Here is a 57671-nt window from a genome sequence, read left to right as displayed (position 1 = left end):
GCCCGCGGCGAGGACCGCGTGGTGCCCCGTGAGAAGGAGAGCTACGACATCATCGGCGCGCCGGCCTACCTGGCCGAGCGCCCCTCCTACGAGAACGTCACCACCGTCGCCGCCGCGGTGCGCATGGCCCGCAGCCTGGCGACGGTCACCTCGGCCGAGGACGCCGTGGTCTTCTTCGCCTCGCACTCGATCCTCAACAACCTCGAGCGCGGCCCCGAGCACTACGCGGGCGAGCCCGGCATGGACGAGTGGACCGGCCTGGGCCGCGTCGTGCTGGCCAACTGGAAGAAGGTCGTCACCGCCCTCGACGAGCAGGTCTCCACCCCCGACTTCGACGAGACCGCCGTCGACGACGCCCGCGCGCGCATCGACGCCGCCGTGGCCGCCGCGGCCGCCGCCCGCGAGGAGGCCGAGGCCAAGCGCAAGGAGAAGGAGGCCGCCGCCGACCCGTACGACTCCTCGCCGTGGGCCGCCGCCGGCATCGACCCGGTGCGCGTGACCATCGACGGCTCGACGCTGTACACGCTGCGCACCTACTACGAGGGCGCACCGGTCTTCCTGGGCCGCTACGGCGAGATCTTCACCTTCAACAACTCCAAGACGCTGGTGCGCTGGATGATCGGCGACCACAGCCACGACCTCGAGCGCTTCTCCACCTGGGAGGACCTTCTCACCCTGGCCAACGCCGGTGAGCTCGAGGTGGAGGTGCACGCGGACAACTCGTACTCCTTCGCGGGCATCGCCGAGGACATCGAGAAGGGCGTCGACGCCGTGGACACCGACCAGATGGCGCGCGCCTACGAGCTGATGGCCGACGCCGCCGACTGGGCCGGCGACGACTCGATCAACTCCTTCTTCCTGGCCAACCCCCGCATGCAGGACTACATCTCCTACATGATCGGCTCCTCCGAGACCTCCGGCTACACCCCGACCCCGCCGTTCACCGACCGGGCCGAGGGCTGGAAGGAGATGGAGCAGCTGCTGGTCAAGCGCTTCTCGCGCAGCTAGCGGCGGCGCCCCTCCCCCGACGAGCCCGCGGCTTACCCGGCCGCGGGCTTTTCGCTGCCCGCGGGACGGGCCGGCTCGGCCTGCGCCGCCTCGCGCCGGCGGACATGGCTGCGCGCGATCGGCCAGGCGGCCACGGCGAAGGCGATGGCGACCAGGCTGGTCCACACCTGCACCTGGCTGCCGGGGTCGGCGATCATGATCACGAAGACCACGGCCACGCCCGCGACCACGAGCAGGTTGGTCAGCGGGAAGAGGCGGGTGCGGAACTCCAGCGAGCGAACCTCCTCGCGGGACATGCGGCGCCGGTAGGCGAAGTGGGTGCAGGCGATCATCGCGTAGACCACCAGCGCCACCAGCCCGGAGCTGTTCATGATGAACTCGAAGATCGGGGTCTCGGGGAAGACGAAGCGGAATCCGACGGCGAAGAGCGCGCCGAGGATGGACGCGAAGATCGCCGCCACGGGCACCCCGCGGGCGTTGCGCCGGGCCAGGACCGGCGGCGCGAAGCCCTGCGCGCCCATCGCGGAGAGCATCCGCGAGGCCGAGTAGAGCCCGGAGTTGAGCACCGAGAGCACCGCGGTGAAGATGACCAGCCCCATGATCTGCGCGGCACCGGGCACGCCGAACAGGTGCAGCACGTAGGTGAACGGGGCCGTCGCCACGTCGGTGGGGTCCGGCAGCTGGTTCCAGGGCACGATCGCGGCGATCAGCGTGATCGAGCCGATGAAGAACAGCAGGATGCGCCAGATGACGGTGTTGGTCGCCCGCCTGACACTCGGGCCCGGGTCCTCGGACTCGGCGGCCGCCATCACGGCGATCTCGGTGCCGAAGTAGGCGAAGATGACCACGGCCATGCCGCTGAGCGCCACGGTGTAGCCGTTCGGCGCGAAGCCGCCGTGCTCCCAGAGATTCGGCACGGAGAAGCCCGCGCCCGGCCAGAGTCCCAGCACGTAGAGGGTGCCGGCCGCCAGGAAGACGAAGACGGCGACGACCTTGATGCTGGCCAGCCAGAACTCCGACTCGCCGAAGCCGCGCACGGAGACCGCGTTAGCCACGATGACCAGCGCGATCACGGCCAGCGACCCGGCCCAGGCCGGCACGGCCGGGAACCAGCCGTGCAGGGTCTCACCGCCGATGACGGCGTCGTAGGCGAGCACGCCGACCCAGAAGTACCAGTACAGCCAGCCGACCAGGTAGCTGGCGAAGGGCCCGAGCCCGTCGCGGGCGTAGTCCATGAACGAGCCGACCGAGGGCTTGGCCGCGGCCATCTCGCCGAGCATCTTCATCGCCAGGTACACCAGCAGCCCGCCGAGCAGGTAGGACAGGATCGCGGCCGGTCCGATCGAGCGGATGACGTTGCCGGAGCCGATGAACAGCGCCGAGCCGACGATGCCGCCGAGCGCGATCATCGTCACGTGCCGGTTGCGCAGGGTGCTCGCCCCGCGCTCGGGGCTCTCACTTGACGACGCCGCGTCGGCCGGCGTGGTGCCCGACGTCGCCGTGGCGGCCGCGGGGTCGGCGCCCGAGGCGCCGGGGGCTGTGGTGGTCATGGGTCTGGGGCCTTCCGTGTGGTTTCTCATGGTCTGTCCGGCCGGGGGCGGCCGGGGTGGACGGGTGCGGGGCGGGCCCGGGTGACCCGAGCCGGCCGCCGCCCCTCCCCCGGCTCAGGGCAGGGCGACGTAGCGGGTGTCGAGGTACTCCTCGATGCCCTCGGTGCCGCCCTCGCGGCCGAAGCCGGACTGGTCCACCCCGCCGAAGGGGGCGGCGACGTCGGCGATGTTGACGCGGTTGACCGCGACCATCCCCGCCTTGAGCCGGCTCGCCAGCGCCTCGACCCCGGCCGCGGAGGCCGAGTAGCCGTACGCGGCCAGGCCGGCGTCGGTGTCGTTGGCCACCGCGATGGCCTCCTCGAGGTCGCCGACCACGCTGACGGTGGCCACCGGCCCGAAGATCTCGGTGTTCAGCACGTCGGCGCCGCAGGGGACGTCGGCGAGCACCGTCGGCGGGTAGAAGTAGCCCTCCCCGGGCACGTCGGCGCGGGTGCGGGCGGTGACCTGGCGCGCCCCGGCGGCCACCGCGGCGTCGACAAGCGCCGACACACGCGCGACGGCCTCGGGGGTCACCAGCGGGCCGACCCTGGTCTCCGGGTCGGTGCCGGGGCCGACGGGCAGGGCGTCGAAGCGCTCGGCCAGGCGCGCGGTGAACTCCTCGGCGACGTCGGCGACGACGATGAAGCGGTTGGCGGCCACGCAGACCTGGCCGGCGTTGCGGGTCTTGGCGGCCACCGCGCCGTTGACGGCGGCGTCGAGGTCGGCGTCGGCGGCCACGACAAAGGGCGCGTTGCCGCCGAGCTCCATCGAGGTGCGCAGCAGCAGGTCGGCCGACTGGCGCACCAGCGTGCGCCCCACGGCGGTCGACCCGGTGAAGGTGACCTTGCGCAGGCGCGGGTCGGCCATCAGCGCGGCCGAGAGGGCCGCGGCGTCGGTGGTCGGCACGATGGAGACCACGCCCTCGGGGACCTCGTGGTGGCTGAAGACCCGGGCGAGGATCTCGCCGAGCTTGAGCATGACCAGCGGGGTCTCCGCGGCGGGCTTGACCACCACGGTGCAGCCGGCGGCGAGTGCCGGGGCGATCTTGCGGGCGGCCATCGACAGCGGGAAGTTCCACGGGGTGATCGCCAGGCACGGGCCCACCGGCCGACGGGTGACCAGGATGCGGCCCTGCCCGCCGGGCGAGTCGGCGTAGCGTCCGGGCAGGCGCTCGGCCTCGCCGGCGTACCAGCGGAAGAACTCGGCGGTGTTGGCCACCTCGGCGGCGGCCTCGCGCAGCGGCTTGCCCATCTCCCGCGAGAGCACCCGGGCCAGCTCCTCGCTGCGGGTGGTCACCGCGCGGGCGAGGTCGGCGAGCACCACGGAGCGGTGCCGGGCGGTGGTGGCGGCCCAGGCGTCCTGGGCGTCGTGGGCGGCACCCAGGGCAGCGAGGGCGTCGTCGACGGTGGCGTCGGCGACCTCGGCGATGATCTCGCCGGTGGCCGGGTCATGGACGTCGAAGGTCGAGTCGTCGGTGGCCGGACCCAAGGTGGTTCCGGTCCAGATTCCGGTGGTGATCTCCGCGCTCATCGCTCGCCTCCCCCGGAACCGGTGGCGCCGGTGGCGCCGGCCGCCCCGGTGTCCGCGCCGGCGCCCGTCCCGGCGTTCCCGGCCTCGGGCCCTGCCTCGGTCCCGGACTCGGGCTCAGCCGCCGCGGTGACGAGCCTGCGCGTGGCCGGGTCGGCGTCGGCGAGGTCGTCGCCCGGCTCGTTGCGTGCCTCGGCGCCCGCCCCGTCACCGGTCTGACCGGCCGGGTTGGTCAGCGGGTTGGCCGGCCCCGGCACGCCGGCCGCGATGCTCGCCGCACTGGCGGCGCCCACCCCGGCCACGGCGGCGGCCCGGGCGCGCGCCCGGTCGAGGGCGACGATCTCGCGGACGAGCTGGCGCAGCCCGTCGCGTAGCAGGTCCTCGGGGATGGTCAGCGACGGCAGCAGGCGGATGACGTTGCCGTCGATGCCGCAGGTGAGCACGAGGACGCCGGCCTGCGCGCAGCGCACCGCGACGTCGGCGACGGCCTGCGGGTCGGGCCGGCCGGCCGCGTCGACGAGCTCGACGGCGATCATGGCGCCGCGGCCGCGCACCTCGGCGACGCGTGAGAGCCCGTTGAGGGCGTCGAGCTCCTCGCGGGCGACGGTCTCGATCTCGCGGGCGCGGGCAGGCAGGCTCATCCGCTCCATCTCGGCGAGGGTGGCCAGGGCGGCGGCGCAGGCGACGGGGTTGCCGCCGTAGGTGCCGCCCAGCGATCCGGGGGCCGGGGCGTCCATGATCTCCGCGCGCCCGGTCACGGCGGACAGCGGCAGCCCGTTGGCCAGCGCCTTGGCGGAGCAGACGAGGTCGGGCACCAGCTCCTCGTGCTCGGTGGCGAACCAGGTGCCGGTGCGCCCGATGCCGGCCTGGATCTCGTCGGCGACGAAGACGATGCCGTGCCCGCGGCACCACTCGGCGAGCGCGGGCAGGAACCCGGTGGCCGGCACCACGAAGCCGCCCTCGCCCTGGACGGGCTCGGCGACCAGGCAGGCGATCTCGCCGGGCTCGCAGGTCCGCTCGAGGTGGGCGATGGTGCGCGCGGCGGCGTCCTCGCCGGTCAGCCCGTCGCGGACGGGATACGACATCGGCGCGCGGTGGATGTCGCCGGCGAAGGGCCCGAAGTCCTTCTTGTAGGGCCGCGGCTTGGTGGTCATCGCCAGGGTGAGGTTGGTGCGCCCGTGGAAGCCGCCGTCGAGGACGGCCACGCCGCGCCGACCGGTGTGGGCCCGGGCGATCTTGACGGCGTTCTCGATCGCCTCGGCGCCGGTGCTGAAGAGCATGGTGCGCTTCTCGTGGTCGCCGGGGGTCAGCTCGCCGAGCTTCTCCGCGACCTCGACGTAGTTCTCGTAGGGGCTGACCAGGTAGCACGTGTGGGTGAAGTGCTGGGCGGCCTCCGCGACGGCCTCGGCGACGGCCGGGTTGGAGGCGCCGGCCGAGGTCACGGCGATTCCGGAGGAGAAGTCGATGAAGGAGTTGCCGTCGGCGTCGACGAGCACTCCCCCGTCGGCGTCGACCACCGCGCCGGGCAGGGTGGGTGCGACGGCGCGCGGCACGTGGCGGCGGCGTCGCCGGGCGAGCTCCTCGGTCTCGGGTCCGGGCGGGCCCTGCTTGATGCTGCGGACCTGGGGCAGGCGGTAGGTGAGATCCTCCACGGGGCTTCTCCTCCTTCGTCGTGTCTTGTCGTGCCGTGCGCGGTGGATCCAGACCACGTCGGATTATTTTTGTGATCTGCGATACTCGCTTGTCGGGGGACACTACTCCCGGGCGGGACATCACATACTTTTTATGCGAAAAAGACATGGATTGATACGCGCCGTGGGGCGCACCAATTTCCGACGTCGCGCCCGCGCCCGTTTTGGGGAACGCTCCGCGCGTGCGCCCGGGCCCGCGCCGGGGCGCGTTCTACCATGAGCCAATGCACAGCCGCCTGACCCGTCCCGCCCAGCGGGAGTTCCGCCGCACCCTGCTCGCCCCGGTCGCCCTCGGCGCCGCCACCCTGATGGTGCTGAGCCCTGCGGGTGCGCCCGCCGCTCTGGCCCAGCAGGCGCAGGAGCCCGCGCCGGAGTCCGCAGCGGAGTCGGATGCACACGACACGGAGTCGGACGCCCCGGTCACCGACGCGCTGGGCAACCTCGTGCCCTCCCCGCGGGACAAGGCCCCGGACACCGACTCGTGCCCGCACAGCCTCGTGCCCGCCGAGCCGCGCTCGACCTCTGAGCGCCTCGCGCCCGGCGAGGAGTCGCCCACTCCCCCGCCGCCGGCCGAGGGCGCCGACTGCGGGATCACCGCCGCGCGCGGCTACGAGGTCCCCGAGGAGCAGACGGCCGCGGCGTGGATCGTCTTCGACATCGACTCCGGCGACGTCATCGCCCAGAAGGACCCGCACGGGCGCTACCGCCCGGCGAGCATCATCAAGGTGCTGCTGGCGCTCACCGCGATCGACGAGCTCGACCTGGACGCCGAGGTCCCGGTCAGCGAGAAGGCCGCGACCATGGAGGGCTCCTCGGCGGGTATCGGCACCACGGGCACCTACACCGCCCGCGACCTGCTCTACGGCCTGCTGCTCAACAGCGGCAACGACGCCGCACAGGCGTTGGCCGAGGCCCTCGGCGGCGAGGAGGCCACCCTGGAGAAGGTCAACGCGCTGGCCGAGCGCCTGGGCGCGCACGACACGCACGTGGCCGACTACACCGGCCTGGACAAGCCGGGCCAGATGACCAGCGCGCACGACCTGGCGCTGATGTACCGGGCCGCCTGGGAGAACCCGACCTTCGCGGAGATGGTCGACACCGACTACGTGAACTTCCCCGGCCACCACGACAACGACCCGGACGCGGCGGAGGCCTCGACCGAGCCGGCCCAACCGGCGCAGCCGGGGGCGACCGACCCGGCACGCGGCAACGACGCGGCACAGTCGGGCACCCCCGACGAAGATCCGTTCACCGACGACGACCCGTCGAACGGCTACCAGCTGTGGAATGACAACCAGCTGTTCCTGCAGGACCCCGACGGCATCGGCGGCAAGACCGGCTACACCGACGACGCGCACCACACCTTCGTCGGCGCGCTCGACCGCGACGGGCGGCGCCTGGCGGCGGTGGTGCTGGACACCACGATCGACAAGGGCCGGGCGTGGGAGCAGACACAGCGCTTCCTGCACGCCGCCTACGAGGTGCCCGCCGGCGAGAAGGTCGACTCGCTGGCCGAGACCACCGGAGAGGTCGGCGCCGGGGCGACGACCGCCCCCGAGGCCGACGACGCCACGGGCGGGCGGACCGCGCAGGCCGGCATGTGGGCCGGGCGCGGCACCTGGGTCGGCGCCGGCGTGGTGGCCGCCGTGGTCCTCGCCGCAGGCCTGGGTGTCTGGCTCACCCGCCGGCGGCGCTGAGCGGGCCGCGCCTCGCGGCGCGGCCGAACCGGCCGGGGCGAGGCATGGGAGAAGGGCGGGACCGATCAGGCCCCGCCCCTTTTTTGTCGTTCGCTGAGCGCCCCCGCTCAGCGGCGGCGCAGCAGGGTCGCCAGCGCGGTGGCGGCCGCGCCGACGGCGGCGCCCACACCCACGGCGGTCGGGGTGGAGACCGTCTCCGGGCGGACCTCGTTGCGCACGCGGATCACGGCCGGCTCGGGCGCCGGCAGCTTGACCAGGCGCAGCGACTCCTCGGTGGTGGCGGCCCACGCGGAGACGTAGAGCACCACGCGCCAGACCAGGTACATCATGACCATCAGACCGATGATCGGGCCGAAGGCGGCACCGGCCGGGTTGTTCAGCGCGTTGGAGGCGAAGACCGAACCGAGCTGCTTGATGACCTCGAAGGCGACCGCGCCGATCAGCGCGGCCTGCAGGCCGGAGCGGCGCGGCACGCGGGTGCGCGGCAGGTACATCACGATCCAGAGCATGACCAGGAAGTTGGCCGCGACACCGATGAGGACGGCCAGCAGCCAGGTGACGTACTGGATGCCGGGCACGTGGTCCAGGCCGACCATCTCGATCAGGCGGGCGGTCAGGCCGGAGGAGCCGACGGCGGTGACACCGAAGGCGACGCCAAAGGCGAGCAGCAGGCCGATCAGGCCGACGAGGTCCATGGCCTTCTTGACGGCGAAGTTGCCGTCGGTCGGGTCCAGGCGCCACATCTTGGACACGCCGTAGCGCAGGTTGTCCATCCACCCGAGGCCGGACCACAGGGCGGTCAGACCACCGATGCCGGCGATGACGCCGCGCTGGGCGACGGCGGTCTCGATGACCCCGCTGATCATCTCGCCCATCTCGCCCTCGAGGCTGCCGGTGACCGAGTCCTGGAGGGACTCCAACTGGTCCGGGTTGTTGGCCAGCACGAAACCGGCGCCGGCGAAGACGAGCATGAGCAGCGGGAAGATCGCCAGCACGGAGAAGTAGGTGATGCCCGCGGAGTACTGGTTGCCGCCGAAGGAGGCGTAGCGCTCCTGCATGCGCATCACGTGGTCGAACCAGCCCCACTTGCGGCGCAGCTTGTCCACCATGCCCGGTTCGTCGGCGGTGGACCGCTCGATGCCGTAGACGTCGGTCCTCTTCTCGTCGCTGTCGGTGACGGTCGCGGCCATCGTGTGCTCCTTGGCGGTTCGGTGCGTGTGGGGCGGGGTTCGGCGTGGGCGGGCGCTCGGCGCGCGGCGCCCGCCGGTTCAGTACCGGCGGATGCGCCGGGGCGAATGACTCCGCCCGGCCAGTTTAAGGCTCAGTGGGCCTTCCTGTGGGCCGGGACGAGGAATCCCATCTTCTCGTAGACCTCGGCGACCAGCGGGTCGGCCAGCTCGTTGGCGCGCTCGGCGCCGCGGGCCAGGATCCGCTCGATCTCGGCCGGGTCGGAGACGTACTCCTCGTAGCGGGCCTTCAGCGGGGTGGTGAACGCCTCGAGGGCGTCAGCGGTGTCGACCTTGAGCTGGCCGTAACGCGCGCCGGAGGCGGTGTAGCCGGCCACCAGGTCCTCGATCGGGGTCCCGCTCAGGGCCGACTGGATGACCAGCAGGTTGGACACGCCCGGCTTGGTGGCCGGGTCGTAGGTGATCTCGTCGCCGTCGTCGGTGACCGCGGAGCGGATCTTCTTGGCCGAGACCTTCGGGTCGTCGAGCAGGTTGATCAGGCCCTTGGGGTTCGGCCCGGACTTGGACATCTTGGCCGTGGGGTCCTGCAGGTCGTAGATCTTGGCCGCGCCCTTAGGAATGAAGCCCTCGGGCATGACGAAGGTCTCGCCGAAGCGGTTGTTGAAGCGCTCGGCGAGGTTACGGGTCAGCTCGAGGTGCTGGCGCTGGTCCTCGCCGACGGGCACGAGCTCGGGGCGGTAGAGGAGGATGTCCGCCGCCATGAGCATCGGGTAGGCGAAGAGGCCCGCGGAGGTGCGGTCGGCGCCGTGGCGGGCCGACTTGTCCTTGAACTGCGTCATGCGGCTGGCCTCGCCGAAGCCGGTCAGGCAGGTCAGCACCCACGCCAGCTCGGCGTGCGCCGGGACGTGGGACTGGACGAAGAGGGTGGAGCGCTCGGGGTCGATGCCGAGCGCCAGCAGCTGGGCCACGCCGGCGACGGTGCGCCGGCGCAGCTCCTCCGGGTCCTGGTCGACGGTGATCGCGTGCAGGTCCGGGATGAAGTAGAACGCCTCGTAGTCGTCCTGCAGCTCGATCCACTGCTTGAGGGCCCCCAGGTAGTTACCCAGGTGGTAGGAATCGGCCGTCGGCTGGATGCCGGACAGGACGCGCTGTGAGGAGGCTTGCTTGTTCATGGCGATTCAGTCTAGCGCCACAGGTCTCCTACAGCTTGCGGGAGGTGGGGCTGATGCGGTCGGCGGTCAGGGCCCAGGCGGCGACGATCAGCGCGCCGCCGACGGCCAGGCCCAGCCCGGCGAGGATGCCCAGGACGGTGAAGCTGGCGGCCCCGATCGCCCAGATGGAGGCCGCACCGATGACGATGCCGAGGACGAGGCAGATGATCGCGAGAATCATAGAAATTCACCCTGCATTCTTGCTGGTTTGATAGGTCCGAATGCACAGGGTACCCCACCCGGGCCCACACTTCGCGTGCGCCCCGACGCATCCACCCCCGCCCGGTCGGACCGGCGCGCCCACCCCGGCAGGCGCTCTCCGCCCGGCGCAGCGGCAGCCACCCCGCCGGGCGCTCTCCGCCCGGCGCAGCGGCGCCCACTTCGCCGGGCGCCGCGCCCGGCCCTACTCGCCGCCGGACGCGCCCTTCGCCCCCGGGCCGGAGCCGCCGGGGCGGCGCCGGCGCAGGATCTTCGGCGGGCGCGGGCGCTTGGGCGGGTGCACACCGCGACGTCGTAGAGCGAGCCGGGCACGGCGCACGCCGGTCACCCGGTAGGCGCCGCGCAACCCGCGGTACAGGCGCGGGTCCATCTGCTGTTCGTCGCCGAGGTACTCGAAGACGGGCAGCGAGATGTTCCAGTGCAGCGCGGCCAGGCGCCCGGCGATTCCGAGCGAGAGGGTCAGCAGGATGATCCAGTTCTCCTCGAGGCCCACCCAGTCCAGACCCAGGTAGACCACCGTGATGCCGACGCTGATCGAGGCGTAGAGGTCCTTTTGGAAGACCAGCGGGACGCGGTCGGAGAACAGGTCGCGCAACACGCCGCCGAACACGCCGGTGGCCACCGAGGCGACCGTGGCGATGAGGAAGCCGTGGCCGAGCTCGAGGGCGATGCGGGTGCCCAGCACGGAGAAGGCGCACAGGCCCACGGCGTCGGCGACGAGGAAGACCGTGCTGAAGTACTTCGCCAGGAAGGACAGCGAGACGGTCACCAGGGCGGCGACGAGCACGATGACCAGGTAGACGGGGTTCTCCACCCAGATCAGCGGGTAGTGGTCGAGCAGGAGGTCGCGGACCACTCCCCCGCCGAAGGCCGTCACACAGGCGAGCACGAGCACGCCGAAGAGGTCGAAGCGCTGCCGGCCCGCGGCCAGGGCCGCGGTCATCGCCTCGGCGGTGATGCCGATGATGTAGGTGATCGAGAGCAGCATCAGCGGTAGTTGACGGTCAGCGGCGAGTGGTCGGACCAGCGCATCTCGACGCTCTCCGCCTTGTCCACGTGCACGGACTCGGCACGCTCGAGCATCTCGGCGGTGGCGGCCTGGTAGTCGATGCGCCACCCGGCGTCGTTGTTGAACGCCTGGCCGCGGTAGGTCCACCAGGTGTAGGGGCCGGGCCCCTCGGGGTTGAGGCGGCGGGTGACGTCGAACCAGGCGGGCTCGGCGGCCGGCTCACGCACCGGGCCGCCGGCGTACTCGACGGCCCCGGAGAAGGTGCCGACCTCGGCGACGTCCGCGGTCTGCGCGGCGTCCTCCGGGAAGGCGCCGAAGACGGAGTCCATGAAGCGGCGCTCGTCGGGCAGGAAGCCGGACTTCTTCAGGTTGCCCTTCCAGTTCTTCAGGTCCTCGCGGCGGTGGCAGATGTTCCAGTCGCCGCAGATGACCATCCGCGGGTAGGTGCGCGCCCGCTCGGCGAGGATGTCGGTGAACTCGTCGAGGAAGCGGTACTTCTCGTCCTGCTTCGGTGTGTCCTCGGAACCGGAGGGCAGGTAGAGGCTGGCCAGGCGCACCGGGCCGAAGTCGGCCTCGTAGGTGCCCTCGAGCCAGCGCCCGGCGTCGGTGAAGCTGCCGAAGCCGATCTCGACGTCGGTGAGCTCCTTCTTCGACAGGATGCCCACGCCGGCGCGGCCCTTGGCGGCGGCCGGGGCGACAAGGAGGTGCCAGCCCTCCTCGAGGGCGCCGGCGAGCGCCTTCTCGGCCTGCTCGACGGTGGCGCGCACCTCCTGCATCAGCACGACGTCGGGGTCGGTGCGGTGCAGCCAGTCGACGAGGCCGAGGTTGGCCTCGTTGCGCTTCTTGGTGGCGGCGCGGATGCCGTTGACGTTGACGGAGGTGACGGTCAGGCTCATGCGCACGATCCTATCGGGCGCGGTCGGAATTCCCGTTCCGGGCCTATCAGTCCGCGCCCGCGTGCTTGCCGACGTCGCGTCGCGCCCGTGTGCGCTCCCCTTCCGCGTCGGCGCGTGGGCGCGCGGCTCACGCCGCGGCGAGGCTGCGGCGGCGCAGGAGGAAGGCCGGGATCCAGACGAGGATGGCGGCGGCGGCCAGGCCGGCGCCGGCGAAGGCGGGGGCCGCGTAGCCGTGGCCGGCGGCGATGACCGCGCCGCCCAGGGCCGCGCCGAGGGCGTTGGCCAGGTTCAGGGCGGACTGGTTGAGGGCGGCGGCCAGCGTCTGGGCGTCGCCGGCGACGTCCATCAGGCGGATCTGCAGGCTCGGGATGAGCGTGGAGCCGAAGAAGGAGACGAGGCCGAAGTTGATCGAGCCCAGGATGATGTTCGTCGAGGAGAAGTAGAAGCAGACGAGCACCACGGCGATCATGATCAGCGAGAACAGGATGCCGAACTCGAGGTTGCGGTCCGCGATGCGCCCGCCGAACCAGTTGCCGACCACGGAGCCGACGCCGTAGCACATGAGCACCGCGGGCATCCAGGCCGGATCGAGGCCGGCGCGGTCGACCATGGTCCAGGAGATGTAGGTGTAGACGGAGAACATGCCGCCGAAGCCGACGGTGCCCATCGCCACGGTCAGCCAGACCTGGCTCTTGGTCAGCGCGGAGAGCTCGGTGCGGAAGCCGGTGGCCTTCATCTGCGTCATGTGCGGCATGAGGAACCACAGGGCGACCAGGCAGATGAGGAAGAGCGCGACCACCAGCGCGTAGGCGGCGGGCCAGCCGGCGAGCTGACCGAGGGCCTGGGCCGCGGGGACGCCGACGACGGTGGCCACCGACAGGCCCATTCCGACGAAGGCGATGGCCTGGCCGCGCTGACCGGGCGGGGCCATCGAGGCCGCCGAGAGCCCGGCGACCGAGAAGTAGGCGCCGTGCGGCAGCCCGGAGATCACACGGGCGGCCATGAGCACCCACAGCGAGCCGGTGACCGCGGCGAGCACGGTCAACAGGTTGCCCAGCACCAGGCCGAAGGTCAGCAGGAGCAGCAGGCGGCGCCGCGGCAGGCGGCCGGTCAGCGCGGCGATGCCCGGCGCGCCGATGACCACGCCGAGGGCGTAGGCGGAGATGATGCGCCCGGCGACGTCCTCGGTGACCCCGAAGTCCTCGGCGATGAGGCTGAGCAGACCCATCGTGACGAACTCGGTGGTGCCGATGGCGAAGGCACCGACCGCCATCGCCAGCATGACGATGATCCGGCGCGGCTCGGAGATCTCGGTCTGCCGCGGGCGCGGGCGCCGCGCGGGCAGGCTGACGGGCTTGATGGTGCGGAAAGTCACCGGGGCAGGCTACACCGCGCTCTCCCGGCCCGCCCAGCCAGACAGTCGCGCAGTGACATGGTCGACGCCGCGCCGCGACGGCGCGGTGCGGCACACGACGGCGGCGGACGTCCGCCCCGCGCAGCCTGTGCTTGCTCCCTGCAGCCCGCATGCAATAGAATTCTGCGGATAGGTAACGGTTACCTAAGACTAAATTCCCCGGCCTCCGCCGGGGACCGGGAAGGAAGACCACCGTGCATTTCCGCCGCCCCCTCCGCGCAGGCGTCGCCGCGCTGACCGCAGTCGCCGCCGCCGTGACGCTCACGGCCTGCTCGTCCGACGGCTCCGAGGACTCCACGGCCGCCGCCTCCGGTGAGACGATCACCGTCGAGCACGCCCTCGGCACCGCCGAGATCCAGGGCACGCCCGAGCGCGTCGCCACCGTCGGCTGGAGCAACCAGGAGGTCCCGCTGGCTCTCGGCGTGGTCCCCGTGGGCATGCCCAAGGCCGACTTCGGCGACGACGACGGCGACGGCCTGCTGCCCTGGGTCTCCGACAAACTGCAGGAACTCGGCGGCGAGACCCCGGAGCTCTTCGACGAGACGGACTCCATCCCCTTCGAGAAGGTCGCCGAGACCGACCCCGACGTCATCCTCGGCGCGTCCTCGGGCATCTCCCAGGAGGACTACGACCAGCTCAGCGCGATCGCCCCGACCGTGGCCTACCCCGGCAAGCCCTGGATGACCTCGCTCGACGAGATGATCCGCTCGGACGCCAAGGCCATCGGCAAGGAGGACGAGGGCGAGCAGCTCATCGAGGACCTGCACAAGCTGGTCTCCGACGAGATGGCCAAGCGCCCCGAGCTGAAGGGCAAGAAGGTCCTGTTCACCTCCTTCGGCGGCGAGTCCGACTCCAGCAAGGTCGGCTTCTACAACCTCAACGACCCGCGCGGCGGCTTCCTCAAGGACGCCGGCTTCGGCGTGCCCGAGATCGTCGAGAAGGAGTCCCAGGACCCCGAGATGTTCTGGTCCGAGGTCTCCGCCGAGAACCCGGAGGTCTTCGACGACGTCGACGCCTTCGTCTCCTACGGCTCCGACGACCCCGCCGAGAACGAGGCGCAGCTGAAGAAGATGCAGGCCGACCCGCTGCTGGGGCGCATCCCCGCCATCCGCGAGGGCCACGTGACCTTCCTGGGCAACGGTCCGGTCGCCGCGGCGGCCAACCCGTCGCCGCTCGGCCTGTCCTGGGGCCTGGGCAAGTACCTGGACCACATCGACGAGGCCCTGAAGTAGGTGCGCCTCCGACTCACCGCCGCCCTGGTCGTCGCCCTCGTGGCGGCCACGGCGGCGTCCGTCATGTTCGGCGTGCGCGACATCGGGGTCGCCGACGCGTTCGCGGCCCTCGGCGGCGCCCGGGAGACCACCGACCAGGCCGCCGCCGCGGTGCGCCTCCCGCGCACGGTGCTGGCCCTGGTCGCCGGTGCGGCGCTGGCGACCGCCGGGACCACGATGCAGGCCGTCACCCGCAACCCGCTGGCGGACCCGGGCATCTTCGGGGTGCTCTCAGGCGCGTCCCTGGCGGTCGTCTGCGGCATCGCCTTCCTCGGCGTCTCCGACTCCCGCACCACCATGCTGCTGGCCGTCCTCGGCGCCGCGGTCGCCGCAGTCTTCGTCTACGCGGTCGGCTCGCTCGGCCGGGGCGGGGCGACCCCGCTCAAGCTCGCGCTGGCCGGGGCGGCGACCACGGCGGCCGCCTCCTCCTTGGTCTCCGCCGTCGTGCTGCCGCGCGCCCAGGCCATGGACCAGTTCCGGTTCTGGCAGATCGGTGGCGTGGGCGGCGCCCAGTGGGCCGACCTGCGTCTGGCCGCCGTGCCGCTCGTGTTCGGCGCGGTGCTGTGCTGGGCGTGCGCGCGCGGGATGAACGCGCTGGCGTTGGGTGACGACGTCGCCTCGGGGCTGGGCGAGCGCGTGTGGCGCACCCGCCTGGTCTCCTCCGCCGGCGCCGTCGTCCTGTGCGGTGTCGCCACGGCGCTGACCGGGCCGATCGGCTTCGTCGGCCTGGTCGTCCCGCACGTCATCCGGCTGCTCTCCGGCACGGACCACCGCTGGCTCCTGCCGTTGTCCGCGCTGGCCGGCGCCCTGCTGCTGACCGTCACCGACACCGTCGGGCGGGTCGTCGCCCGCCCCGACGAGATCGCCGTCGGCATCCTGACCCCGCTCATCGGCGCACCGTTCTTCATCTGGATCGTGCGCCGGCAGAAGGGACGTGCGCTGTGACCGACTCCGACACCCTCTCCCCCGCCGCGGAGACGCTGCGCGCCCAGCGCGCCGCCCGGGCGCGCGGCCGGGCCTGGCGCACCGCTGTGCTCGCGGTCGTCGTCGCGGTGCTCTTCGCCGCCTCGCTGATGATCGGCGAACGCTTCTACGGCCCGGGCGAGGTACTGGCCGTGCTCACCGGGCAGGGCTCCGGCGGGGCGAAGTACGCCGTCGGCCACCTGCGGCTGCCGCGGGCCACGCTCGCGCTGCTCGCCGGGGCCGCCTTCGGCGCCTCCGGCGTGCTCTTCCAGACCATGCTGCGCAACCAGCTGGCCAGCCCGGACATCATCGGCATCTCCTCCGGCGCCTCGGCGGCGGGCGTGGTGGCCATCCTGGGCTTCCACCTCTCGCAGACCACCGTCTCCCTGTGGGCGCTGGCCGGCGGCCTGGCCACGGCGGTCGTGATCTACCTGCTCTCGTCTGCCGGCGGGTTCGCGGGCACGCGGCTGATCCTCATCGGCATCGGCGTCGCCGCGATCCTGCAGTCGGTGGTGACCTACATGCTCTCCCGGGCCGCGGCCTGGGACCTGCCCACGGCCACGCGCTGGCTGACCGGCTCGCTCAACGGCGCCACCTGGGAGCGCACCGTCCCCGTCGCCGTGGCCTGCGTGCTCGCCGCGCCGGTCCTGCTGGCCGGCAACCACCGGCTGGCCGTGCTGCGCCTGGGTGACGACGCCGCGTCGGCCCTCGGCGTGCGCACCGGCGCGGCGCGGCTGACGGTGATCGTCGCCGCGGTCGCACTGATCGCCGTGGCCACCTCGGCCTGCGGGCCGATCGCCTTCGTCGCCTTCATGGCCGGTCCCGTCGCGGTCCGCCTGATCGGCCCGGCGGACACCCACGTCTTGCCGGCCGCACTGGTCGGGGCCGTCCTCGTCCTCGCCGCCGACCTGGCCGGCCAGTATTTCCTGGGCACCCGCTACCCCGCCGGCGTGATCACCGGCGTGCTGGGCGCGCCCTACCTGCTGTACCTGCTCATCCGCACCAACCGATCGGGGGCCGCACTGTGACCGAGAACCGACGACCTGCCGCACGCGACGGCGCATCCGGCGCCGCCGCCGGGCGCCGGAGCCATGACCTGCGCGCGACCGGGGTGACGCTGGCCTACGGCGAGCACACCGTGGCCCGGGACCTGGACGTGGTCATCCCCGACGGGAAGGTGACCAGCATCATCGGCCCGAACGGCTGCGGGAAGTCCACGCTCCTGCGCGCCCTGTCCCGGCTGCTCGCCCCGCAGGCGGGCACGGTGGCCCTCGACGGGGTGCCGCTGGCGCAGCACCGGCCGAAGCCGCTCGCGCGGGTCCTCGGGCTGCTGCCCCAGCAACCCGTCGCGCCGGAGGGCATCACCGTCGCCGATCTCGTCGGCCGCGGCCGTTCCCCGCACCAGGGTCTCTTCGGCCGCTGGACCCGCCGCGACCACGAGGTCGTCGCCGCGGCCCTGGCGGACACGGGCACCACCGAGCTGGCCGACCGCTGCGTCGACGAGCTCTCCGGCGGCCAGCGCCAGCGCGTCTGGATCGCCATGGCCATCGCCCAGGAGACCGACATCCTGCTGCTCGACGAGCCGACGACCTTCCTCGACGTGGCCAACCAACTCGAGGTCCTCGACCTGATGGCCGAGCACAACCGCCGACGCGGCACCACCGTCGTCATGGTCCTGCACGACATGAACATGGCCGGCCGCTACTCCGACCACCTCGTGGCCATGCGCGCCGGATCCGTCGTGGCCACCGGCACCCCGGACGAGGTGCTGACCCCCGGGACCCTGCGGGACGTCTTCGGCATCGACTCGGAGGTGCTCGTCGACCCGGTCAGCGGCACCCCGCTGGTCAGCCCCCGCGGTCTGGGCGGCCCGCACGGCGCCCGGAAGGGGGCCGCCCGGTGACCGCCGCACCCTTCACCCTCGTCCGCGCCCGCGTCGCCGAGGTCACCCGCCCGGCCGCGGCCTTTCTCCGGGTGGTCTTCGCCGGCCCCGAGCTCGGGCGCGCCGGCGGGGTCCCCGACACGGGCACGGGGCTGACCCGGCATCTCGACCGCCGCATCAAGATCATCGTGCCCGGCCCGCGGGGCCTGCCCGCGATCGCCGACGACGCCGACTGGTACCACGCCTGGCTCGCCGAGCCCGCCGAGGAACGCGGCTTCATGCGCACCTACTCGATCCGCGAGCTCTCCGGGAACGGCGAGCACACCCGGTTGACCGTCGACTTCGTCGTCCACGGCGGGAACGCCGGACACGGTGGGCACGCCGAGACCGGCCCGGCGCTGCGCTGGGCGCTGCACGCCCGCCCCGGCGACGAGGTGCTGCTGGTGCTCCCCCGCCGCGGGGTGGCCCGCGACGAGGGCGTCGAGTTCGCCCCCGGCGCCGCCCGGAGCATCGTGCTCGTCGGCGACGAGACCGCGGCCCCGGCCGTCGCCCGCATCCTCGAGGACCTCGCCCAGCGCACCCGGGGCGCCCACAGCACCCCCGATGGGCCGGCCCCACGGCTCACCGCGCTGCTCGAGCTGCCCGGCCCGGGCACGGCCCCGGGCATCGCGCACGGCCCCGGCGCCGCGGTGCACTGGCTGCCGCGCCGCCCCGGCGAGGCCCCGGGCGCGCAGGTGCTGCCCGCGCTGCGGGCGCTGCTCCGCGCCGACGGCGCGGGACACGCAGACGGCGGGGAGCGCGACGTCGTCAATCGGGGGTGCCCCACGGAGCTGCCCGAGACCGCCGACGGGCTGCCGTGGGCGGTGCCCGGGGCGGCCGCCGCCGACGACGCCGCAGACGACACCGCGGACGTCGAGGCGACGTACTGGTGGGTGGCCGGCGAGTCTGGGCTGGTCAAATCCGTGCGTCGGCTGCTCGTGCGCGAGGCGGGGGTGGACCGCTCGCGCGTGGCTTTCATGGGGTACTGGCGCACGGGGGTGGCGATGCGGGGTTAACCACGGACGGCACTCTCGGGGGTCGGGCGCTAACCTGGTCGGTTGAAGTGTCTAAGAGTATCAATCAGTGAAGGAGAGACTGTGGCCACGATCATCTGGACCCGCACGGACGAGGCGCCGCTGCTGGCGACCTATTCCTTTAAGCCGATTGTCGAGGCGTTCTCCTCGACCGCCGGAATCGACGTCGAGACCCGCGACATCTCCCTGGCCGGCCGCATCCTCGCCCAGTTCCCGGACCGGCTCACCGAGGAGCAGCGCGTCGACGACGCCCTCGCCGAGCTGGGCGAGCTGACGAAGAAGCCCGAGGCCAACATCATCAAGCTGCCGAACATCTCGGCCTCCCTGCCGCAGCTCAAGCGCGCCATCGCCGAGCTGCAGGCCGACGGCTACGACATCCCGGGCTACCCGGAGAACCCGGAGACCGACGAGGAGAAGGACGCCCGCGCCCGCTACGACGCCGTCAAGGGCTCCGCCGTCAACCCGGTGCTGCGCGAGGGCAACTCCGACCGCCGCGCCCCGGTCGCGGTGAAGAACTTCGTGCGCTCCCACCCGCACTCCATGGGTGAGTGGTCGAAGGACTCCAAGACCAATGTCGCCACCATGGACGCCGACGACTTCCGACACAACGAGGAGTCCGTGATCGTCGACAAGGCCCAGACCCTCAAGATCGTGCACACCGCCGCCGACGGCACCGAGACGGTGCTCAAGGACGACCTCAAGGTCGAGGACGGCGAGGTCGTCGACGCGACCTTCATGTCCGCCGAGGCCCTCGACAACTTCCTGGCCGAGCAGGTCGCCCGCGCCAAGGAGCAGGGCGTGCTCTTCTCCGCGCACCTGAAGGCCACCATGATGAAGGTCTCCGACCCGGTCATCTTCGGCCACGTGGTACGCGCCTACTTCAAGGACGTCTTCGACGCCTACGGCGACAAGCTCATGGCCGCCGGCCTCAACGGCGAGTCCGGCCTGGCCGCCATCCTCAGCGGCCTCGACGAGCTCGACGGCGGCGAGGAGATCAAGGCCGCCTTCGACAAGGCGCTCGCCGAGGGCCCGGACCTGGCCATGGTCAACTCCCACAAGGGCATCACCAACCTGCACGTGCCCAGCGACGTGATCATCGACGCCTCCATGCCTGCGATGATCCGCACCTCCGGGCAGATGTGGAACAAGAACGACGAGACCCAGGACACCCTGGCCGTCATCCCGGACTCCTCCTACGCCGGCGTCTACCAGACCGTCATCGACGACTGCAAGGAAAACGGCGCCTTCGACCCGACCACCATGGGCACCGTGCCCAACGTCGGCCTGATGGCCCGCAAGGCCGAGGAGTACGGCTCCCACGACAAGACCTTCGTCATCCCGGCTGACGGCACCGTGCGCGTCGTCGACGAGGCCGGCGAGGCCCTGCTCGAGCACGAGGTCTCCGAGAACGACATCTGGCGCGCCTGCCAGACCAAGGACGAGCCGATCCGCGACTGGGTCAAGCTGGCCGTCGACCGCGCCCGCGAGTCCGGCATGAAGGCCGTCTTCTGGCTGGACCCGGAGCGCGGCCACGACCGCACCATCAAGTCGCTGGTGGAGAAGTACCTCGGCGAGCTGGACACCGAGGGCCTGGACATCGAGATCCTCGACCCGGTCGCCGCGACCAAGCTGTCGGTGGAGCGCATCCGCCGCGGCGAGGACACCATCTCGGTGACCGGCAACGTGCTGCGTGACTACAACACCGACCTCTTCCCGATCCTCGAGCTGGGCACCTCCGCGAAGATGCTCTCCGTGGTCCCGCTGATGGCCGGCGGCGGCCTCTTCGAGACCGGTGCGGGCGGCTCCGCCCCGAAGCACGTCCAGCAGGTCCTCGAGGAGAACCACCTGCGCTGGGACTCCCTGGGTGAGTTCCTGGCCCTGGCCGAGTCCTACCGCCACGAGCAGCGCAAGAACGACAACGCCAAGGCCGGCGTGCTGGCCGACGCCCTGGACAAGGCCACCGAGAAGGTGCTGGCCGAGGGCAAGTCGCCGTCGCGCAAGGTCGGCGAGATCGACAACCGCGGCTCGCACTTCTGGCTGGCCAAGTTCTGGGTCGACGCGCTGGCCGCCCAGGACGACGACGCGGAGATGAAGGAGTACTTCACCCCGCTGGCCGAGAAGCTGGGCGAGGTCGCCGAGCAGGTCGACAAGGACCTGATCGACAACCAGGGCACCGAGGTCGACCTCGGCGGCTACTTCCTGCCCGAGGACGAGAAGGCCTCCGCGGTCATGCGCCCCTCCGAGGCGTTCAACGCGGTGCTCGACGCGCTCTCCGACAAGTAGCGCGGTTCCCGTGGGCGCCGCCGCTGCGGCGGTGCCCCGGTGCCGCGGCGCGATTGCCGACGTCGCGCGGGTCCACGGGCCTGCGTGCGTGCGGCGTCTGCGCCGCGTGGGCGCGGCACCCTGCGTGCCTGCGTGCGTGCGGTTCCCCGCGCCCGCGTGAATGCGGCTCCCCCTGCCCGGCGTCGCGGGCAGGCGCAGCAAGGACCGCCCGGCTCCGGCCGGGCGGTCCTTTCTTTTTCGGGGTCAGCAGCAGCGCGCGCCCGGGTTGGCGTCCTGGGCGGCCCAGCGGGCGCGCCAGAACTCCTTCTCCGTGGGCACCTCGCGGTCGGGGTGGTGGGCCCGAAGGTGCGCGACGTACTTCGCGTAGTCGTGGTCGCCCATCAGCTCGCCGAGGTACCAGCCCACCGAGCGCACCGCCGAGCAGGTCGCCCGCCAGGCGCGGGTCAGGGCGCACGCCGCAGGGGAACCGCCCCGCGCACCGGGCGCGGCGTCGGCAATCGTGGTCGGGCGGACGGCGGCGGTCATCGCGCCCCCTCCGGCGCGGCTGCGACGTCCGCGCCGGCGGCACCCGCGCGCACCTCGTGCTCGCCGGCCTCGCCGCCGCCGGCGACGGTCAGCTCGTCGGAGCCCTGGTAGGCCTCGATCTGCTTGTCCAGCCTGGTCGCCAGCATCCCGTGCGGGGCGAAGAAGTTCGACGGGTGGTCGGGCTCCTCGCTGGACTGGACCTCGAGGCCGGCCGCCCGGGCGCGCACGGCCTTGACGCAGGCCACGGCGGCCGCGCCCATGACGATGAGCACCAGCACGGCGAACAGGATCGACAGGGAACCCTGTACGGCGGTATTGCGCACGACGTCGGAAATCTCCTCGGGGGTCTCGGCCGCCCCGAAGGACTGCGCCCCGGAGTTCAGCGCCTCCTTGTAGTTGGCGTGCTGCGCCCAGAAGCCGATGGCCGGGTCGGAGTGGAAGATCTTCTGCCAGGAGGCGTACATGGTGATGATCAGGTCCCACGCCAGCGGCAGCCCCGGGATCCAGGCCCACTTGTACAGGCCCTTCTTGACCACCACGACCAGCACCAGGGCCAGGGCGATGGCGGCGAGCAGCTGGTTGGCGATGCCGAACAGCGGGAAGAGGACGTTGATGCCGCCGAGCGGGTCGGTGACGCCCATCAGCAGGATCGCGCCCCAGATGCCGCAGGTGACGATCGTGCCGATCCAGTGGCCCGGGGTCCACTCCGGGTCGCCAAACTTCTGCAGGCCCGGGATGTTGGACAGCGAGTCGGTCATCATGAAGCGGGCGACGCGGGTGCCGGCGTCGACGGTGGTCAGGATGAACAGCGCCTCGAACATGATCGCGAAGTGGTACCAGAAGGCCTGCAGCGAGTCGTTGCCGAAGACGTCGGTGAGCACCTCGGACATGCCGAAGGCCAGGGTGGGCGCGCCGCCGGTGCGCGAGACGATGGACTCCTCGCCGATCGCGTTGGCCGCGGCGGTGATCTCCTCGGCGCTCAGGTTGTCGCCGGGAAGCCCGATGCTGTTGACCCACTGGGCCGCGGTGGCGGCCTCGCCGCCGGTCAGGGCGGCCGGGGCGTTCATCACGAAGTAGAGGTGGCGGTCCAGGATCACGGCGGTGACCAGGGCCATCAGGGCGACGAAGGACTCCATGAGCATGCCGCCGTAGCCGAGCATGCGCATGTGGGACTCCTTCTCCATCAGCTTCGGGGTGGTGCCCGAGGAGATCAGGGAGTGGAAGCCGGAGAGCGCGCCGCAGGCGATGGTGATGAACAGGAACGGGAAGAGGTCGCCGGAGAAGACCGGCCCGTTGCCCTCGGTGGCGAAGTGGGTCACGGCGGGCATCTCGATCTTGGGCGCGACGATGACGATGCCGACGGCCAGCAGCGCGATGACGCCGATCTTCATGAAGGTCGACAGGTAGTCGCGCGGGGCCAGCAGCAGCCAGACGGGCAGCAGGGCGGCCACGCAGCCGTAGATGATCAGGCACCAGGCCAGGGCGACCTTGGAGAGGGTGAAGATCTCGGCGCCCCAGGTGGTCTCGGCGACCCAGCCGCCGGCGACGATGGCGGCCAGCAGCAGCACGACGCCGATGGCGGAGACCTCGACGACCCGGCCCGGACGCAGGTAGCGCATGTAGACGCCCATGAAGATCGCGATCGGGATGGTCATCGCGATGGAGAAGACACCCCAGGGGCTGTCGGCCAGGGCGTTGACGACGATCAGGGCGAGCACGGCGATGAGGATCAGCATGATCGTCATGACGGCGAGGATGCCGGCCGCGCCGCCGACGGTGCCCATCTCGTCGCGGACCATCTGGCCGAGCGAGCGGCCGCGGCGGCGGGTGGAGACCCACAGCACCATGTAGTCCTGGACGGCGCCGGCGAGGATGACGCCGATGACGATCCACAGCGTGGAGGGCAGGTAGCCCATCTGGGCGGCCATGACGGGGCCGACCAGGGGCCCGGCGCCGGCGATGGCGGCGAAGTGGTGGCCGAAGAGGACACGGCGGTCGGTGGGCGTGAAGTCGTTGCCGTCGGCGGCGTACTCGGCCGGGGTGGCGCGCGCGTCGTTCGGCTTGACCACCTTGTACTCGATCAGGCGCGCGTAGAGGGTGTAGCCGATGATGTAGGACCCGACCGCGGCGGCGACCAGCCACACGGAGTTGACCTGCTCGCCGCGGGAGAAGGCGAGCACGCCCCAGGCCACGGCGGCGAGGATGGCGATGACCATGAGCGTGACGCGGGCGGTCACGGAGAAGCCGGCGGGGCGCCGCACGCCCACGATGCGGCCGGTCTTTTCGTTGCGGATCAGTTCGTGGCCCTCGGGCGGCTGGGGCGCGCCGGTCTCCGCCGGTTCGCCGTCTGCGCCGGGGCGCGTCAGGGCTGTGCTCATTGCGCTGGCCTTTCGGTGTGTGGTGGTGCGCGGGGCGGCACCTCGGTCGGGGTGTCGCCCACCCACAGTTCTCAATGCATGGGATTTCTATCCCACTTAGGGAGAGACCATATAACACAGGTCACTGACAGGGGAATTCCACTCCCCCGCCACCCCCGGGCGCGGGTGCGGCGGGCGCGCGTTCAGCCACCCGCCAATTTCCGACGTCCCGGCGGTCGCCGTCGGCGGTTCCCACCCCGAAACACTGATATTGCCCACCAACGTTCATTACACTCCGGGCATGGGAACCACCACGGGAACCGACACCGGAACCATCGACCGCCCGCTCGACCTGCTCATCGTCGGCGCGGGGCTCTCCGGGATCGACATGGCCCACCATGTCGCGGAGAACTTCCCCGACTGGGACTGGGAGATCCACGACGTCCACTCCGACCTCGGCGGGACCTGGCACACCTTCCGCTACCCGGGCATCCGCTCGGACTCGGACATGGCGACCTTCGCCTTCCCCTTCAAGCCCTGGCCGCACAAGGGCACGCTCGGCCGCGGCGAGGACATCAAGGAGTACATCCGCGACGCCGCCCGCGAGTGCGGGGCGCTCGAGCGGCTGCACACGGGCTCGTGGATCAGGAACTCCGACTGGCGCACGGACCTGAACCTCTACGCGGTCACCGCGGTCTCGGGGCGGCGCGACACCGACGGCGACGGCGGCACCCCAGGCGTCGAGGCCGGCGCAGCCGACACCGGCGCCGACGCACCCGGCGCGCCCGCCGAGCGCACCATCTACGCCCGCCGCGTCCACTACGCCTCGGGCTACTACTCCCACGGGCACGGCCACCGCCCCCACTTCCCCGGCGAGGAGGACTTCGCCGGCGAGATCATCCACCCGCAGGAGTGGCCGGAGGACCTCGATGTCACAGGTCAGCGCATCGTCGTCATCGGCTCCGGAGCCACGGCGATCACGCTCGTGCCCGCCCTCGAGGAGGCCGGAGCGCAGGTGACCATGCTCCAGCGCAGCCCCAGCTACGTCGCCCCGCTTCCCGAGGTCGACCTGATCAGCGGCTTCTGGAACCGGATCCTGCCGCGCAAGCCGGCCTTCCGCGCGGCGCGCTTCAACCACGCGGTGCGCGACATGGGCCAGTACGTCATCGCCCAGCACCTGCCGTTCGTCTTCAAGACCGCACTGAAGCTCATGCAGCGGCCGTTCATCAGCCGCCGCGAGATCGACGAGCACTTCACGCCCAGCTACCGCCCGTGGGACCAGCGCGTGTGCAAGGCGCCGGGCGGGGACTTCTTCCGCGCGCTCAACGGCGACGCCCGCGTGGTCACCGACACCATCGACACGTTCACCTCGGCCGGCATCCGCACCTCAGGCGGCGAGGAGCTGGCGGCTGACCTGATCGTGACGGCCACGGGACTTGATCTGGAGGCCTTCGGCGGCGGCTCGCTGAGCATCGACGGCGAGGAGCTCGACCTCCCCGACCAGGTCTTCTACCGCGGCATCATGCTGGCCGGCCTGCCGAACTTCAGCTTCACCGTCGGCTACGTCAACGCGTCGTGGACGCTGCGTTCGGACATGGTCTCGCGCTACATGGTCCGGCTGTGGAAGACGGGCGAGGAGTTCTACGCGCCGGTGCTGCCGCCGGGGCGCCACGACCGCCCGCTCCTCGACTTCGACGCCGGCTACATCCGCCGTGCCATCGGCGACTTCCCCGCCCAGGGCGACCGCTCGCCGTGGCGCTACACGCAGAACTACCTGGTCGAACTTCCCGACCTCGCCCGCGGCGACCAGCGCGAGGACATGGCGTTCGGCGAGCGGTGCCTCGAGCTGGTCGGCCGCGCCGCGCCGGGCCCGGAGGTGCGCTCGATCAGCGGCGAGGGCCGCCTCGTCGCATCGGACCTGTCGGCGTTGCCGCCCGCGGAGTTCGTGATTGCCGACGGGCGCAGCGTGCGCGTGCGCCGCGGCGGCCCGGCCCCTTCCGGCGGTGCGCGAACAGACGCCGGTACGGCAGCCGGCGCCTCCCGCGGCGGAGCCGACAGCGGCGCCTCCCGCGGCGGAGCCGACAGCGGCGCCTCCCGTGGAAGCTCCGCCGCCAACGCCACCGCCGACGCCCCGCCGCTGGTCTTCATTCACGGCATCGGCCGCTCGCTCGAGGACTGGGACGACCAGGCCGCGCTCCTCGCCGAGCGCCGCCGCTTCATCGCCGTCGACATCCCCGGCTTCGGGCTGAGCGACCCGGCCGAGCGCGTGACCATCCCGGACACCGCCGCGCTGATCTGGCGGGTGCTCGAGGAACTCGGCGAGGTGGACAGGCCCGGCACGCGTGACACCGCTCCCGCCCCCACAGCAGCGACCGGTAGCGCCGAGCACACCGCCGCCGGCGCCGCCGAACCCGATCCGCCCCGGCAAGTGTGCCTGGTGGGCAACTCCCTGGGCGGCGCGCTGTCGATGGAGATGACCACGCAGCACCCCGAGCGCGTCGCGGCGGTCTGCCTGGTCGACTCAGCCGGCTTCGGCGACCGCGCCACCGACCTGCTGCGCCTGATCGCGCTGCCGCTGGTCGGCGAGACCAACGCAAAGCTCACCCGCCACCGTGTCCTGTACGAGCCCATCGAGCACCTGATCCTGCGCCGCCCCGGCTCGGTGACCCCGCACCGCCTCGGTGTGCAGCGCACGATCGGGCGCCACCCCGCCCGCGCGCACACCTACCGCGACTTCGTCCGCGAGCTCGGCTCGGTGCGCGGCATCTCCCAGGACTGGTGCCGCGACCTGGTCGACCGCTTCCGCCGCGCCGCCGCGGGCGCGGGCGCGGGCATCCCCGTCCAGCTCGTCTGGGGCGACGCCGACAAGATCCTGCCCTACGCCCAGTTCCGCACCGGGCTCGAGGAGCTTTCCGACGTCGTCGTGGACGCCGCGGTCTTCGACGGCGGCGGGCACATGCCGCAGCTGGAGTTCCCGGCCGAGTTCGCCGAGAACCTACTCGGTTTCCTCGACCGCGCGGAGAGCGGCGGCTTCGACACCCGGCGCGCCAGCGCACGCTCCGCATCAACCGAGCCCGCCGGCTCCGGCGCCTGACCGACCCCCGACGCGGGCTCGGCCCCGCCACCCGGCGCGCCCCGCGCCATCAGCCCGCAACCCCGATGAGGGGATTCCACAGGTAAACCGCCAGGGAAAACACAGGGATTGCTACGCTTTCCTCCATGAACAGAACACGGATGATCGCCACCCTCGCCTGCGCCTCCCTGCTACTGGCGGGCTGCGGCGACGACAAGGAAGCCAAACAGGAACGCCGGATCCAGGAGCAGGAGGCGTCGATCTCGTCGATGCAGAGCGAGGCCGCCGAGGCCTCCGCGTCGGCCTCCCGCGAGGCCGAGGCCGCCTCCGAGTCCCGGGCGAGCGAGTCCTCGCGAGCGGCCGCGTCCCGCTCGCTCGAGGCCGACATCGAGTCCCGCGAGCGGGAGGCCTCCCGCTCGCGCGCCGCCGCGTCCGAGTCCGCCTCCCGCTCGCAGCAGTACGAGGAGCCGCAGCAGGAGCCGGCCCAGCAGGAGGCCGCCGCCGACTGGCCCTCCCCGCCCGGTCCGCCGGCGCAGGGCTTCGAGTGGCACCCCTTCGGCCCCTACGGCACGGGCACGGCGAGCAACTGCATCCAGGTCTCCGAGCAGTGGCCGGCCGCCTACAGCGAGTGCTTCCGCATGCCGGACGGCTGGTACTTCTACGGCCAGCGCCAGGCCCTCTGACGAACCCCTGACGGGCACGCCGGCGGGCCAAGAAATTCTAGACCGAGCGTTACATACCATGCAGTTCATTCAACGCTGCCACCTGCGGTTTCAGAATTTCATTCACGAGGCCTTGCGGTAGACCGCTTGGTTCACTAGGGTTGCTCACCACATCGCGCAGACACCACGATGCACCGTCGGCCGACACCGCCGACGGCGAGAAGTGACAAACGCAGCAGACCGGACAAGGAACCCGACAATGAGCACCAAGTACGACAACTCCGCCGCCGACCAGTGGAACTTCGAGACCCGTTCCATCCACGCCGGCCAGCCCGTCGAATCCGACACCGGCGCGCGGAACCAGCCGATCTACCTGACCTCCTCCTACGTCTTCGACTCCGCCGAGCACGCCAAGCAGCGTTTCGGCCTCGAGGACGCGGGCCCGATCTACTCGCGCCTGACCAACCCGACCACCGAGGTGCTCGAGAACCGCCTGGCCTCCCTCGAGGGCGGCACCCACGCCGTGGCCTTCGCCTCCGGCCAGGCCGCCGAGACCGCCGCGATCCTCAACCTGGCCGGCGCCGGCGACCACATCGTGACCTCCCCGCGCCTCTACGGCGGCACCGAGACCCTCTTCCAGGTCACGCTCAACCGCCTCGGCATCGACGTCACCTTCGTCGAGGACCCGGACGACCCGGCCAGCTGGCAGGCGGCCGTCCAGGACAACACCAAGGCCTTCTACGGCGAGACCTTCGCCAACCCGCAGGCCGACGTCCTGGACATCCCGGCCATCGCGGAGGTCGCCCACGCCAACCAGGTGCCGCTGATCGTGGACAACACCATCGCCACCGCCGCCGTGGTCCGCCCGCTGGACCTGGGCGCGGACGTCGTCGTCGCCTCGCTGACGAAGTTCTACACCGGCAACGGCTCGGGCATCGGCGGCGTCCTCGTCGACGGCGGCTCCTTCGACTGGACCGTCGAGCGCGACGGCGAGCCGGTCTTCCCGCACTTCGTCCAGCCCGACGAGGCCTACCACGGCCTGGTCTACTCCGAGCTCGGCGACGTCGCCTTCGGGATGAAGGCCCGCGCCGGCCTGCTGCGCGACACCGGTGCGACCCTCTCCCCCTTCAACGCCTGGGTCACCCTGCAGGGCCTGGACACCCTGAGCCTGCGCATCGAGCGCCACAACGAGAACGCCCAGAAGGTCGCCGAGTTCCTCGCCGGCCAGGACAAGGTCACCGACGTCTTCTACGCCGGCCTGCCGAGCTCCCCGTGGTACAAGGTCAAGGAGAAGCTCGGCCTGAAGTACACCGGTTCGGTGCTCAGCTTCAACATCGACGGCGGCAAGGACGCGGCCTGGCGCTTCATCGACGCGCTCAAGCTGCACTCGGACCTGGCCAACATCGGCGACGTGCGCTCCCTGGTCGTCCACCCGGCGACCACCACGCACTCCCAGTCCGACGAGCACGGCCTGGCCCGCGCCGGCATCTCCGAGTCGACCATCCGTCTGTCGGTGGGCATCGAGAACATCGACGACATCATCGCCGACCTCAAGCTCGGCTTCGCCGCCATCGCGTAACCGCCCTCAATTTCCGACGTCCCGTCCCTCACCGCCCGCCGCACCCGTGCGGCGGGCGCGCGGCACCCCGCCGGCGCGCGGTGCGCGGCGCGGCCGCGTGGCGCCACCCGCCTCAGCGCCGCATGACGGGACGCCGGCCGATGCGCCTGCCGCACCGCTCACCGCCCCCGCCAAAAACCAGTTTCCCGGACCAGGAGCCCCTGTGACACCGAATCTCGCCCGCCCCGGCGTGCTCGCGCGCCAACCCATCGGCGACTTCCGCACCGAGGCCGGTGCGACGATCCCGGAGGTCACCGTCGCCTACCAGCGGTGGGGCTCCTACCGCGTGGACGCCGACGGCACCAGCAACGTCGTGCTCGTCGAGCACGCGCTGACCGGCGACTCCGACGCCGCGTCCTGGTGGGGTGACCTGGTCGGGCCGAACAAGGCCATCGACACCGACCGCTACTGCGTGATCTGCACGAACGTCATCGGCGGCTGTCAGGGCACCACGGGCCCGGGTTCGGCGCACCCGGCCGACGGTCGGGCGTGGGGCTCGCGCTTCCCGGCGGTGTCGATCCGCGACCAGGTCGAGGTGGAGAAGCAGTTCCTCGACTCCCTGGGCATCACCAGCGTCTTCGCCGTGATCGGCGGCTCGATGGGCGGGGCCCGCTGCCTGGAGTGGTCCTACCTGCACCCCGAGGTCGTCGCCGCGGCGGCCGTCTTCGCCGTCAGCGCCCGGGCGAGCGCGTGGCAGATCGGCATCCAGGGCGCGCAGATCGCCGCGATCGAGAACGACCCGAGCTGGCACGGCGGCGACTACTACGACACCGGCACCGCCCCGAACGCCGGGCTGGCCACCGCGCGGCGCATCGCGCACCTGACCTACCGCGGCGAGCTCGAGATCGACGAGCGCTTCGGCACCACCCCGCAGACCGGCGAGAACCCGCTGGGCGCCCACCGTTCGGCCGGGCAGCGCTTCGCGGTGGAGAGCTACCTGGACTACCAGGCGCGCAAGCTGACCGCGCGTTTCGACGCCGGCACCTACGCCGTGCTCACCGACTCACTGAACCGCCACGACATCGGTCGCGGCCGCGGCGGGCTGAACCGGGCGCTCAGCGAGATCACGGTGCCCACGCTGGTCGCGGGCGTGGACACGGACATCCTCTACCCGTACCACCAGCAGGAGCACCTCTCGCGCAACCTGGGCAACCTGCTGGGCATGGCCAAGATCGTCTCCCCCGTCGGCCACGACGCCTTCCTCACCGAGACCCGGCAGATGGACCGGATCCTGCGCAACTTCTTCGAGCAGGTCGACCCGGACGCCCCCGGCGCCGCGGGCCAGATCGAGTACTACATCTAGCGCCCCACCCCACGCGCGACGTCGGCAACCGGATCAGCTGCCGAGCGCGTCCACCGACGCGGCCAGGAACGCCAGCAGCGCCCCGACGCCGGTGCAGAACGCGACGTCGAAACGCCGCGAGCGCACGGAGAACAACCCGATCACGGAGTCGTCGCAGAACAGCCGCATCACGGCCAGCCACAGGAACGCCGCGCCCAGCCCGAACGTCGCGCGCCGCCAGTGCTCGGTCATCCCGAAGACGGCCACGACGACGAGGCCGACGAGGAAGACCGCCAGCATCCCCTGCTGGGCACGCCGCGACAGCCGCGAGGGCGGGTTCTCCCGGTCGTGCGGGTTGACCAGCGCCTCCTGACGGCTCGCGGGGCGGATCGGGGTTTTTGCCACGGCGGCCAGGGTAGTCCTCAGTCGGCCAGGCCCGCGAGCCGCTCCGCGCGCTCGACGATGTTCTCCAGCAGGAAGGTGCGCGTCATCGGGCCCACGCCGCCCGGGTTCGGCGAGATCGCGCCGGCGACCTCCCAGCAGTCCGGGTGGACGTCGCCGGTGGTCTTGCCGTCGACGCGGGAGACGCCGACGTCGAGGATCGCGCAGCCCGGCTTGATCATGTCCGGGGTGAGCATGTGCGGGCGCCCGGCGGCGGCGACGATGACGTCGGCGGCACGGGTCTCGGCGGCCAGGTCCTTCGTGCCGGTGTGGCACAGCGTGACGGTCGAGTTCTCGCTGCGGCGGGTCAGCATCAGGCCGATCGGGCGGCCGACGGTGATACCGCGGCCGATGACGACGACCTTCGCGCCGTTCAGCTCCACGCCGAAGCGGCGCAGCAGCGCGATCGAGCCGTTGGGCGTGCACGGCAGCGGGGCGGGCTCGTTGAGCACGAGCTTGCCCAGGTTGACCGGGTGCAGGCCGTCGGCGTCCTTGGCCGGGTCGATGCGCTCGAGCACGGCGTTCTCGTCGAGCTGCTCCGGCAGCGGCAGCTGCACGATGTAGCCGGTGCAGGCGTCGTCGGCGTTGAGCTCGTCGATGACGGCGTCGAGTTCGTCCTGCGTGGTCTCGGCGGGCAGGTCCTTGCGGATGGACCGGATGCCGACCTCCTCGCAGTCGCGGTGCTTCATGCGCACGTAGTTCTGGCTGCCCGGGTCCTCGCCGACGAGCACGGTCGCCAGCCCGGGGGTGATGCCCTTGTCCTTGAGTGCGGCCACCCGGGTCTTGAGGTCCTCGAGCAGCTCGGCGCGGAAGAGTTTGCCGTCCAGTTTGATCGCAGTCACGCCGCCCATTATGTCGCCGCCACGTGACCGGGACAACGCCCGGGGGTGTCCGTCTCCGCTTGACGACGTCGCGCCACGCGCCGTGGGCGCGGCTGCGCGCCGTGGGTGCGCCCCGGGGCGTCGGCAAGCGGTGCAGGACCCGGCTCTAGACTTGCGGGCATGCCCGGAGCAGATCTGCACGTCATCTACGACAACCCCGTCATCCCCGGTAACACCGGCAACGCCATCCGCCTGTGCGCCAACACCGGGGCGACGCTGCACCTGGTCGAGCCGCTCGGCTTCGACTTCTCCGACAAGCACCTCAAGCGCGCCGGCCTCGACTACCACGACCTCGCCGACGTGCGCGTCCACCCCGACCTCGACGCCTGCCTGGCCGACATCCCCGACGCACGGGTCTTCGCGTTCACCGGGCACGCCTCGACGTGGTTCGACACGGTGGAGTACCGGCCGGGCGACGCGCTGCTCTTCGGCACGGAGCCGACCGGGCTCCCCGAGGAGCACATGGCGCACCCGCGGGTGACCGCGCGGCTGCGCATCCCGATGCTGCCGGCGCGGCGGTCGATGAACCTGTCGAACTCGGCGGCCGTCGCGGTCTTCGAGGCCTGGCGGCAACTCGGCTTCCCCGGCGCGGTCTAGGCGAGGTCGGCCGGCCGGCGCCGCCGTGTGCCGCCCCGCACCCGACAGGCTCGCCCGTCCGGGGAGTGACACCGACTGCGGTACCTCCCCGTATCCTCGGGCCCATGCCCCGGCAGCACCCACGACGCTCCGCCACGCGGGCGGCGCACCCGCACGACTCCGGAATCAACCCGCAGGCCTTCGAGTTCGCCACCCCTGTCGGCGTGGGCGCCGTGCACGCCTACGTCTACGACATCGGCACCTACCACTACAACTGGCACGACGACATCGAGCTGCTCACCGTCGTCACGGGGCGCGTCGAGGTGGCCACCGACGGGACCCGCCGGGTGCTCCCCGTGCGCGAGAGCGTCCTGCTCAACTCGAATCAGGGCCACGCGACGCTGGCCGTCGAACCCGGTTCCCGCGCCCTGGCCGTCCACTTCGCCCCGGAGGTCTTCGCGCAGGCCACCGGGGGCACGCCCCCGCGATTCACGTCGGCGCCGCGCTTCCCCACCGACGCGCTGACCGCACGCCTGGCCCGCCTCATGCTGCGCGACGGCGACTCCGCGGTCGACCTGCTGCGCACCCAGGGAGACGCCGCCTGGCTGGCTGCCGAGGTCATCGAATGCTTCCCGCTTGCCGACGCCGCGCCGATCACCGTCGCCGGTAAACCCGCCGCCGGCGACGACGCGGCCGCGGCCCTGGACCGCGTCTGCGCGCACATCGAGGCCCACTTCACGGAACGCCTCACCCTCGCCGGGCTGGCGAAGGTCGCCGGATACTCGCAGGCCTACCTCTCCGCCCTGTTCTCCCAGGTGATGGGGATGACCTGTTTCGAGTTCCTCTCCCGGGTCCGGCTGCGCGCCGCCACCCGTCAGCTGGCCGCCAGCGACAAGCTGATCGGCGACATCGCCTTCGACACCGGCTTCGCGGATGCGAAAGCGCTGAGCACCGCGTTCAAGGCGACGTTCGGGCGCACACCCTCCCGGTACCGGGCGGAGCTGGCCGGGCACGACGAGGTCGCCGCCATAGACGCCGGGTTCAAGAAGCGGTTCACCGCCCGGTCCAACCCCGAGGTCTACGCCCGCCTGGCGGAGTGGGCGGCCCCGCACCGCCACGAGACGCCCGTCGCCCTGGCCCGCCGGCTCGCCGCGCTCCTCGAGCGCGAGGGGGCGGATTTTTAGGTCGCCCGGCACCGCGGAGGCGCTGAGCCCACCCTGAGAAGCCCTGGGCAGCGGCGCCGCGCCCGAGGGGCGGATCCACGCACACCGGTGGGCGCGACGGGGCGTCGCCAATCCCGGAAACACGCCCTGAACTGCAACAACTCCCAAAAAGTCGCCGGGCGCCCACGGCGCAGCGCAACGAACATGGAAACCAGACCACGACCCCGAGTCACGGAGGTTCCCATGACCGCCAACCGCACCGACGCCGCGCCGGGCGACCGCGCGCGCGTCGTCGACGTCATCGCCAAATTCACCGACCTGATCTCCAAGAAGCTGCCCGTCGACGTCTCCGACCGACTGGCCAAGCTGCGCGCCAACGAGACCAACCCGCGCGCGCTGATGATCTACGACACCATGCAGCGCAACCAGGAGCTGGCCGCCAAGCTCAACCGGCCGAGCTGTCAGGACACCGGGCTGGTGCAGATCTTCGCGCACGTCGGCGACCGCTACCCGCTGCGCGACGACCTGCACGCCATGCTCAAGGAGGCCGTCGGCACCGCGACGAAGACCGCGCCGCTGCGGCACAACACCGTCGAGACCTTCCAGGAGGTCAACACCGGCACCAACACCGGCAGCGAGTCGCCCTGGATCTACTGGGACCTCGTCGAGGGGTCGGAGGACCTGGCCCTGGAGGTCTACCTCGCCGGCGGCGGCTGCTCGCTGCCCGGGCAGGGCAAGACGCTCATGCCGGGCGAGGGCTACGAGGCGGCCGTGAAGTTCGTCCTGGACGTGATGACCTCCTACGGGCTCAACGCCTGCCCGCCGCTGCTGGTCGGCGTGGGCATCGGCACCTCGATCGACTCCGCCGCCTACATGTCCAAGCGCGCGCTGATGCGCCCGGCCGACTCCGAGAACCCCGACGAGCTCGTCGCCGGGCTCGAGCACGACCTCGAGGAGGCCATCGACTCCATCGGTCTGGGCCCGCAGGGCCTGGGCGGTGGCAAGTCCGTCATGGGGGTCAACATCGAGAACTCCGCCCGGCACCCTTCGGTGCTGTCCGTGGCGGTCAACACCGGCTGCTGGTCCCACCGCCGCGGCCGCATCATCATCCACCCGGACGGCTCCTACGAGTCGCCCACGCACGAAGGGATCGAACTGTGAGCACCGCCGAGCGGGAGCACCGCACCTGGCACCTGAACACCCCCATCTCCCGGGAGGATATCGCCGACATCCGGGTGGGCGACATCGTCTTCCTCGACGGCCACATCGTCACCTGCCGCGACGTCGCCCACCGCCGGCTCATCGAGTACGGGCGCGAACTGCCCGTCGACGTCCGCGACGGCGCGATCCTGCACGCCGGTCCGATCACGCGCGAGAACCCGGAGGCCGCCTCCGGCTACGAGATGGTCTCCGTGGGGCCGACGACCTCGATGCGCATGGAGAAGTTCGAGTACGACTTCACCCGCGAGACCGGCGTGCGCCTGATCGTCGGCAAGGGCGGCATGGGGCCGAACACCGAGCGCGGCTGCGCGGAGTTCGGTGCGCTGCACTGCGTCTTCCCCGCCGGCAACGCGGTGATCGCCGCGACCGAGGTCGAGGAGATCGAGGCGGTCCACTGGACCGAGCTGGGCATGCCGGAGAGTCTGTGGGTCAACCGGGTCTCCGGGTTCGGGCCGCTCATCGTCTCCATCGACTCGACGGGGGCGAACCTCTTCGAGCAGCAGAAGGTGATCTACAACCAGCGTAAGGAGGCTGCGCTGGAGAAGCTCTACGAGAAGGTCCGGTTCATCAAATGACCGCGCCGCAGTCCCCTCCGATTGACGACGCCCCGTCGGTCACCGTGCGCGGGGAAGTGCGCCCGGGGCGGCTCGCCGCCGCCGTCGGCGTCGGCCTGGTGCTGTGGTTCGTGCCCACGCCGGACGGCCTGGCCGACAACGCGTGGGGGCTGTTCGCCCTGTTCGTCGCCACGATCCTGATGATCATCCTCAACGCCGCGCCGATGGGCACGGTCTCGGTGGTCGCGATGGCGGCCTGCGCGGCGACCGGGGTGCTCGCCCCGGGCGACCCGGGTGCGTCGATCACGGCGGCGCTGTCCGGCTTCTCGAATTCGACGATCTGGCTGATCGTCTCCGCCTTCTTCATCGCCCGTGCGGTCATCGCCTCCGGGCTGGGGGCCCGCCTGGGCTACCTGTTCGTGCGGATCTTCGGCCGGTCGACGCTGGGGCTGGCCTACGGGCTGGGGCTTGCGGACCTGGTGACCTCGCCGGCTATCCCGTCGAACACAGCCCGTGCCGGAGGGATCGTCTACCCGGTCATGGAGTCGATCCTCAAGACCGACGGAGTGGACCCCGCCGATCCTGCGACGCACCGCCGCATGGCGTCCTTCCTGGCGATCTCCACATACAACCTGGACCTGGCGGCCTCGGTGATCTTCTTCACCGGCGCGGCGCCGAACGCCCTGGGCACCAAGCTCGCCGACCAGATGGGTGTGGACACCCCGAGTTGGGGCGGCTGGTTCCTGCTCGCGTGCGTGCCGGGGATCATCGGTTTCATCGCCGTGCCCCTGGTGCTCTACCTGCTCTACCGCCCCGAGGCACGCAAGACGCCGCACGCGCCGCAGGAGGCCGCGCGCCGGCTCGCCGCTCTCGGCCCGATGGCGACGCGGGAGAAGATCACGCTGGGTGTCTTCGTCACCGTCATCGCACTGTGGGTCGCCGGCGGCAGCTGGTTGAACCCGACGACCGTCGCCTTCATCGGGCTGGCGCTCCTGCTGCTGTGCGGGGTGCTCACCTGGTCCGATGTCAAGGGAGAACGATCGGCGTGGGACACCCTCGTCTGGTTCGCCGCGCTGGTGATGATGGGCAGCCAGCTCAACGAGACGGGATTCATCGACTGGCTCGGCGGACTCGTCGAGGGGCCGCTGGGCGGTCTGGACCCGACCGTCGCCTTCGTCGCGCTGACCGTCGTCTACGCGGCGAGCCACTACCTGTTCGCTTCGGGCACGGCGCACACGGCGGCGATGTTCTCGGTGTTCCTCGGCACCGGGGTGGCCCTGGGGCTGCCGGCGCTGCCGCTGATCGTGATCCTCGCGGCGCTGCCGACGCTGATGGGGTGCCTGACCCATTACGGCAACGGCCCCGCCCCGCTCTACTTCGGCACCGGTTACGTCCCGGTGGGGCGCTGGTGGTCGCTGGGAGCGGTCATCGGGCTGGTGCACCTGGCCGTCTGGCTGGGTGTGGGCCCGCTGTGGTGGCAGCTGATCGGCGCGTGGTGACGCGCTGATCCCCAGGTGGCTCGGCAGGCGCCCCGGCAGACGATGGGCCACTGCCCGTCTGTCCGTGCCAGCGCCTCCCCCGCGCCGCCGGGTGTCAGATCCGCCGACCCGGCTGGCCGGCGCCGGTGAGCGCGGGCAGTCGGCGGTCACGCAGCTTCTCGACGAGCGCCTCCGCGTCCTCGTGCGCGAGATCGCGGCCCTTCATGTACACGGGCCCGGGCACGAGGTCGAGGCGCACGGTGGCCAGGCCCAGCAGGCGCTGGATCGGCCCCTGGGTCAGCGAGAGCTCCTGGATATGGGACGTCTCGATCGTCTCGACGGTGCGGCCGACGCGGCCGTGGTGGGTGATCACCCGGTCCTCGGCGAGCGTGACGCCCTGCTGTCGGCGGTCGACGGGCGAGACCCACCGGGCGATCGCCGGGCTGGTGAACTGCGCCGCGCCGCGCCCCTCGGGGGTGGCGACCCGCTCGATCTCCCCGGGGTCCATGCCGGTGATCTCGGCGAAGACGGCGAGCGCGGTCTCCCGGGAGCCGACGGGCAGCACGGTCGTGGTGGACTCCGTCTTGGAGTTCAGCGGGCCGCCGTAGCCGGCGACGCTGACCTGGACCTGCCACCAGCCGACCAGGCGCCACAGCGGGGTCTGGGAGACCTTCACCGCGTGCACCCGGTCGAGCGGCACCGCCTGGCGGCGGCGCTCGGTCAGGCCGTAGTTGAGGTGGAGGACGCGGTCGGCGTCGTCGATCTTGGCGGTGAACAGCCAGGAGGTGTTGAGCACGCGCCACACCGACGGGACCACGGCGAGCAGCACACCGATGACCGTGGCGTTCGCGATCGGGGTGGCGATCAGCAGGACGGCGGCGACCACGCCGACGACCGTGTTCGCCGACAGCGCGGCGGCGCCGAGCGCGCGGCGGGCGGGGATCTCCTCGACGAGCCCGCGCAGGCGGTCCTCGTCGACCGGGCCGGCGGACGCGACGGGCGCGCCGCTCCCCTGCCCCGCCCAACCGGCGGGGGCGTCTGCGGCCCCTGCGCTCGTGCCGCCGGCACCAGAGCTGCCGGCTCCCCATGCCCCGGGAGCGGCATTCGTACCCGCGCCGTCAGCGCCTGCGGCGTCGGCCCCACGCGCACCGGGGAGGGGATCACCGGAGGGGTGGGACGGGGCGTCGGCAATTGAGCCGCCGTGCACACGCGCCAGGAGGTCGCGGCGCAGCGCCTCGGCGACCGCGCGCGGCAGGTAGAGGATGTCGATGTGCGAGTCGGTGCCGCCGGCGGTCTCGACCTTGACCGAGGCGAGGCCGAAGAGGCGCGGGATGAGCGGCTCGGCGACGTCGACGGCCTGGACGCGGTCGAAACGCGCGGTGCGCAGCTGCCGGTTGAGCACGCCGCGGCGCAACTCGACCTCCTCGTCGGTGATGCGGTAACCGGTCGCGCGCCACCAGATGCCCGAGACCAGCCAGATCAGCGCGCACAGCACCACGACCGCGCCGAGCGCCGCGGGCAGGATCCACCAGGGGCCGCCGTGGAGCAGACCCCACAGCGCGACGTAGGCGGAGGCCTGGACGTTGACGGCCACCGCGGCGGCCAGGGCGAGCAGCGCGGTCCAGGCGCGCAGCAGCGGCGTGGCGCGGTGGACGCGGTGCCAGCCGGAGCCGGAGCCGGAGCCGGCGTCGGCGTGTGCGTGACGCCCGCTCACAGGCCGCTCATCCTCTCGCGCGCCTTGACGGCCAGGCGCTCACGCAGGGCGTCGGCCTCGGCGGCGGGCAGGCCCTCGACGGTGGCGTCGGAGGTCGCGGACGCCGTGTTCAGCGTGACGGTCTTCATGCCCAGCCACCGCTCGACCGGCCCGTTGGTCACGTCGACGTACTGGATGCGGCCGTAGGGCACGACGGTGAACGTGTGCCACATGCGGCCCTTGGTGATCAGCAGCTCGTCGTCGGTCTCGAGCCAGCCGAGCAGGCGCACCTGCGCGGGGATGATCCAGGCCTGCCAGACGGTCAGCGCGGCGAAGACGCCCGCGCCGATGTACCACCACGGCGAGAGCGTCACGCCGAGCACGACGAAGACGATGAGCGGCACGACCAGCCACGGCATGCGGCCGAGGTAGCGCGCCCGGGTCAGCTTCGGGGAGACGGGGTTCATGCCCCGCGCGGCGGCGTCCTTCATGGGCACCATGGTGACACACGGGGCGTCGGCGATCACGCGCGGTCAGCCCAGCATGCCGAAGGCGAACGCGACGAGCACCAGCGCGGCGGAGAACGCCCAGGCGATCGGGAAGGCGAGCTTGATGTAGCGGCCCATGTTCGCGCCGCCGGCCAGGCCGAGCGCGAGCCACAGCGCCGGGGAGAACGGCGAGACGAAGGTGCCGATGACGTTGCCGATGATCAGCGCCAGCGCCGTGCTCATGCCGGAGACGCCGAAGCTGGCGGCGGTCTCCTGGACGATGGGCAGCACGGAGAAGTAGTAGGCGTCGGTGGAGGTCAGAAGGTCCAGCGGCACGCCGAGCAGGCCGACGATGACGTGCAGGTACGGCCCGACGGCGGCCGGCAGCACGGAGACGAGGCTCAGGGCGATCTGCTCGAGCATGCCGGTCTCGTTGAGCACGCCGAGGAACATGGCGGCGGCGATGATGATGCCGGCCATCGACAGGGCGTTGGGCGCGTGGCGGCGCAGGGCCTTGGACTGGGAGTGGGAGTCGGGGAAGTTGATCAGCAGCGCCAGGGTGGTGGCGATGAGGAAGGTCGGGGCGGGCGGCAGGACGCCGGCGAGCAGGATGACCAGGGCGACGAGCACGACGGCGACGTTGGCCACGGTCCAGCCGGTGCCGGTGCGGTAGCTGTAGCCCTCCTCGCGGCGTTCCTCGTCCTGCTGGGCCTGGAAGTCGGCGGCGATGGCCTCGACGTCGACGTCGCCGGTGGCCGCGCCGCGGGCGGCGATGCGGCGGCGCTGCTGCAGGCCGAGGCCGGCGGCGACGACAAGGACGAGCACGACCGCCACGCCCTGGATGGGCAGCAGCCGCAGCCAGATGTCACTGGGTTCCTGGGCGATCACGGCGCCGGCGCGGCCGAGCGGGCCGGCCCACGGCACCATGTTCATCACGGAGGCGGCGAGGGCGACGATGGTGATCAGGATGTAGCGGGAGATGCCCAGTGCCCGGTAGAGCGGCAGCAGCGCGGGGATGGTCAGCAGGAAGGTCGTGGAGCCGGAGCCGTCGAGGTGGGCGACGATGCCGATGGCGGCGGTGCCGGTGGTCACGGCGACGACGTTGCCGCGGGTGGCGCGGATGAGCGCCTTGATCACCGGGGTGAACAGGCCGACGTCCTGGAGGATGCCGAAGAAGATGATCGCGAAGATGAACATCACGACGACGTTCATCACCGAGTCGAGGCCTTCGGCGAAGAAGTCGCCGATGTCGCCGGGGCCGTGGCCGGTGACGAGCGCGCCGACCAGGGGCACGAGGGTCATCGGGACGATGGGGCTGGTGCGGCCCCGGATGAGGATGCCGACGGTGGTGCCGATGATCAGCAGACCGACGAGTGTCAGTGCGAACGGGGAGTCCAAGACTCGGTCCTTTCCGTGAGCGTTGCGCGCTGTTTCGGGCGGGCCGGTCGCACCCGGCCCGTGGGCGGCGGGCGGGGTCCGTCGCGTCTTACAAGCGTGCCAGCCTTGTGACGCGGACAACTAATCAGGCTGGTGAGGGGCGGATCTATTGCGTCGACAAAAAGATTTCCGACGTCCCGTCCCTCCCCGTCGTGGTTCCGTGCGGCGGGGTGTGTGGTGCGCGGTCGGTGCGCTCCCGCGCCCCGACGCTTGCCTAGGTATTCAGCTCGGGAAGCTGATGTTCTCGCACGGAAATGGCTCCTCTGCACCCTCCCCGGTCTTCGGACCAGTCCCCTTGTCGCCGGGTCCGACAGGTTCCGGGCGGCCCGCGTGGCCCGTGCCGGCCTTCCGGCGGCCGCTATCCTGCGCCCTGACTGGGCTTTCGGCGCGCTGAGCGCCTTGTTCCTGACTGTCGGTGGATCTCTCCTTACGCCCGACCTTCTGGTGCGCGCACCCCCGCGGTTCCGTGCGGGTGTGCGCGTGGGCGCGGTCGTTGCACTCCCGCGCCCCGGTCCTGTGCCACCTGGGCGCCACAGGTGCACCTGGTCATGCGCGCTGTACCAATTCCTGTGCGCGTGCTTTCTCCCGCTATCCCGGGGCCCGTACCAGAAGTCGCCGCCCCCGTGCGGCGCCCCGGAGGGCCGCCTGTGGACCGCGCCCAGCACTCCACAGACGCCGCAACGTACTCTCGCGTGCTGTCTGCGGGCCCGTCATGCTGGGGGACATGAACCTGCTCGACCAACTCATCACGGTGACCCGGCAAGGCATAGGCCTCGCCGAAGGCGCCCGAGGCATGAGCAAACACCAACTCATCGAACTGGGCGTGCTGCCCGTGGACGCGCAGAAGATCGCGCGGGTGGCCCGCGAGTACTTCCCGGTAACCTCCGCGAAGACCAACGCGATCGAGGCGGCACGGGCCAACGGCCACTCGATCGTCACGTTGGACATGATCGAGTCGTTTGCCGCGAAGGTGAAAAACCAACGCCGCGCCTGGGGCTTCCGCACCCGGGCCTGCCGGACCGCTGGCACCCACGACGAGGTACGCAAGGCCTGCCGGCAGCTACTCGACGAGTACAACGGGCCGGCTGAGCCCGCCCCGCAGACCCGCAGCCTGCAGTTCATCAACTCCAAGACCAAGGGGCAGGGACTGTTGTTCCGCGGTCCGTCGGCGGAGATCGCCGCGCTTCGCCACGCCGCCCACACCGCGGCGGCGAAGGCGGTCGGCGAGGACAACGTCGACGCCGAGGCCTGCGGTGAGGCCTTCGCCGACATGCTCACCCGGGGCTTTCCGCAGTCGGTGCTGCGCCCGGTCGTCGGGGTGAGCCTGAACGAGGCGGTGCGCATCGAGGACGGCCACGGCGACGACATCGAGTTGGTCGCCTCGGACGGCTCCCGGATGACCGGCTCGGAGTTCCTTCAGCGCCTGCTGCGCCAGGCGGGCACCACCCGCCCCGCCGCAGAGCCCGGCGCCCAGACCGAAGCCACGTTCGACGCCGACACCCTGGGCGACACCGACCGGCCCACCGGCACCACCACCACAGGCGTGGACGCTGATGGAGTGCGGGGGCACCGCGACCAGGCCGCCACTTCGGTCCTCACCCCGGCCAAGGATGCACCCACCGAGGACGCAGTCACCACCGGCCCCCGGTCCGACCCCGGCTCGGCGCAGGACCCCGCCCCGGAGGCCGAGCCGGGCGCCACGTTGGTTCCCGTCCCGGCCGCCGACGCCGCGGCTGGAAACGACACGGCCACCGCAGACGGCAACGAGGACGCTGCGGACCTGGAACTGTTCGCCGCGGAGATCCCGACGAGGATCCCGGAGATGATCTTCGACGCCGACTCGATGATCATGCTCGTCCACCCGACCCAGGGCCCGAGCAACCTGTACCGGACAAGACGCTTCGCCAACGGCAAGCAGCGCACGATGCTCGGCGCCACCTTCGGGGTGTGTGCCCATCCGGAGTGCAACCAGCCGGCGGAGTTCTGCCAGGCCGACCACGACATCGCGTGGGTGCGTGGCGGGATGACCAACATCGACAACCTGACGCCGTTGTGCAGGTACCACAACGGAGCCAACGACGACGACCCGGAAGGCCCGGTCCGGCACGGGCGGATCGAACGCGACGGACTGGACGTCTACCGGGTGTTGCCGGGTGGGCGCCGCCAGCGGGATGCCACGCCGACTCTGGCGCGGCGGATGATGGCCGAGCACGCCGCCCGCCGCACCGCCCAGGCCGCCTAGCTCACCGGCCCTCGGAGGCCACCGAACCACAAACCCGGCCTACGTCCGGGGAATTCGGCATGCCCTCGCGGGGAATGCCCCGGACGCAGCCGCCGTAGTGCCGGGGCGAGCCCTCTCCGCTCCCGCTTATCCACGTCACGGCAGACGGATCACGCCGGTCACCGCCTTCGAACCACAAAACCCGGCGCACCGGCCGGGCGATTCGGCGTGCCCTCACGGGGAATGCCCCGGACGCAGCCGCCGGAGTACCCCGACCAGCCCTCTCCGCTCCCGCTTATCCACGTCACGGCAGACGGATCACGCCGGTCACCGCCTTCGAACCACAGAACCCGGCGCACCGGCCGGGGGATTCGGAATGCCCGAATGCAGAAACATGGAAGCGGAACGCCCGCTGACCAGCCATGGACTAGCGCAGAGCGGGGCGCCATTCGCGGCCGCTTCCGGAGAGAACCGCAGAGTTAGCGGAAGTCGCGGGAGCCGGCGCTCAGGGCCTCGCCCACCGCGAGCTCCTCGAGCCGGTCGGCGACGAGGGTCACCGCGCCCGAGGCGTTCTGCACGATGCCGCGCACCACCAGCGCCCGCGCCGTGCGCGCGAGCACCTTCTGCCGGTTCCACAACCCCGGCGAGACCATCACGTTCATCAGCCCCGTCTCGTCCTCCATCCCGAGGAACGTCACCCCCGCCGCCGTCTGCGGACGCTGACGGTGCGTGACCACGCCGGCCACGCGCACGCGGGTGCCGTCGTCAATCGCACCGAGGTCCGACGCCGCGACGATGCCCGCCGACGCCAACCTCGAACGCAGCAACGCCACCGGCTGCATGCCGTGGGTCACCCCGGTCGCCGCGATGTCCGCGGCCACCAGGTCGAAGGTGCTCATGCCGGGCAGCGCCGGAGCCTCCACCGCGCTCAGACCGGGCAGCATGCCCTCCTTCTCCGTGGCCGCCACCCCGGCCGCCCACACCGCCTGGCGACGGTCGACGCCGAAGCAGCCCAGGGCCCCGGCCTTCGCCAGCGCCTCCGTCTGCGGCACGCTCAGGTCCGCCCGGCGCGCCAGGTCGGCGACCCCGGTGAACGCCCGCGCGTCACGGGCGGCGACCACACGCTCGGCAGCCTTCTCCCCCAGCCCGCGCATCAGGTTCAGCCCCAGCCGGATCACGCCCGGCTCCGGCACCGTCGCCTCGACCGCGCTGGCGGAGACGTCCACGGGCAGGATGCGCACGCCGTGGCGACGGGCGTCGGAAATCAACGACTGCGGCGAGTAGAACCCCATCGGCTGCGCGCGCAGCAGCCCCGCGCAGAACTCCGCCGGGTGGTGCAGCTTGAACCACGCCGAGAAGAACACCAGCGAGGCGAACGACTGCGAGTGCGACTCCGGGAAACCGTAGGCGGCGAACGCCACGATCTTCGTCCACAACTGCTCGGCCACCTGCTCCGGCAGCCCGCACGTCTCCGCACACCCGGCGATGAACCGGGCGTGCAGCGCCGCCATCTTCGCCGGCGAGCGCTTCGAGCCCATCGCCCGGCGCAGCTGGTCGGCCTCGCCGCCGGTGAAGCCCGCCGCGTCCACCGCGATCTGCATCAGCTGCTCCTGGAACAGCGGGATGCCCAGCGTCTTGCCCAGCGACTTCTCCAGCACCGGGTGCTCAAAGACCACCGCCTCGCGCCCGTCGCGGCGGCGCAGATAGGGGTGCACCGACCCACCCTGGATCGGCCCGGGCCGGATCAGCGCCACCTCGACGACCAGGTCGAAGAAGCAGCGCGGCTTCAGCCGCGGCAGGGTGGCCAACTGCGCGCGCGACTCCACCTGGAACACGCCGACCGCGTCCCCGCGCGCGAGCATCTCGTAGACGCCGGCCTCGGAGAGGTCGAGGTCCCACAGCCGCACCGTCTCCCCGGTGGAGCCGGCGACCAGGTCGATCATGTGGTGCAACGCCTCGAGCATGCCGAGGCCCAGCAGGTCGAACTTGACCAGCCCGGCGGCCGCGCAGGCGTCCTTGTCCCACTGCAGCACGGAGCGGTCCGCCATGCGCGCCCACTCCACGGGCACCACGTCGGCGATCGGGCGGTCGCAGATGACCATGCCGCCGGAGTGGATGCCCAAATGCCGCGGCTGCCCGCGGAACTGCCCGGCCAGCTCGGCGACGTCCGCGGGCGGCTCGGAGATCCCCTTCGACCAGCCGTCGGCCGCGCCCTGCGGATACCCCAGAGCCCGCGCGGCGTCGCGCAGCGCCCCCTTGCGCCGGTAGGTGATCACGTTGGCCACCAGCGCCGCCCGCTCACGCCCGTAGCGGCCGTAGACGTACTGGATGACCTCCTCGCGCCGCGTCGACTCGATGTCCAGGTCGATGTCGGGCGGCCCGTCGCGCTCCGGGGAGAGGAACCGCTCGAAGAGCAGTCCAGCGCTGATCGGCTCGGCGTTGGTGATGCCCAGCGCGAAGCACACCGCCGAGTTCGCCGCCGAGCCGCGCCCCTGGCACAGGATCCCGGCGCGCCGGCAGAACCCCACGATGTCGTCGACGATGAGGAAGTAGCCCGGGAAACCCAGCTTGCCGATCACCGCCAGCTCGTGGCGGATCTGCGCCCGCGCCCGCTCGCGCACCCCCTCCGGCCGCGAGGCGTAGCGCTCCCGCCCGCGCCGCCAGGTCAGCTCCGTCAGCCAGCTGAGCTCGTCGTGGCCCTCGGGCGCGGGGAAGTCCGGCAGCCGGGGCGCGACCAGGTCCAGGGTGAAGGCGCACTCCTCGGCGATCGCGACGGTCTGCGCGATAAGTTCGGGCCGCCCGGGCAGCATCCGCGCGACCTGCGCACCGCCGCGCAGCCACGGCGCGCCCATGGGGTGCAGCTCGGGCTCGGCCGCGCCGACGGCCTGACGCCGGGCGAGCGCGCGCTTGGCCGCCGCCAGCCTGCTGGCGCTGCGCCGCGCCGCGGCGGGCCGGGTGCTGACCACGGCGCGCAGACGGTGCCCGTGCGCGCCCACGGCGCGCCGCGCGGCGTCGATAATCTCCTGGTTGTCGGCGTCCTCGGGCAGCATCGTGGCGGGGTACTCGAGAACGACGTGCGCACCGAAGGCCGCGGTCAGCTCGCCGAGGCGCGGCGCCCAGGTGTGGTCGGCGAGCACGAGGCAGTGCCCGCCCAGGTGTTCGGCGATCGCGGTGAGGCCCGGGTAGGCCACCGCACCCTTCTCGCCGGTGGCCATGTGCGCGTCGGCGATCAGGTGAGACAGCCGCCGGTAGCCCTCGGGCCCGCGGCAGATGACGGGCAGCACGCCGGCGTCGAGGCTGAGTTCGGCGCCGAAGACGGTGGGCAGCCCGGCCTCGGCGGCGGCCTCGGCGAAGGCGGCGACCCCGTAGAAGCCGTCGCGGTCGAGGATGCCGAGCGCGGAAAGCCCCAGTTCGACGGCCCGTTCGACGAGCTCCTCGGGTTCCGAGGCGCCGCCGAGGAAACTGTAGGAGCTCACCGCGTGCAGCTCGGCGAAGGGCACCTCAATTGACGACGTCCCGCCCCGCGCCGTGGGCGCGTCCGTCGCGGCGAGGTGGTTGGCGGGCACCGGGGTGGGGCCCGGGCGGCCGGAGAGGATGCGCTCGATGCGTGACCAGCTGAGCGTCTCACCGCCGTTGAACCTCATGGCGGTGATGGTACACCTGTTCGAACAGGTGGGGACGGTTCCCCGTTATGCCGGTGGGCGGGCGCGGCGGGCCGTAGACTCTGACGCGATTGCTATCCGGGAAGTCCGTGAGGAAGGAAGTGTGCGATGCGACTGCGTGCGGTGTCGGCGGCGTTGTGTGCGGCGGGCCTGACGGCGGCCCTGGCCGGCTGCTCCGGGGGCGGCGACGAGGGTGCCGGGGACGCACCGGTGCTCACAGAGGTCTCGGAGTCCGGTTCGGCGGCACAGGACGCCGGGGCAACGACCCGGAAGGCGTCGGAGCGGACCACGGAGATGTCGACCGAGCAGCGCTGCGATCCGGCGACGGTGGCGGCGGCGGGCTTCGAGGAGTTCACGGACTCGCAGTTCTGCGACGGGGAGTGGAACCGCGTCGGCGTGCCGCGGACCGACAGCCTGCAGCTGCTGCACTGGGAGAACGGCACGTGGGTCGAGTACGAGCGTGACGGCACCACGACGTGGGGGCTGCAGCAGGCCTGCTACAACTCCGCGCGGCTGGCGGCCGACGGGATGCCGGCGGAGCTGCAGGCGAAGCTCCAGAAGTGCGATGAGCAGCCGAGCTCGGGCGGCTCCCGCAGCACGGGCACCACGCCGACCCTGACCTCTGTGGCAGGTCTGAGCCTGCCGGAGTGCGACGGGCGCGGGATCCTCATCGTCGAGTCCGTGCAGGTCGAACATGGGATCAACCCGCAGACCATGGTCAACGAGGGGCTCGCGCGGCATCCGGGGGCGCAGGCGACCGAGCCCGGGCAGTGCTCCTCGCTGCGCGCCTCCCACGACGGCGCGACGGTCTACCCGATCTACTACGACCACGGCTTCGACGAGGCGGCGCTGTGCGCGGACAAGGCGGCGCGCGGGGGCAACGCGCGCACGCTCAACGACGACGCCGACTTCTCCGACCCCTGCTGACCCGGCGGGCCGCTCACACGCACCGCGCGCCGGAGCTGACCGCCGGCATCGACGATGAAGGAGGAACCGATGAAGCACTCCCCCACCCGAGAGGCCGCCACCGGCGCCGCTGACACCCGCGGCACGCACCGGGTCCGCGCCGCGGGCGCCGTTCTCGCTGCGGTCCTCGCCGGGATGGCTGTGGGGACGATGGCCCTCAGCGCCTGCACACAGGCTCCGGGCCCCGACGAGGCGCCCACCTTGTCCGCCGCCGAGGCGAGCACCGGCCGGACCGGCAACCAGACCACGGCGGCGACGGATTCGGCGGAGTCGCCGGGCGCTTCCCCGGAGCCGTCCGATGAACAGGACACCGACCGGAGCGGCGCCGAGTTCGTCGACGTCGCCCCGGAGCGCTTCGCCGCCCCGGGCGGTGCGGCGGACGAGATCGGCATCTTCGCCACGGACGTCGGCGCAGACGCCAAGGTGACCTGCACCTTCAGCGACGACCGCGGCACGTACTGCACCGCGACGCCGGACGACTCGGCCCCGGACCTGGAGGACATGGGCTACCTGCCGTTCACCGGACGGCCGGGCGCGTTCGCCACCTCCGGTGCGGAGGAGACCCTCGACGACGCCGGCTTCTCGTGGGGCGTCTTCGAGGGCGTACCGCCCGCCGGCGGCGAGCTGCGCCCCGGCGAGCGCCTGAAGACCCCGACGGTGACCTGCCAGCGCCCGGACGCCACCCGGCTGGAGTGCGCCAGCGACGGGCGCACCTTCGCCATCGTCGGCCCCGACCGCCACGTCGAGGCCGACGTCACCCTGGCCGAGCACCCCGGCGACTGACCGGCCCGCGGAGTGGCGAGCCGACCATGTCGCGGCCGGCGCTGTCCGACGCAGGACAACTCCGGCGGGGCGCCCGCCGACCCCTCATCGCCGGGCGCCCCGCCGGACCGACGACATCCGCGGCCCCAGCCGAACCTTGAGCGGCGCGGTGAGATGGGGAGCACTCCCTGTTCACGGTGATATCGCCGATGTGCGGGCCATAAAATTGCTGACATAAGCAATTCGGTTGACACCCACGTTGATCCCCACGGAGGCGCTCCCCATGTTCGGCCCACGTAACCACACCCCACGGATCGGCTCGCCGGCCACGGAGTCGGTCGCGCGTCTGGCCGTCACCGCGACCGCGGCCGTTCTCCTCGCGGCGGGACTGACCGGCTGCTCCACGCCCGAGGCCGCCGACGCCTCCGAGCCGCGACTCGCCACGCAGCCGGTCGCCGCGGAGATCGACGAGGCCGCCGCCACCGGGGATGACGATGACGGTGCGGCCGCCCAGGCGAACGCCGGGAACGGGAGCGTGACGAAGCGCGGAGTGGACGCCTCGCGGAGTGGAGGCGCCCCGGCCCCGACGCTGGCGAAGTCCGCGGGGAAGACAGCACGGCAGGATCGCACGACCACCGCAGAATCCGATGCGGCGTCAGACGCCGGTCCCGGCGCCAACTCCGACACCGACTCCGGAGCGAGCTCCGGTAACGGGTCCCGCGCAGCAGCAGAGCCCGCTCCGGGCACCGGGGGCACCGCGGACGGCGCGGACGCAGCAGCCGCGCGGTGCACCGGGGCCGCGCTGGCGCAGAGTGGTTTCACCGGGCCGGCGACGTTCCTCTACTGCGACGGCGACTGGGCGCTGGCCGGGCCGCCGAACACCGACATCATCGTCGCGCTCCACTGGGCGGACGGATGGCGGCTCTACGAGGGCCACGGCCAGACCGAGACGGGCTTCACCTGCTACGACCCGGCGATCGCGGCCGCGGACGGAGTCCCGGAGGGCCTGCGCGCGAAGCTGCTGACCTGCAACTGACCTGCGCCCGACCACGGCCCGACCACGGCCTGAGCAGCGCTCGACCAGCGCCTGAACGGCGTTCCCCCGTAATCTCAACCGCAGACCCCGACGAAGATCCGGAGACCACCTTGAACCGTCGCACCTCCCCCGGCACCTCGCACGCTACAGCGCAGGGCCCCAGATGCCCCGCCGACCGGGGTCCCGCACACGGCCCGAACCACCACGCGATCGAGCGCGCGGGGACCGTCGGCACCCGCGACCACGCGCCGCGCGCCGGCCGCACTGCCCTGCTCACGGCGCTCGCGGCGGTGGCCTGCGTCGGCCTGGCCGCCTGCTCCGGGGCGCCCGAGGGCGAGGGCCCCGCACTCCCGGAGGCGACCGGCAGCCTGACGACGGCGACTCCGCAGGCCGGCCCGGAGGACCCGTCGAGCACGGCGCAGCCGAGCACCGGGGAGACCACCGCGGAGGAGACCACCGCAACAGAGACCGACACCGCCGACGCAGGCGACGCAGGCGACGCAGGCGAGGACCCCGACGCGGAGACGACACCCGCCATCGCCGACGGCCCGCAGAACTGCGGCATCCTCCAGCCCGTGGCGGAGGAGGGCGAGTGGTACCAGGATCAGGACCCGCCGGTCGATCTGCACGTGCTCGGCATGACCTGCGCCGACGGACGGAAGCTCCTGACGACCTACCGCACGCTGCCGGCCGGGAACTACGGCAACGCCAACATCCGGAGTTTCGACGGTTGGCAGTGCGCCAACCGGACGGCGGCCTGGGCGCAGGAGTCCGGGCTGCACACCGCCTGCGGCCACGACGACGGCCGCAAGGTGGAGGTCTGGGCGCACAACGGATGACGACCGACGAGACCGCCCAGGCCACCTCGTAGAACACGCCGAGAAGGACCCCACATGCACCGCTCACGCACTCTGACCGCCATCGCCGCCGGCATGCTCGCCCTGATCCCGCTGGCCGCCGGCTGCTCCGGCGACGACCGCGACCCGGCCGAACCCGACCTGGCGCCGGCGAGCACGTCGGCCTCGACGACCACCGAGACCACCTCCGCGCCCCCGAGCACCACGGAGAGCACCTCGGGGACCGCCTCCCCCACCACGAGCAGTACCACCCCTGAAACCGACGAGACCGAGCAGACAGAACAGGCGGAGCAGGAGGAGGCCGCCCCCACCGCGGGCTCGTGCATCTCCCCCGCGACGGAGGCCGGCCTGCCAGAGCTGACCATCGCGGCCTACTGCGACGGGGTGTGGGCTCAGGTGGCCAAGCCCGGCACCGACGACTTCCGCGTGCTGCGCTGGGACGGCACCTGGCACGAGTACGAGAACCTCGGACGGATCAAGATGGGGCTCGCCCAGCAGTGCTACGAGCCCGAGATCGCCGACGCCGACGGCATGCCCCAGGAGCTGCGCGACCAGCTCCCGGTCTGCGACTGAGCCAACAGCGTCGGCGCACCACGAAGGGCACCGGGGCACCCCGCCGCCCACAGAGGCGGACTACAGCAGACGCCCTTCCCCGCGGCACCCACGGCAAGCACCGGACGCGCGTTCCACCACCCACAGGCGCCCACGGAGGCAGCCTCGACAGACGCTTGCCCCACCGCCCACGGCGAGCACAGGACAGAACCTCACCGCCCGCAGGCGCCCACGGCGGGCACCGGTCGGCACCCCACCGCCCGCAGGCGCCCACGGCGGGCACCGGTCGGCACCCCACCGCCCGCAGACGATCTTCCTACGTGCGCAATTCACCCCCTCAGGAACGCTCCCGCGTGACCAGCCCGCTGACCTGCGCACACGACAGCGGCTAGACCGAGCGGTACGCGCAGTGCTAGGGTAACCCCCGAAATAATGAACCGCTTCGTTCATTTTTCGAGACGAGCTGCACGTGCACACCTCACGCGCACCGCGTACCGCACGCCGCGCACCACGCACGGCACACGGCGCACGGACGCGCAGGGCGCACGTGACGGGACGTCGGAAATTGGGCGGGGCACGACGAACCACCAGGGAGCACCCCATGTCCATCCGCCGCACCATCGCCGCCGGCACCGCCGCGATCATCTCCGTCGGCGCCCTCACCGCCTGCGGGGCCTACGACGACGCCCAGGACGGCGCCATCGACGAGAACGCCCCGATCCGCATCGGCACCACCGACTCGCAGAAGGAGGCGTGGCAGGTCTTCGAGGACAAGGCCAAGGAGGAGGGCATCGAGCTCGACATCGTCGACTTCTCCGACTACAACACCCCGAACGACGCCCTCGACCAGGGCCAGCTGGACGTCAACCTCTTCCAGCACCTGAAGTTCCTCGCCGCCTACAACGCCGGCTCCGACGCGGACCTGACCCCGGTCGGCTCCACCGAGGTCATCCCGCTGGCGCTGTTCTGGAAGGACCACGACTCCCTCGACGGCATCGAGGGCCAGTCCGTCGCCATCCCGAACGACTCGACCAACCAGGGCCGCGCGATCAACGTGCTCAAGCAGGCCGGCCTCGTCGAGCTCAAGGGCGAGTCGCTGCTCGACCCGGCCCCGAGCGACATCGACACCGCCGCCAGCAAGGTCTCCGTGACCCCGGTCGACGCCGCGCAGTCCTCCGCCGTCTACGGCGAGGGCAAGCCCGCCATCATCAACAACTCCTTCCTCGAGCGCGCCGGCATCGACCCGAACTCCTCGATCTACGCCGACGACCCGAGCAAGCCGGAGGCCGAGCCCTACATCAACGTCTTCGTGACCAAGGCCGCCAACAAGGACGACGAGCGCATCGCCAAGCTGGTCGAGATCTGGCACTCCGACGAGGTCCAGGCCGCCAACGACCGCGACTCCAAGGGCACCTCGGTCTCCGTCGACCGCCCCGCCGATGAGCTGCAGGAGATCCTGGACCGCCTGGTCGAGGATCAGAAGAACGCCGACAACAAGTAGCAGGTAGGCTGCACCGATCGTGACCGAAAACCAACACAACCCCGCCACAATTGGCGACGCCGCGTCGCACGCCGTGGGCGGTTCCGGCGCCGCGGGCGCCTCCGACGCCGCGGGCGGCGTCGACCGCCAGGGCACCCGACTCGAGCTCCGGGAGATCTCCAAGGTCTTCCCGGGCAAGAGGGGCCACGCCGACGTCACGGCCGTCGACTCCGTGAGCCTGACCGTCGAGCCGGGCGAGATCCTCGGCGTCATCGGCTACTCCGGCGCCGGCAAGTCCACCCTCGTCCGCCTGATCAACGGCCTGGACACCGCGACCTCCGGCGAGCTCCTCGTCGACGGCACCGACGTGGTGCCGCTCAAGGAGCGCGACCTGCGCGGCATCCGCCGGCACATCGGCATGATCTTCCAGCAGTTCAACCTGTTCAACTCCCGCACCGCGGCCGGCAACATCGCCTACCCCCTGGAGCTGGCGGGCGTGGACAAGGAGGAGCGCCGCCGGCGCGTCGCCGAGCTGCTCGACTTCGTGGGGCTCGCCGACCGCGGCGACAACTACCCGGACCAGCTCTCCGGCGGTCAGAAGCAGCGCGTCGGCATCGCCCGCGCGCTGGCCACCGACCCGTCGCTGCTGCTGGCCGACGAGGCCACCAGCGCGCTCGACCCCGACACCACGCAGGGCGTCCTCGACCTGCTGCGCGAGGTCAACCGCAAGCTCGGCATCACCATCGTGGTGATCACGCACGAGATGGAGGTCGTGCGCTCGATCGCGGACAAGGTCGCCGTCATGGAGGCCGGCCGCGTGGTCGAGTACGGCACCGTCTACGAGGTCTTCTCCGACCCGAAGACGGACGTGGCGGCGCGCTTCGTCGCCACGAGCCTGCGCAACACCCCGGACAACGTCGAGGCCGAGGACCTGCTCGCCCACGAGGGCCGGCTGTTCACCATCGACCTGACCGAGGAGTCCGGCTTCTTCGCCGCGGCCGCCGAGGCCCGCGACGCGGGCGCCTCGATCGCCATCGTCCACGGTGGGGTGACCACCCTGCAGAAGCACAGCTTCGGCCGCATGACCGTGCGGCTGTCCGGCGACGAGGAGGTCGTCCAGACCTTCTACGACCGCCTCCGCCACACGACGACGATTGAGGAGATCACGCGATGACCACCACCGTGCTGGCCGCCGACTGGGACCGCATCGGCGACACCTTCCTCGAGGCCATCTGGGACACCCTGGTCATGGTGGCGATCACCCTGGTCGCCGCCGGCATCCTGGGCCTGGTCGTCGGCGTGCTGCTCTACACCACCCGGCCGGGCGGCATCCTGCGCAACGCGCCGGTGTACACGCTGCTCAACGTCCTGGTGAACTTCGTGCGCCCGATCCCGTTCATCATCCTGATCGTGGCCCTGCAGCCGCTGACGCTGACGGTGATGGGCACCTCCGTGGGACGCAACGCGGGCATCTTCGTGATGGTCATCGCGGCGACGTTCACCGTGGCGCGCATCGTCGAGCAGAACCTGGTCTCCATCGACCCGGGCATGATCGAGGCGGCGCGCGCGATGGGCGCGAGCCCCTGGCGGATCATCCGCACCGTGATCATCCCCGAGGCCCTCGGGCCCCTGGTGCTCGGCTACACCTTCATCTTCATCGCGATCGTCGACATGTCGGCGATGGTCGGCTACATCGGCGGCGGCGGCCTCGGTGACTTCGCCATCGTCTACGGCTACCGCGCCTTCGACCCGGAGGCCATGTACGTCGCCGTCCTGGTGATCGTCGTGATCGTGCAGGCCGCGCAGTTCTTCGGCAACTGGCTGTCGAAGAAGATCATGCGCCGCTGACCCGCCCCGCGCGGCACCACACCCGGCGGGCGCAGCCCACGTTGCGTGGGCCGCACACCCCGGCGCGGCCTCCGCTTTGTGCACCGAAGTGAAGCCCCGGTTCCGTCCCCGACGAGCCGGGGCTTCGCCATGCGTCGCGGGAGACTCTCTTCCAGAAGGTGGTTACGACTTCCCCCCACGGAGGGGGCCACCGACGACCATGCCGACGCCCGGCCGCGTCGGCGCGCGGCGTCGGTAATCTTGGGGCGTGACGCGCAGACTCATGGCATTCGACCTCGACGGCACCATCCTCTTCGCCGACGGCATCCGGCCCGCCGACGCCGACGCGATCGCCCGCTGGCGCGCCGCGGGCAACCTCGCGGTGACCGCCACGGGCAAGTCCATCGCCGCCGCCCGCTTCGCCCTCGGCGGCACGGGCCTGGAGTTCGACTACCACGTGCTCAACACCGGCTGCGTGATCACCGACGCCGACTACCGGGTCATCGAGTCCGACCCGCTCGACACCGCGGTGGTCACCGCCCTGGCCGACGAGTTCGGCGGCACCGAGGGCGTCAACCTCTACGCGACCACCCTGGACACCCGCGACCTCATCCTGCACAACGGGGTCGGCGAGGCGACGACCTCGATCCTCGTCGACAACGAACGCCTCGACGTCGCCGACATCCCGAAACACGAGTTCGTCGGCGCGCCGATCTGGGTGCCCGGCGACCCGGGGCGGATGGGGCGCATCGAGAAGTGGGTGGGCCGCTTCCCCGGCGCCTCCGCGGTGCGCAACCAGGACTTCCTCGACGTGATGCCCGCCGGCACCGGCAAGGGCGTGGGCATCGACCGGCTCATCGCGCACCTGGACATCGACCCGGTGGTCTACACCGTCGGCGACTCGTGGAACGACATCGGCATGCACCGCCGCGCCGACCACGCCGCCTGCTTCGACTACTCCCCCGCGGAGGTCAAGGAGGTCTGCGGGACGGTGACCGGCTCCGTCGCCGAGTTCATCGACGCGGTGCTCGCCCAGGGCTGACCTGAGGCTGCCGCGGGGCCGGTGCGGGGCAGCCGCCGCCGGAAGTGGGCGGGCCCGGAACGGTGCAGGCGCAACGCGGGGCGACCGGTGCCCCGACGCGGTCAGCGCGGGTCGGGCTCAGAGAGGTTCGACGGCGAGGGCGCGCCAGCCCTTGCCGCGCTTCGGCTCGTCGCCGCAGGAGGAGACCACACCGTCGTAGGCGACCTTCCCGAGCACCACGCGCCAGCGCCGCCCGTCCGGCGCCGCGACCTCGCGCACCGCGTCGCCGGACGCGCCCGACACGTCCGGCACGGCGACGGTGAGGGAACCTGCGGGGACGGGCGACGGGGCGTCGGCAAGCGCGGCGGCGACGGCGAGCTCGGCGACCTGGCCGGGCCCGTCGAGGCAGCCGCGCCCGCGGTTGCCGGGCAGGAAGAGCTCGCCACGCCCGGCGGCCGCCATCAGCGACCCGGCGGCCGGCGCGTTGAGCCTGCCGAAGGAGTAGCCCCACGGGAAGAGCAGCATCGACGGGGCGAAACGGTGCCCCTTCGTGTGCGAGGACTCCCAGACCCACTCGCGCGGCTGCGACGCGTCGAGCTCGCGCGCCAGCGGGCGGCCCTTGATCGCGCAGCACGCGTCGCGCCTCGAGTGCGTGCACACCAGCAGCACCGGGTGCTCGATGCGCATCGCGTCGTTGCGGCCCGGACCCGAGAGGTCGAGGTCCAGGATCGCCTCCGGGCCGGGAACCTTGAGCAGCTCGGTCACCCCCTCGGCGGTGAAGAAGAGGTACAGGTGGAACGAGTCGCTGCCGTCCGAGGCGCGGCCGCCGTGCCCGGCGCGCCCGACCCTGCGGATCAGCTGCAGGCCCGCGCCGGACGCCTTCAGGTGGCGCTTCAGCCGCCCCGTCAGCTCCCCGCCGAAGGTGTCGCCGTCGAGGACGTCGCGGCTCCAGTGCTCCGGGTACTCGAGGGCGAGGCAGGTCGTCATGGACTTGGCGGTGCCGGGCAGCGCCTCGACCCGCACCTCCGAGCAGCGCGTCAACGGTTCCATGCGACTGAGCCTAGCCTGCACTGCGCACGATCCACCCCCGGCCGCTACCGTGTTAGCCATGACCCGCCCGCCCGCACACCCGGCCCGCGTCGCGGGGCTGCTGTGCGCGCTCGCACTCTCCGCCGCGTGCGCAGGCTGCTCGGGCGCGTCCCAGGCCCCGGCCACCGGGCTGACGCCGCTGGGTGACGCGAACCCGGCGATGAAGACCGAGCGTCCCGAGGCCCCGGCGGGACTGGCGGTCACCGACGTGCGCACCGGCCACCACGACACCTTCGACCGCGTCGTCTTCGACCTCGCCGGCGAGGGCCGCCCCGGCTGGTACGTCGACTACGACGAGACCCCCGCCAGCCAGGCCTCCGGGGCGACCGTCACCTACCGGGGCTCGGTGGCGCTCAACGTCAACATCGACGGCACCGCCTACCCCTTCGAGGTCGGTGTCGACGACCCGCACCTGACGCGGGTGACCGCCCAGGAGGACGGGGTGCTCACCGAGGTCGTGCCGGTGGGCACGCTGGAGGGGCGCTCGCAGTTCGTCGTCGGCCTCGAGCGCGAGGTGCCCTACTCCGTGCAGGTCATCGACGGGCCGACGCGGCTGGTCATCGACCTCGTGCGCGGTTAGCGCGGCTGACGCCGCGATTGCCGACGGCTGCGCTCCGCACGTCCGCCGTGGGCGCACCCGCGCGCACCCGGCACAGCAGGCGCGCGTACGAGCACGCTTGGCGCGGTCCCCGACAACGCGAAACGCGCCACGCCGCGCGGTGCGGGACCGCGGTGCGTGACGCGCAGCGTCGTCAATTGAAGGTCAGAACACGACGCGCAGAATGGAGACCGTGACGGCCGCGACGACCGCGGACGCCGGCAGGGTGACCACCCAGGCGGCGGCGATCGGCTTCATCAGGTTCCAGTTCGCGGCCTTGTTGACGATGCCCACGCCGAGCACCGCGCCGATGAGGATGTGGGTCGAGGAGACCGGCAGACCCAGCAGCGAGGACGTCATGACCACGGCGGCCGCGGACAGCTCCGCGGAGAAGCCGCTGGCCGGGTGCATCTCGGTCAACCCGCTGCCGACGGTCTTGATGACGTAGCGGCCGACGAACCACAGGCCGGCGATCAGGGCGATGCCCATCGCGACCATGACGGCCAGCGGCACCGAGGACTCGGAGGAGATCTCGTTGGTCTTGAGCACGTCGAGCACGGCGATGAACGGCCCGATCGCGTTGGCGATGTCGTTGGAGCCGTGCGAGAAGGCGAAGGCCGAGGCGGTGAAGACCTGCATCCAGCTGAACAGCAGGAACGTCGAGCGCGACAGGTCCTGGCGCTTCAGGGAGCGCGCGAAGATGAACACGGCCATCCACACCACGGCGGCGATCATGCCCATGATGAGGAAGTTGCCGAAGTTCGACAGGGACAGGTTCAGGTTCTTCAGGCCCTTGAACAGCATCATCGCGGAGATGATGACCGAGCCGCCGGCCGCCAGCAGCGGCACCCACACCTCGAGGGCGTGGTGGGCGTCGACGTCGTCGGCCTCGCGGTCGATGCGGTCGAGCTCGCGGTAGTAGTCGGACTCGAGCTCCTCGGGGTCGTGGTCCGGGTCGGAGTAGGTCGTCGAGTCGCGGACCATCGCGTTGGTGTAGGAGATCTGCTGGATCTCGCTGAGGCGCTCGAAGGCGTTCTTGTGGCGGGTCTTCAGCTCGGCGCGCTCGACCTTGATGTCGCGCAGGCGGGAGTCGGCGCGCTCGTTGTAGACGAGGATCGAGTTCTTGATGCTGCGGAAGAGCACCCAGGCGACCACGCCGCCGAGCACCGGGGAGAGCACCCAGGAGATGGCGATGGTGCCGATCTCGCTCCACTGGACCATCGACCAGCCG

General features: G+C 71.8%; 46 protein-coding genes and 1 pseudogene (2 of these 47 cut by a window edge). 28 read left to right on the top strand and 19 right to left on the bottom strand.

The window, feature by feature from the left end; all coding sequences use genetic code 11:
* Positions 1 to 1008, top strand: the 3' portion of a protein-coding gene (locus tag CFRA_RS02690) for a hypothetical protein (RefSeq protein ID WP_075663346.1). 225 nt of this gene lie to the left of the window's left edge; only the last 1008 of its 1233 coding nucleotides appear in the window; its start codon lies off the left edge, out of view; the stop codon is at positions 1006 to 1008.
* A 32-nt stretch (positions 1009 to 1040) separates the two neighbouring features.
* Here the strand turns inward: CFRA_RS02690 and CFRA_RS02685 are convergent, their stop codons facing one another.
* The 3 genes and pseudogenes from CFRA_RS02685 to gabT all read right to left on the bottom strand — a co-directional run.
* Positions 1041 to 2558 carry an amino acid permease gene (locus CFRA_RS02685; RefSeq protein ID WP_245797639.1) on the bottom strand — a complete coding sequence of 506 codons (1518 nt, stop codon included), beginning with the start codon at positions 2556 to 2558 and terminating at the stop codon, positions 1041 to 1043.
* A gap of 114 nt (positions 2559 to 2672) precedes the next feature.
* Positions 2673 to 4127: an aldehyde dehydrogenase family protein gene (locus CFRA_RS02680; RefSeq protein WP_075663345.1), complete on the bottom strand. Its 1455-nt coding sequence runs from the start codon at positions 4125 to 4127 to the stop codon at positions 2673 to 2675.
* A gap of 335 nt (positions 4128 to 4462) precedes the next feature.
* A pseudogene (gene gabT / locus CFRA_RS02675) lies at positions 4463 to 5776 on the bottom strand (4-aminobutyrate--2-oxoglutarate transaminase); the annotation flags it as partial.
* A 263-nt stretch (positions 5777 to 6039) separates the two neighbouring features.
* On the opposite strand from gabT, the gene CFRA_RS11830 reads away from it, so the two are divergent.
* The gene (locus CFRA_RS11830) at positions 6040 to 7512 is read left to right on the top strand and encodes a D-alanyl-D-alanine carboxypeptidase family protein (RefSeq protein WP_281247465.1); all 1473 of its coding nucleotides are present in this window, start codon (positions 6040 to 6042) and stop codon (positions 7510 to 7512) included.
* Between the two features lie 107 nt (positions 7513 to 7619).
* Here the strand turns inward: CFRA_RS11830 and CFRA_RS02660 are convergent, their stop codons facing one another.
* The 6 genes from CFRA_RS02660 to CFRA_RS02635 all read right to left on the bottom strand — a co-directional run bounded on the left by CFRA_RS02660 (position 7620) and on the right by CFRA_RS02635 (position 13316).
* A complete protein-coding gene (locus CFRA_RS02660; RefSeq protein WP_075663343.1) occupies positions 7620 to 8702 on the bottom strand; it encodes a YhjD/YihY/BrkB family envelope integrity protein in 1083 nt (360 codons plus the stop codon).
* Positions 8703 to 8833: 131 nt separating this feature from the next.
* On the bottom strand, positions 8834 to 9871 hold the full coding sequence (trpS, locus tag CFRA_RS02655) for a tryptophan--tRNA ligase (protein WP_075663342.1): 1038 nt from the start codon (positions 9869 to 9871) through the stop codon (positions 8834 to 8836).
* 28 nt (positions 9872 to 9899) lie between these two features.
* Positions 9900 to 10091 carry a hypothetical protein gene (locus CFRA_RS02650; RefSeq protein ID WP_075663341.1) on the bottom strand — a complete coding sequence of 64 codons (192 nt, stop codon included), beginning with the start codon at positions 10089 to 10091 and terminating at the stop codon, positions 9900 to 9902.
* A gap of 222 nt (positions 10092 to 10313) precedes the next feature.
* Positions 10314 to 11117 carry a trimeric intracellular cation channel family protein gene (locus CFRA_RS02645; protein ID WP_075663340.1) on the bottom strand — a complete coding sequence of 268 codons (804 nt, stop codon included), beginning with the start codon at positions 11115 to 11117 and terminating at the stop codon, positions 10314 to 10316.
* Positions 11117 to 12034, bottom strand: coding sequence for an exodeoxyribonuclease III (locus CFRA_RS02640; RefSeq protein WP_075663339.1), 918 nt, complete (start codon positions 12032 to 12034; stop codon positions 11117 to 11119). Before CFRA_RS02640 ends, CFRA_RS02645 begins: the two co-directional genes overlap by 1 nt.
* 127 nt (positions 12035 to 12161) lie before the next feature.
* Positions 12162 to 13316, bottom strand: a complete 1155-nt coding sequence (locus CFRA_RS02635) for an MFS transporter (RefSeq protein WP_083667007.1) — start codon at positions 13314 to 13316, stop codon at positions 12162 to 12164.
* Positions 13317 to 13642: 326 nt separating this feature from the next.
* On the opposite strand from CFRA_RS02635, the gene CFRA_RS02630 reads away from it, so the two are divergent.
* From CFRA_RS02630 to CFRA_RS02605, 6 genes are all read left to right on the top strand, one after another.
* On the top strand, positions 13643 to 14680 hold the full coding sequence (locus CFRA_RS02630) for an iron-siderophore ABC transporter substrate-binding protein (protein ID WP_075663337.1): 1038 nt from the start codon (positions 13643 to 13645) through the stop codon (positions 14678 to 14680).
* Between the two features lie 63 nt (positions 14681 to 14743).
* Positions 14744 to 15664, top strand: coding sequence for a FecCD family ABC transporter permease (locus CFRA_RS02625; protein ID WP_083667006.1), 921 nt, complete (start codon positions 14744 to 14746; stop codon positions 15662 to 15664).
* Positions 15661 to 16710 carry a FecCD family ABC transporter permease gene (locus tag CFRA_RS02620; RefSeq protein WP_083666792.1) on the top strand — a complete coding sequence of 350 codons (1050 nt, stop codon included), beginning with the start codon at positions 15661 to 15663 and terminating at the stop codon, positions 16708 to 16710. Before CFRA_RS02625 ends, CFRA_RS02620 begins: the two co-directional genes overlap by 4 nt.
* Positions 16711 to 16778: 68 nt before the next feature.
* Positions 16779 to 17585 (top strand): ABC transporter ATP-binding protein, encoded by an 807-nt coding sequence (locus tag CFRA_RS02615; RefSeq protein ID WP_075664820.1) that lies wholly within the window; start codon positions 16779 to 16781, stop codon positions 17583 to 17585.
* Positions 17582 to 18619 carry a siderophore-interacting protein gene (locus CFRA_RS02610; protein WP_075663335.1) on the top strand — a complete coding sequence of 346 codons (1038 nt, stop codon included), beginning with the start codon at positions 17582 to 17584 and terminating at the stop codon, positions 18617 to 18619. Before CFRA_RS02615 ends, CFRA_RS02610 begins: the two co-directional genes overlap by 4 nt.
* An 81-nt stretch (positions 18620 to 18700) precedes the next feature.
* The gene (locus tag CFRA_RS02605) at positions 18701 to 20920 is read left to right on the top strand and encodes an NADP-dependent isocitrate dehydrogenase (RefSeq protein ID WP_075663334.1); all 2220 of its coding nucleotides are present in this window, start codon (positions 18701 to 18703) and stop codon (positions 20918 to 20920) included.
* A 243-nt stretch (positions 20921 to 21163) separates the two neighbouring features.
* Here the strand turns inward: CFRA_RS02605 and CFRA_RS11825 are convergent, their stop codons facing one another.
* Together CFRA_RS11825 and CFRA_RS02595 are read right to left on the bottom strand one after the other, a co-directional pair.
* Positions 21164 to 21367 carry a YbdD/YjiX family protein gene (locus CFRA_RS11825; RefSeq protein ID WP_281247479.1) on the bottom strand — a complete coding sequence of 68 codons (204 nt, stop codon included), beginning with the start codon at positions 21365 to 21367 and terminating at the stop codon, positions 21164 to 21166.
* A gap of 74 nt (positions 21368 to 21441) precedes the next feature.
* Positions 21442 to 23823: a carbon starvation CstA family protein gene (locus CFRA_RS02595; RefSeq protein ID WP_083666790.1), complete on the bottom strand. Its 2382-nt coding sequence runs from the start codon at positions 23821 to 23823 to the stop codon at positions 21442 to 21444.
* Positions 23824 to 24103: 280 nt separating this feature from the next.
* Here CFRA_RS02595 and CFRA_RS11820 point away from each other — a divergent pair, with 280 nt between their 5' ends.
* From CFRA_RS11820 to metX, 4 genes are all read left to right on the top strand, one after another.
* A complete protein-coding gene (locus CFRA_RS11820; RefSeq protein ID WP_075663332.1) occupies positions 24104 to 26896 on the top strand; it encodes an alpha/beta fold hydrolase in 2793 nt (930 codons plus the stop codon).
* A 125-nt stretch (positions 26897 to 27021) separates the two neighbouring features.
* Positions 27022 to 27558, top strand: a complete 537-nt coding sequence (locus CFRA_RS02585) for a hypothetical protein (RefSeq protein ID WP_156887944.1) — start codon at positions 27022 to 27024, stop codon at positions 27556 to 27558.
* A 238-nt stretch (positions 27559 to 27796) separates the two neighbouring features.
* Positions 27797 to 29116, top strand: coding sequence for an O-acetylhomoserine/O-acetylserine sulfhydrylase (locus CFRA_RS02580; protein ID WP_075663330.1), 1320 nt, complete (start codon positions 27797 to 27799; stop codon positions 29114 to 29116).
* A gap of 202 nt (positions 29117 to 29318) precedes the next feature.
* A complete protein-coding gene (metX, locus tag CFRA_RS02575; RefSeq protein ID WP_075663329.1) occupies positions 29319 to 30458 on the top strand; it encodes a homoserine O-acetyltransferase MetX in 1140 nt (379 codons plus the stop codon).
* A gap of 33 nt (positions 30459 to 30491) precedes the next feature.
* On the opposite strand, the gene CFRA_RS02570 is transcribed toward metX, so the two are convergent.
* Together CFRA_RS02570 and CFRA_RS02565 are read right to left on the bottom strand one after the other, a co-directional pair.
* A complete protein-coding gene (locus CFRA_RS02570; RefSeq protein WP_075663328.1) occupies positions 30492 to 30842 on the bottom strand; it encodes a DUF3017 domain-containing protein in 351 nt (116 codons plus the stop codon).
* A gap of 17 nt (positions 30843 to 30859) precedes the next feature.
* A complete protein-coding gene (locus tag CFRA_RS02565; protein WP_075663327.1) occupies positions 30860 to 31720 on the bottom strand; it encodes a bifunctional methylenetetrahydrofolate dehydrogenase/methenyltetrahydrofolate cyclohydrolase in 861 nt (286 codons plus the stop codon).
* Positions 31721 to 31879: 159 nt separating this feature from the next.
* Here CFRA_RS02565 and CFRA_RS02560 point away from each other — a divergent pair, with 159 nt between their 5' ends.
* The 5 genes from CFRA_RS02560 (at position 31880) to CFRA_RS02540 (ending at position 36772) form a co-directional block, all read left to right on the top strand.
* Positions 31880 to 32356, top strand: coding sequence for a tRNA (cytidine(34)-2'-O)-methyltransferase (locus CFRA_RS02560; RefSeq protein WP_075663326.1), 477 nt, complete (start codon positions 31880 to 31882; stop codon positions 32354 to 32356).
* Between the two features lie 104 nt (positions 32357 to 32460).
* Positions 32461 to 33519 carry a helix-turn-helix transcriptional regulator gene (locus CFRA_RS02555; protein WP_075663325.1) on the top strand — a complete coding sequence of 353 codons (1059 nt, stop codon included), beginning with the start codon at positions 32461 to 32463 and terminating at the stop codon, positions 33517 to 33519.
* Between the two features lie 222 nt (positions 33520 to 33741).
* Entirely contained in the window at positions 33742 to 34659 is a 918-nt protein-coding gene (gene ttdA / locus CFRA_RS02550; RefSeq protein WP_075663324.1) for a L(+)-tartrate dehydratase subunit alpha, read from the top strand.
* Positions 34656 to 35294 carry a L(+)-tartrate dehydratase subunit beta gene (gene ttdB, locus CFRA_RS02545; protein WP_075663323.1) on the top strand — a complete coding sequence of 213 codons (639 nt, stop codon included), beginning with the start codon at positions 34656 to 34658 and terminating at the stop codon, positions 35292 to 35294. Before ttdA ends, ttdB begins: the two co-directional genes overlap by 4 nt.
* On the top strand, positions 35291 to 36772 hold the full coding sequence (locus CFRA_RS02540; RefSeq protein ID WP_083666788.1) for a DASS family sodium-coupled anion symporter: 1482 nt from the start codon (positions 35291 to 35293) through the stop codon (positions 36770 to 36772). Before ttdB ends, CFRA_RS02540 begins: the two co-directional genes overlap by 4 nt.
* A 94-nt stretch (positions 36773 to 36866) precedes the next feature.
* Here the strand turns inward: CFRA_RS02540 and CFRA_RS02535 are convergent, their stop codons facing one another.
* From CFRA_RS02535 to CFRA_RS02525, 3 genes are all read right to left on the bottom strand, one after another.
* Positions 36867 to 38465, bottom strand: a complete 1599-nt coding sequence (locus CFRA_RS02535) for a PH domain-containing protein (protein WP_075663322.1) — start codon at positions 38463 to 38465, stop codon at positions 36867 to 36869.
* Entirely contained in the window at positions 38462 to 38911 is a 450-nt protein-coding gene (locus tag CFRA_RS02530) for a PH domain-containing protein (RefSeq protein ID WP_075664818.1), read from the bottom strand. Before CFRA_RS02530 ends, CFRA_RS02535 begins: the two co-directional genes overlap by 4 nt.
* A 66-nt stretch (positions 38912 to 38977) precedes the next feature.
* On the bottom strand, positions 38978 to 40330 hold the full coding sequence (locus CFRA_RS02525) for a citrate:proton symporter (protein WP_075663321.1): 1353 nt from the start codon (positions 40328 to 40330) through the stop codon (positions 38978 to 38980).
* Between the two features lie 832 nt (positions 40331 to 41162).
* Here CFRA_RS02525 and CFRA_RS02520 point away from each other — a divergent pair.
* Positions 41163 to 42611, top strand: a complete 1449-nt coding sequence (locus CFRA_RS02520; RefSeq protein ID WP_075663320.1) for an HNH endonuclease signature motif containing protein — start codon at positions 41163 to 41165, stop codon at positions 42609 to 42611.
* Between the two features lie 458 nt (positions 42612 to 43069).
* On the opposite strand, the gene CFRA_RS02515 is transcribed toward CFRA_RS02520, so the two are convergent.
* A complete protein-coding gene (locus CFRA_RS02515) occupies positions 43070 to 46234 on the bottom strand; it encodes an error-prone DNA polymerase (protein WP_075663319.1) in 3165 nt (1054 codons plus the stop codon).
* Positions 46235 to 46360: 126 nt separating this feature from the next.
* On the opposite strand from CFRA_RS02515, the gene CFRA_RS02510 reads away from it, so the two are divergent.
* The 9 genes from CFRA_RS02510 (at position 46361) to CFRA_RS02470 (ending at position 54774) form a co-directional block, all read left to right on the top strand.
* A complete protein-coding gene (locus CFRA_RS02510) occupies positions 46361 to 47179 on the top strand; it encodes a hypothetical protein (RefSeq protein ID WP_156887943.1) in 819 nt (272 codons plus the stop codon).
* Positions 47180 to 47248: 69 nt separating this feature from the next.
* Complete coding sequence (locus CFRA_RS02505; protein ID WP_075663317.1) at positions 47249 to 48001, top strand: hypothetical protein; 753 nt, start codon at positions 47249 to 47251, stop codon at positions 47999 to 48001.
* Between the two features lie 262 nt (positions 48002 to 48263).
* Positions 48264 to 49016, top strand: a complete 753-nt coding sequence (locus tag CFRA_RS11545) for a hypothetical protein (protein WP_075663316.1) — start codon at positions 48264 to 48266, stop codon at positions 49014 to 49016.
* A gap of 110 nt (positions 49017 to 49126) precedes the next feature.
* Positions 49127 to 49855: a hypothetical protein gene (locus CFRA_RS02495; RefSeq protein WP_075663315.1), complete on the top strand. Its 729-nt coding sequence runs from the start codon at positions 49127 to 49129 to the stop codon at positions 49853 to 49855.
* Positions 49856 to 49909: 54 nt separating this feature from the next.
* Complete coding sequence (locus CFRA_RS02490) at positions 49910 to 50446, top strand: hypothetical protein (RefSeq protein WP_075663314.1); 537 nt, start codon at positions 49910 to 49912, stop codon at positions 50444 to 50446.
* Between the two features lie 580 nt (positions 50447 to 51026).
* Positions 51027 to 51926 (top strand): MetQ/NlpA family ABC transporter substrate-binding protein, encoded by a 900-nt coding sequence (locus CFRA_RS02485; RefSeq protein ID WP_075663313.1) that lies wholly within the window; start codon positions 51027 to 51029, stop codon positions 51924 to 51926.
* Between the two features lie 73 nt (positions 51927 to 51999).
* Positions 52000 to 53079, top strand: a complete 1080-nt coding sequence (locus tag CFRA_RS02480) for a methionine ABC transporter ATP-binding protein (protein ID WP_075663312.1) — start codon at positions 52000 to 52002, stop codon at positions 53077 to 53079.
* Complete coding sequence (locus tag CFRA_RS02475; RefSeq protein WP_075663311.1) at positions 53076 to 53753, top strand: methionine ABC transporter permease; 678 nt, start codon at positions 53076 to 53078, stop codon at positions 53751 to 53753. Before CFRA_RS02480 ends, CFRA_RS02475 begins: the two co-directional genes overlap by 4 nt.
* 247 nt (positions 53754 to 54000) lie before the next feature.
* The gene (locus tag CFRA_RS02470; protein WP_211272335.1) at positions 54001 to 54774 is read left to right on the top strand and encodes an HAD hydrolase family protein; all 774 of its coding nucleotides are present in this window, start codon (positions 54001 to 54003) and stop codon (positions 54772 to 54774) included.
* Positions 54775 to 54891: 117 nt separating this feature from the next.
* Here the strand turns inward: CFRA_RS02470 and CFRA_RS02465 are convergent, their stop codons facing one another.
* A complete protein-coding gene (locus tag CFRA_RS02465; protein WP_075663309.1) occupies positions 54892 to 55803 on the bottom strand; it encodes a sucrase ferredoxin in 912 nt (303 codons plus the stop codon).
* 58 nt (positions 55804 to 55861) lie between these two features.
* Between CFRA_RS02465 and CFRA_RS02460 the strand changes: the two genes are divergently transcribed.
* Positions 55862 to 56422 (top strand): AMIN-like domain-containing (lipo)protein, encoded by a 561-nt coding sequence (locus tag CFRA_RS02460; RefSeq protein WP_075663308.1) that lies wholly within the window; start codon positions 55862 to 55864, stop codon positions 56420 to 56422.
* Between the two features lie 183 nt (positions 56423 to 56605).
* On the opposite strand, the gene CFRA_RS02455 is transcribed toward CFRA_RS02460, so the two are convergent.
* Positions 56606 to 57671, bottom strand: the 3' portion of a protein-coding gene (locus CFRA_RS02455; RefSeq protein ID WP_075663307.1) for an inorganic phosphate transporter. The gene runs 551 nt beyond the window's last position; only the last 1066 of its 1617 coding nucleotides appear in the window; its start codon lies beyond the right edge, outside the window; its stop codon occupies positions 56606 to 56608.

It is taken from the genome of Corynebacterium frankenforstense DSM 45800, assembly GCF_001941485.1.
GTDB classification, from domain to species: Bacteria; Actinomycetota; Actinomycetes; order Mycobacteriales; family Mycobacteriaceae; genus Corynebacterium; species Corynebacterium frankenforstense.
Note: the sequence above shows the minus strand (reverse complement) of the source record. Positions and strands in the feature narration are given on the sequence as shown.

What these genes read in the sequence shown, in the direction of transcription:
- CFRA_RS02585 (WP_156887944.1), top strand. Translation starts at nt 27,022, where the DNA reads ATGAACAGAACACGGATGATCGCCACCCTCGCCTGCGCCTCCCTGCTA.
- CFRA_RS02510 (WP_156887943.1), top strand. Translation starts at nt 46,361, where the DNA reads ATGCGACTGCGTGCGGTGTCGGCGGCGTTGTGTGCGGCGGGCCTGACG.
- CFRA_RS02460 (WP_075663308.1), top strand. Translation starts at nt 55,862, where the DNA reads ATGACCCGCCCGCCCGCACACCCGGCCCGCGTCGCGGGGCTGCTGTGC.
- CFRA_RS02475 (WP_075663311.1), top strand. Translation starts at nt 53,076, where the DNA reads ATGACCACCACCGTGCTGGCCGCCGACTGGGACCGCATCGGCGACACC.
- CFRA_RS02465 (WP_075663309.1), bottom strand. Translation starts at nt 55,803, where the DNA reads ATGGAACCGTTGACGCGCTGCTCGGAGGTGCGGGTCGAGGCGCTGCCC.
- CFRA_RS02580 (WP_075663330.1), top strand. Translation starts at nt 27,797, where the DNA reads ATGAGCACCAAGTACGACAACTCCGCCGCCGACCAGTGGAACTTCGAG.
- CFRA_RS11545 (WP_075663316.1), top strand. Translation starts at nt 48,264, where the DNA reads ATGTTCGGCCCACGTAACCACACCCCACGGATCGGCTCGCCGGCCACG.
- CFRA_RS02645 (WP_075663340.1), bottom strand. Translation starts at nt 11,117, where the DNA reads ATGCTGCTCTCGATCACCTACATCATCGGCATCACCGCCGAGGCGATG.
- CFRA_RS02505 (WP_075663317.1), top strand. Translation starts at nt 47,249, where the DNA reads ATGAAGCACTCCCCCACCCGAGAGGCCGCCACCGGCGCCGCTGACACC.
- CFRA_RS02660 (WP_075663343.1), bottom strand. Translation starts at nt 8,702, where the DNA reads ATGGCCGCGACCGTCACCGACAGCGACGAGAAGAGGACCGACGTCTAC.
- CFRA_RS02540 (WP_083666788.1), top strand. Translation starts at nt 35,291, where the DNA reads ATGACCGCGCCGCAGTCCCCTCCGATTGACGACGCCCCGTCGGTCACC.
- CFRA_RS02530 (WP_075664818.1), bottom strand. Translation starts at nt 38,911, where the DNA reads ATGAACCCCGTCTCCCCGAAGCTGACCCGGGCGCGCTACCTCGGCCGC.
- CFRA_RS02640 (WP_075663339.1), bottom strand. Translation starts at nt 12,034, where the DNA reads ATGAGCCTGACCGTCACCTCCGTCAACGTCAACGGCATCCGCGCCGCC.
- CFRA_RS02625 (WP_083667006.1), top strand. Translation starts at nt 14,744, where the DNA reads ATGTTCGGCGTGCGCGACATCGGGGTCGCCGACGCGTTCGCGGCCCTC.
- CFRA_RS02560 (WP_075663326.1), top strand. Translation starts at nt 31,880, where the DNA reads ATGCCCGGAGCAGATCTGCACGTCATCTACGACAACCCCGTCATCCCC.
- CFRA_RS02680 (WP_075663345.1), bottom strand. Translation starts at nt 4,127, where the DNA reads ATGAGCGCGGAGATCACCACCGGAATCTGGACCGGAACCACCTTGGGT.
- ttdA (WP_075663324.1), top strand. Translation starts at nt 33,742, where the DNA reads ATGACCGCCAACCGCACCGACGCCGCGCCGGGCGACCGCGCGCGCGTC.
- CFRA_RS11820 (WP_075663332.1), top strand. Translation starts at nt 24,104, where the DNA reads ATGGGAACCACCACGGGAACCGACACCGGAACCATCGACCGCCCGCTC.
- CFRA_RS02555 (WP_075663325.1), top strand. Translation starts at nt 32,461, where the DNA reads ATGCCCCGGCAGCACCCACGACGCTCCGCCACGCGGGCGGCGCACCCG.
- CFRA_RS02485 (WP_075663313.1), top strand. Translation starts at nt 51,027, where the DNA reads ATGTCCATCCGCCGCACCATCGCCGCCGGCACCGCCGCGATCATCTCC.
- CFRA_RS02650 (WP_075663341.1), bottom strand. Translation starts at nt 10,091, where the DNA reads ATGATTCTCGCGATCATCTGCCTCGTCCTCGGCATCGTCATCGGTGCG.
- CFRA_RS02595 (WP_083666790.1), bottom strand. Translation starts at nt 23,823, where the DNA reads ATGAGCACAGCCCTGACGCGCCCCGGCGCAGACGGCGAACCGGCGGAG.
- trpS (WP_075663342.1), bottom strand. Translation starts at nt 9,871, where the DNA reads ATGAACAAGCAAGCCTCCTCACAGCGCGTCCTGTCCGGCATCCAGCCG.
- CFRA_RS11830 (WP_281247465.1), top strand. Translation starts at nt 6,040, where the DNA reads ATGCACAGCCGCCTGACCCGTCCCGCCCAGCGGGAGTTCCGCCGCACC.
- CFRA_RS02685 (WP_245797639.1), bottom strand. Translation starts at nt 2,558, where the DNA reads ATGACCACCACAGCCCCCGGCGCCTCGGGCGCCGACCCCGCGGCCGCC.
- CFRA_RS02635 (WP_083667007.1), bottom strand. Translation starts at nt 13,316, where the DNA reads ATGCTGGCGATGGCGGTCGGTGCCTTCGCCATCGGCACCACCGAGTTC.
- CFRA_RS02490 (WP_075663314.1), top strand. Translation starts at nt 49,910, where the DNA reads ATGCACCGCTCACGCACTCTGACCGCCATCGCCGCCGGCATGCTCGCC.
- CFRA_RS02520 (WP_075663320.1), top strand. Translation starts at nt 41,163, where the DNA reads ATGAGCAAACACCAACTCATCGAACTGGGCGTGCTGCCCGTGGACGCG.
- CFRA_RS02515 (WP_075663319.1), bottom strand. Translation starts at nt 46,234, where the DNA reads ATGAGGTTCAACGGCGGTGAGACGCTCAGCTGGTCACGCATCGAGCGC.